Source organism: Arsenophonus symbiont of Ornithomya chloropus (genome assembly GCF_964026495.1).
Lineage (GTDB): Bacteria > Pseudomonadota > Gammaproteobacteria > Enterobacterales > Enterobacteriaceae > Arsenophonus.
On the sequence record NZ_OZ032148.1, the window covers coordinates 519042 to 576712 of the forward strand.

At 24.1% G+C, this 57671-nt stretch carries 40 protein-coding genes, 2 tRNA genes, 1 other RNA gene and 4 pseudogenes (1 of these 47 only partly in view); 21 read left to right on the top strand and 26 right to left on the bottom strand.

What is annotated here, in order from left to right:
* Positions 1-774: 774 nt before the first annotated feature.
* The 6 genes and pseudogenes from ABNS14_RS01935 to cls form a co-directional block, all read left to right on the top strand.
* Positions 775-1200, top strand: a pseudogene (locus tag ABNS14_RS01935) (DNA translocase FtsK 4TM domain-containing protein); the annotation flags it as partial.
* A gap of 813 nt (positions 1201-2013) precedes the next feature.
* A pseudogene (locus ABNS14_RS01940) lies at positions 2014-3237 on the top strand (DNA translocase FtsK); the annotation flags it as partial.
* 206 nt (positions 3238-3443) lie between these two features.
* Entirely contained in the window at positions 3444-4127 is a 684-nt protein-coding gene (gene lolA / locus ABNS14_RS01945) for an outer membrane lipoprotein chaperone LolA (protein WP_431603633.1), read from the top strand.
* Positions 4128-4277: 150 nt separating this feature from the next.
* Positions 4278-4865, top strand: coding sequence for an alkyl hydroperoxide reductase subunit C (ahpC, locus tag ABNS14_RS01950; RefSeq protein ID WP_348666020.1), 588 nt, complete (start codon positions 4278-4280; stop codon positions 4863-4865).
* Between the two features lie 223 nt (positions 4866-5088).
* Positions 5089-5835 (top strand): YciC family protein, encoded by a 747-nt coding sequence (locus tag ABNS14_RS01955; protein WP_348666021.1) that lies wholly within the window; start codon positions 5089-5091, stop codon positions 5833-5835.
* Between the two features lie 485 nt (positions 5836-6320).
* A pseudogene (gene cls, locus ABNS14_RS01960) lies at positions 6321-7769 on the top strand (cardiolipin synthase); the annotation flags it as partial.
* A gap of 152 nt (positions 7770-7921) precedes the next feature.
* Here cls and ABNS14_RS01965 read toward each other — a convergent pair.
* The gene (locus tag ABNS14_RS01965; protein ID WP_348666023.1) at positions 7922-8563 is read right to left on the bottom strand and encodes a YchE family NAAT transporter; all 642 of its coding nucleotides are present in this window, start codon (positions 8561-8563) and stop codon (positions 7922-7924) included.
* Positions 8564-9887: 1324 nt separating this feature from the next.
* Between ABNS14_RS01965 and ABNS14_RS01970 the strand changes: the two genes are divergently transcribed.
* Complete coding sequence (locus ABNS14_RS01970; protein WP_348666025.1) at positions 9888-10307, top strand: H-NS family nucleoid-associated regulatory protein; 420 nt, start codon at positions 9888-9890, stop codon at positions 10305-10307.
* A 302-nt stretch (positions 10308-10609) separates the two neighbouring features.
* On the opposite strand, the gene galU is transcribed toward ABNS14_RS01970, so the two are convergent.
* Entirely contained in the window at positions 10610-11521 is a 912-nt protein-coding gene (gene galU, locus ABNS14_RS01975; protein ID WP_348666027.1) for a UTP--glucose-1-phosphate uridylyltransferase GalU, read from the bottom strand.
* A gap of 1642 nt (positions 11522-13163) precedes the next feature.
* Here galU and xthA point away from each other — a divergent pair.
* A complete protein-coding gene (xthA, locus tag ABNS14_RS01980; RefSeq protein WP_348666029.1) occupies positions 13164-13970 on the top strand; it encodes an exodeoxyribonuclease III in 807 nt (268 codons plus the stop codon).
* Positions 13971-14113: 143 nt separating this feature from the next.
* On the top strand, positions 14114-15988 hold the full coding sequence (sppA, locus tag ABNS14_RS01985; protein ID WP_348666031.1) for a signal peptide peptidase SppA: 1875 nt from the start codon (positions 14114-14116) through the stop codon (positions 15986-15988).
* A 43-nt stretch (positions 15989-16031) separates the two neighbouring features.
* Here sppA and ABNS14_RS01990 read toward each other — a convergent pair whose 3' ends face one another.
* Positions 16032-17204 carry an IscS subfamily cysteine desulfurase gene (locus tag ABNS14_RS01990; RefSeq protein ID WP_348666033.1) on the bottom strand — a complete coding sequence of 391 codons (1173 nt, stop codon included), beginning with the start codon at positions 17202-17204 and terminating at the stop codon, positions 16032-16034.
* Positions 17205-17699: 495 nt separating this feature from the next.
* Between ABNS14_RS01990 and suhB the strand changes: the two genes are divergently transcribed.
* Positions 17700-18503 (top strand): inositol-1-monophosphatase, encoded by an 804-nt coding sequence (gene suhB, locus ABNS14_RS01995; RefSeq protein WP_348666035.1) that lies wholly within the window; start codon positions 17700-17702, stop codon positions 18501-18503.
* Between the two features lie 262 nt (positions 18504-18765).
* On the opposite strand, the gene glyA is transcribed toward suhB, so the two are convergent.
* The 3 genes from glyA to tadA all read right to left on the bottom strand — a co-directional run bounded on the left by glyA (position 18766) and on the right by tadA (position 23443).
* Positions 18766-20019 carry a serine hydroxymethyltransferase gene (glyA, locus tag ABNS14_RS02000; protein WP_348666038.1) on the bottom strand — a complete coding sequence of 418 codons (1254 nt, stop codon included), beginning with the start codon at positions 20017-20019 and terminating at the stop codon, positions 18766-18768.
* Positions 20020-20214: 195 nt separating this feature from the next.
* Positions 20215-21837, bottom strand: coding sequence for an NAD+ synthase (locus tag ABNS14_RS02005; RefSeq protein WP_348666040.1), 1623 nt, complete (start codon positions 21835-21837; stop codon positions 20215-20217).
* A 1096-nt stretch (positions 21838-22933) separates the two neighbouring features.
* The gene (tadA, locus tag ABNS14_RS02010) at positions 22934-23443 is read right to left on the bottom strand and encodes a tRNA adenosine(34) deaminase TadA (RefSeq protein ID WP_348666042.1); all 510 of its coding nucleotides are present in this window, start codon (positions 23441-23443) and stop codon (positions 22934-22936) included.
* A 466-nt stretch (positions 23444-23909) separates the two neighbouring features.
* Between tadA and ABNS14_RS02015 the strand changes: the two genes are divergently transcribed.
* The gene (locus tag ABNS14_RS02015; protein ID WP_348666043.1) at positions 23910-24176 is read left to right on the top strand and encodes a YfhL family 4Fe-4S dicluster ferredoxin; all 267 of its coding nucleotides are present in this window, start codon (positions 23910-23912) and stop codon (positions 24174-24176) included.
* Here the strand turns inward: ABNS14_RS02015 and acpS are convergent.
* The 7 genes from acpS to lepA all read right to left on the bottom strand — a co-directional run bounded on the left by acpS (position 24173) and on the right by lepA (position 30181).
* A complete protein-coding gene (gene acpS, locus ABNS14_RS02020) occupies positions 24173-24553 on the bottom strand; it encodes a holo-ACP synthase (RefSeq protein WP_348666044.1) in 381 nt (126 codons plus the stop codon). The two genes, ABNS14_RS02015 and acpS, sit on opposite strands and share 4 nt — an antisense overlap.
* Positions 24554-25285, bottom strand: coding sequence for a pyridoxine 5'-phosphate synthase (gene pdxJ, locus ABNS14_RS02025; RefSeq protein ID WP_348666046.1), 732 nt, complete (start codon positions 25283-25285; stop codon positions 24554-24556).
* A 315-nt stretch (positions 25286-25600) separates the two neighbouring features.
* Positions 25601-26188 carry a GTPase Era gene (era, locus tag ABNS14_RS02030; RefSeq protein ID WP_348666047.1) on the bottom strand — a complete coding sequence of 196 codons (588 nt, stop codon included), beginning with the start codon at positions 26186-26188 and terminating at the stop codon, positions 25601-25603.
* 47 nt (positions 26189-26235) lie between these two features.
* The gene (locus tag ABNS14_RS02035; protein WP_348666049.1) at positions 26236-26448 is read right to left on the bottom strand and encodes a GTPase; all 213 of its coding nucleotides are present in this window, start codon (positions 26446-26448) and stop codon (positions 26236-26238) included.
* 10 nt (positions 26449-26458) lie between these two features.
* Positions 26459-27163, bottom strand: a complete 705-nt coding sequence (rnc, locus tag ABNS14_RS02040) for a ribonuclease III (protein WP_348666050.1) — start codon at positions 27161-27163, stop codon at positions 26459-26461.
* Between the two features lie 207 nt (positions 27164-27370).
* Positions 27371-28342 carry a signal peptidase I gene (lepB, locus tag ABNS14_RS02045; RefSeq protein WP_348666051.1) on the bottom strand — a complete coding sequence of 324 codons (972 nt, stop codon included), beginning with the start codon at positions 28340-28342 and terminating at the stop codon, positions 27371-27373.
* A gap of 36 nt (positions 28343-28378) precedes the next feature.
* Positions 28379-30181, bottom strand: a complete 1803-nt coding sequence (gene lepA, locus ABNS14_RS02050) for a translation elongation factor 4 (RefSeq protein ID WP_348666660.1) — start codon at positions 30179-30181, stop codon at positions 28379-28381.
* Positions 30182-31508: 1327 nt separating this feature from the next.
* On the opposite strand from lepA, the gene ung reads away from it, so the two are divergent.
* Positions 31509-32180 carry a uracil-DNA glycosylase gene (gene ung, locus ABNS14_RS02055; protein ID WP_348666052.1) on the top strand — a complete coding sequence of 224 codons (672 nt, stop codon included), beginning with the start codon at positions 31509-31511 and terminating at the stop codon, positions 32178-32180.
* Positions 32181-32262: 82 nt separating this feature from the next.
* On the opposite strand, the gene grpE is transcribed toward ung, so the two are convergent.
* A complete protein-coding gene (gene grpE, locus ABNS14_RS02060; protein WP_348666053.1) occupies positions 32263-32865 on the bottom strand; it encodes a nucleotide exchange factor GrpE in 603 nt (200 codons plus the stop codon).
* Between the two features lie 106 nt (positions 32866-32971).
* Between grpE and nadK the strand changes: the two genes are divergently transcribed.
* Together nadK and bamE are read left to right on the top strand one after the other, a co-directional pair.
* Complete coding sequence (nadK, locus tag ABNS14_RS02065; protein ID WP_348666054.1) at positions 32972-33883, top strand: NAD(+) kinase; 912 nt, start codon at positions 32972-32974, stop codon at positions 33881-33883.
* 555 nt (positions 33884-34438) lie between these two features.
* On the top strand, positions 34439-34789 hold the full coding sequence (gene bamE / locus ABNS14_RS02070) for an outer membrane protein assembly factor BamE (RefSeq protein WP_348666055.1): 351 nt from the start codon (positions 34439-34441) through the stop codon (positions 34787-34789).
* Positions 34790-35124: 335 nt separating this feature from the next.
* Here the strand turns inward: bamE and ABNS14_RS02075 are convergent, their stop codons facing one another.
* Positions 35125-35562: an SRPBCC family protein gene (locus ABNS14_RS02075; RefSeq protein WP_348666056.1), complete on the bottom strand. Its 438-nt coding sequence runs from the start codon at positions 35560-35562 to the stop codon at positions 35125-35127.
* A 117-nt stretch (positions 35563-35679) separates the two neighbouring features.
* Here ABNS14_RS02075 and smpB point away from each other — a divergent pair, with 117 nt between their 5' ends.
* Complete coding sequence (gene smpB, locus ABNS14_RS02080) at positions 35680-36159, top strand: SsrA-binding protein SmpB (RefSeq protein WP_348666058.1); 480 nt, start codon at positions 35680-35682, stop codon at positions 36157-36159.
* Between the two features lie 52 nt (positions 36160-36211).
* Positions 36212-36578, top strand: a transfer-messenger RNA (tmRNA) gene (gene ssrA / locus ABNS14_RS02085).
* A 424-nt stretch (positions 36579-37002) separates the two neighbouring features.
* Here ssrA and cspE read toward each other — a convergent pair.
* Positions 37003-37215, bottom strand: a complete 213-nt coding sequence (gene cspE, locus ABNS14_RS02090; RefSeq protein ID WP_026823671.1) for a transcription antiterminator/RNA stability regulator CspE — start codon at positions 37213-37215, stop codon at positions 37003-37005.
* A 771-nt stretch (positions 37216-37986) separates the two neighbouring features.
* On the opposite strand from cspE, the gene ABNS14_RS02095 reads away from it, so the two are divergent.
* Positions 37987-38062: transfer RNA gene (locus ABNS14_RS02095), tRNA-Asn, on the top strand.
* A gap of 263 nt (positions 38063-38325) precedes the next feature.
* On the opposite strand, the gene ABNS14_RS02100 is transcribed toward ABNS14_RS02095, so the two are convergent.
* Positions 38326-38412 (bottom strand) — tRNA-Ser (locus ABNS14_RS02100).
* Positions 38413-38559: 147 nt separating this feature from the next.
* Here ABNS14_RS02100 and ABNS14_RS02105 point away from each other — a divergent pair.
* Together ABNS14_RS02105 and hspQ are read left to right on the top strand one after the other, a co-directional pair.
* Entirely contained in the window at positions 38560-38889 is a 330-nt protein-coding gene (locus tag ABNS14_RS02105) for a TusE/DsrC/DsvC family sulfur relay protein (protein ID WP_348666060.1), read from the top strand.
* A gap of 157 nt (positions 38890-39046) precedes the next feature.
* Positions 39047-39367, top strand: a complete 321-nt coding sequence (hspQ, locus tag ABNS14_RS02110) for a heat shock protein HspQ (protein WP_348666061.1) — start codon at positions 39047-39049, stop codon at positions 39365-39367.
* Between the two features lie 568 nt (positions 39368-39935).
* Here the strand turns inward: hspQ and ABNS14_RS02115 are convergent.
* Both ABNS14_RS02115 and ABNS14_RS02120 read right to left on the bottom strand, forming a co-directional pair.
* Positions 39936-42791 carry a valine--tRNA ligase gene (locus ABNS14_RS02115; RefSeq protein WP_348666661.1) on the bottom strand — a complete coding sequence of 952 codons (2856 nt, stop codon included), beginning with the start codon at positions 42789-42791 and terminating at the stop codon, positions 39936-39938.
* A 480-nt stretch (positions 42792-43271) separates the two neighbouring features.
* Positions 43272-44768 carry a leucyl aminopeptidase gene (locus ABNS14_RS02120; protein WP_431603652.1) on the bottom strand — a complete coding sequence of 499 codons (1497 nt, stop codon included), beginning with the start codon at positions 44766-44768 and terminating at the stop codon, positions 43272-43274.
* 293 nt (positions 44769-45061) lie between these two features.
* On the opposite strand from ABNS14_RS02120, the gene lptF reads away from it, so the two are divergent.
* On the top strand, positions 45062-46159 hold the full coding sequence (gene lptF, locus ABNS14_RS02125; protein ID WP_348666662.1) for an LPS export ABC transporter permease LptF: 1098 nt from the start codon (positions 45062-45064) through the stop codon (positions 46157-46159).
* Between the two features lie 15 nt (positions 46160-46174).
* Entirely contained in the window at positions 46175-47251 is a 1077-nt protein-coding gene (gene lptG / locus ABNS14_RS02130; RefSeq protein WP_348666063.1) for an LPS export ABC transporter permease LptG, read from the top strand.
* Between the two features lie 498 nt (positions 47252-47749).
* Here the strand turns inward: lptG and ABNS14_RS02135 are convergent.
* From ABNS14_RS02135 to nusA, 7 genes and pseudogenes are all read right to left on the bottom strand, one after another.
* Positions 47750-49420, bottom strand: a pseudogene (locus ABNS14_RS02135) (DEAD/DEAH family ATP-dependent RNA helicase); the annotation flags it as partial.
* A gap of 501 nt (positions 49421-49921) precedes the next feature.
* Positions 49922-52027, bottom strand: a complete 2106-nt coding sequence (pnp, locus tag ABNS14_RS02140) for a polyribonucleotide nucleotidyltransferase (protein ID WP_348666065.1) — start codon at positions 52025-52027, stop codon at positions 49922-49924.
* Between the two features lie 276 nt (positions 52028-52303).
* Positions 52304-52573, bottom strand: coding sequence for a 30S ribosomal protein S15 (gene rpsO / locus ABNS14_RS02145; RefSeq protein WP_348666067.1), 270 nt, complete (start codon positions 52571-52573; stop codon positions 52304-52306).
* Between the two features lie 127 nt (positions 52574-52700).
* Positions 52701-53642 carry a tRNA pseudouridine(55) synthase TruB gene (truB, locus tag ABNS14_RS02150; protein ID WP_348666068.1) on the bottom strand — a complete coding sequence of 314 codons (942 nt, stop codon included), beginning with the start codon at positions 53640-53642 and terminating at the stop codon, positions 52701-52703.
* Complete coding sequence (gene rbfA / locus ABNS14_RS02155; RefSeq protein ID WP_348666069.1) at positions 53639-54055, bottom strand: 30S ribosome-binding factor RbfA; 417 nt, start codon at positions 54053-54055, stop codon at positions 53639-53641. The genes truB and rbfA overlap by 4 nt, the downstream gene beginning before the upstream one ends.
* Before the next feature lie 219 nt (positions 54056-54274).
* Positions 54275-56893, bottom strand: coding sequence for a translation initiation factor IF-2 (gene infB, locus ABNS14_RS02160; protein WP_348666070.1), 2619 nt, complete (start codon positions 56891-56893; stop codon positions 54275-54277).
* Between the two features lie 21 nt (positions 56894-56914).
* On the bottom strand, positions 56915-57671 hold the 3' end of the coding sequence (gene nusA / locus ABNS14_RS02165; RefSeq protein WP_348666071.1) for a transcription termination factor NusA. It continues 764 nt past the right edge of the window; only the last 757 of its 1521 coding nucleotides appear in the window; its start codon lies off the right edge, out of view; it ends in the stop codon at positions 56915-56917.

Below are 57671 nucleotides of genomic sequence, written 5' to 3' on the forward strand. Positions count from 1 at the left end.
TTATAAAAATAACAAAAAATGCAAATTAATAAGAATGAAACATCATAGTAATTTTTTATCGATTATATTTTTTATCATTACATAAAAAAAAATTAAACAAAAGAAATAAAAAATATTGAATTACATTTAAAATATCATCAATATATATTTTATAAATAAAAATTAATAGATTGGTTAATTATTAATAATAATCATTTTATAAAATTAAAAATTAAAAATTAGTTTTTTTACAAAACTTTATTTTTTTTATTTATAATAATTATCTCATGTATTTTAAATATTTTATAAAAAAAATAACTTTATATTTATTTTAAGCTATAATTTAATAAAAAACACTTTTAAATAATTTTTAAAATAAAATTTATAACAAAATATTTATCTCTATAAAAAGCAGATTTTTTAAAATATCTATTATAAATACTCATTTATAGATACTCATTAAAATACATGAAAAAAATAGAATAGATTAAAAAATTAATTTTTAACTAAAAATCATTTAAATATTTAAATATTAATCATAATTGTTGTTAATTTTAATACATATATCTAAAATACAACAAAAATAAATTAAAATCGGATTTATATTATTAATGTCAATTATTGAGATATAATTAAAAATTCAATTTATTAATAGTTAATAAAAATAAATTTTTTCAGTTATTTCTTGATAAGAATGGAGTTATCAACTTTGTGCCAGAATATAAAGAAAGAAAAATAATAAAATCAAAAAAAAACAATTACAAAAGAATAACAAAAGAAATTATTTTGCTCATAATGGGTATATTAATATTTTTTTTTATAATAGCACTAATAAGTTTTAATCCTTCTGATTCTAGTTGGTCACAAAAAACTTCTAATACGGCAATAAAAAATTTAGCTGGAAGTGTTGGAGCATACATAGTTGATATTCTTCTCATAAGTACTGGAATGTTAGGATATTCAATACCATTATTAATGATAATAGTATTTTTCAAAATACTAAAACATATAGATAAAAATGATCATATAGATTTTTTTATTTTATCTTTACGTTTAATCGGCATGATCACATTGCTGATTTCTTCTTGTGCAATCTTTACTCTTCATGCAGATGATTTAGCTTATTTTTCTTCTGGAGGAATTATTGGAAGTATTATTAGCAATACTATTCTTCCTTGGTTTAATATTTTAGGAACAACATTAGTTTTATTCTGTATTTGGATTATTAGTTTAACATTATTTCTTGGTTGTTCATGGATAAAGATAATAGAAAAAATTGGGGAAGTTATTTTAAAAATAATATCAATACTGCAAAAACATATTATTGCTTCTTGTAATCAATACAAAACAAAAAATTCTTATATTTCAAATTATTCTAATAAATTCAGTAATAACAATAATCAGAACAAAAAAAATAATTCAAATAATGATCACAAAAATATATTTTTTTCAAATTTAGCAATTCATAAACCTCTAAAAATATCAAAAAATATATCAAATAATATTAATGAAAAACAAAAATTAGATAAAAAAATAAATCAATTAATGATACCAAAAAGAAACAACAAATTTTCTGTTATCGAATCAACAATAAATGATCATCATGTAAATAAAAAAAAAATATCAAATACAAAAAAAATATATAAAAACAAAGAAAAAAAAATTATAAATGCAGATAAATCATTTTTTTTATCACAAAAAAAAATCAAAAAAAACAAAACTAATAATAAAATTACTGTTAAGTCTATAGCACTAAAAATTAAAAATAAAATCAATTCAATCTTTTTTTCTAATCTTCTTCAATCATTAAAATATAGAAAAATTAATAAAAAAATATTCAGCAAACAAAAAAAATATTTTTTTAGCAATATATTAAAAAAACAATATCACAAAATATTTTTTGCAAACTTTGATATAAATAAAAAAAAATTACAAAAAAAATTGTTAAAAAATAATTTTTCTGAAAAAGAAAAAAAACTCCATTATTTTTCAAATTTAAATAATGAGGTTTTATCACAATCAATCAATAAGAATATGCCATCATTAAAATTACTAATAAATCACTTAACAGAAAATAAATCTGTTAATTTTCTTGTTCTGAAAAAGATATCTCGTATTATTGAAGAAAAATTAATGGATTATCGCATAAAAGCTAAAGTTGTAAGCTTTTCTGCAGGACCTGTCATTACTAGATTTGAATTAAATTTAGCACCTGGAATTAAAGCGATACGTATTTCTAATTTATCTAGAGATTTAGCACGTTCTTTATCAGTAACAACAGTACGTATTGTTGATATAATCCCTGGAAAACCTTATATAGGATTAGAATTGCCCAATAAAAAACGTAATACAGTTTTTTTAAGAGAAGTAATTGATTGTGATATGTTTCGCTATCATCCATCACCATTAACTATTGCTTTAGGAAAAGATATCGAGGGTAATCCAGTTATTGCAGATCTAAAAAAAATGCCACATTTATTAGTTGCAGGCACAACAGGTTCAGGGAAATCAGTTTGGTTAAATGCTATGATAATAAGTATTTTATACAAAGCAAAACCTAAAGATGTACGTTTTATTATGATTGATCCTAAAATGTTAGAACTTTCTAATTATGAAGGAATCCCTCATTTATTAACTGAAGTTATTACAAATATGAAAAGTGCTTCTGATGTACTACGTTGGTGTATAAATGAAATGGAACGTCGATACAAAATTATGTCAGCTTTTGGAGTAAAAAATTTATCAAGCTATAATAAAAAAATTCAAAAAAATAATAAAATTTCACCTCCAATTATATCTATATCAGAAAATAATACAATCAGTGATGATAATAGTACCAATATAATACTCAAAAAAGAACCTTATATTGTCATAATAATAGATGAATTTGCGGATTTAATCATGACTTCTGGAAAACAAGTAGAAGAGTTAATTGTTCGTCTAACACAAAAAGCTAGAGCAGCAGGTATTCATTTAATATTAGCAACACAAAGACCATCTGTTGATGTTATTACAGGTTTAATTAAAGCTAACATACCTGCTAGAATTGCTTTTTCGGTATCAAGTAAAATAGATTCTCGTACTATTTTAGATCAAAATGGTGCTGAATCCTTATTGGGAATGGGAGATATGCTTTATCTACCCTCTAATTCATCTATTCCAATTCGTGTACATGGTGCTTTTGTACAAGATCAAGAAGTAGAAAATGTAGTTAAAGATTGGAAAAAAAAAGGAAAACCTAGTTATATTGATCATATAATTGCAAATAATCACAGTCATTAAAAATATAGTAATGAAGATATATATCCAGTATTTGATCACTTTTTACAATTTATAATTACAATAAAAAGAGTACTTTATATTAAAAATTTAAGTTTAATTTTGTATTAATTTTACATAAAAATTAATACAAAAATAAAAATTAAAGATATAAATTAGTACATTAATTCATAATGGTAATTATCGTGAAATCTTATTCAAAACAATTCAAGAACAATCAGTATAATAAACGTAAAAAAGTTAAAATTTTAATAAAAAATATCATAATATTAACAATATTAATAACCAATTTTTATGTTATCCCAGTACATGCAAATGCTACTAGAGAATTACAAATTCGTCTAAAAAAAATCAATAGTTTTTATGCTAATTTTATACAAAATGTTATTAATCTTGATGGAAATGTAATTCAAGAAGGTAAAGGAGAATTATGGATACAACGTCCAAATTTATTTAATTGGCATCTCATATCACCAGATGAACATTTTTTGATTTCTGATGGTCATAATCTCTGGTTTTATAATCCATTAATTAAACAAGTAAGCATTACTTTATTAAAAGAAACTATGATTGATACTCCATTTATATTCATAACTCGTAATAATTCTATAGATTGGAAATCTTATAATATTATTCAAAACGGTAATAAATTTATATTAAAAGAAAAAAAAAGTGAAAAAAATTTTTTCTCTATTACTATTAAATATAATGGTACTATTCAGGAATTTAGTACAATAGAAGAAAATGGACAAAAAATATCTTATAATTTTAAATCGCAAACAACAAATAATATTGATAAAAATAAATTTCAATTTATACTACCAAAAAATGTAACTATTGATGATCAAAGATCAAATAAAAATTTGTGAATCTTTTTTATCTTAAATATCAAAAAACTCTTTTAATTAAATGTATTTTAATAATATTTAAAGCATATTTTAAGTAAAAATTTACTTTTTTCGTTAATTATTATATTTTATATTTAATATTTTATAATAATAAATTATAGGAGCAATAAAATGTCGTTAGTTAATACACCAATTAAACCATTTTTAAATACTGCATTTCAAAATGGAAAATTTATTCATATATCTGAAAAAGATATTAAAGGCAAATGGAGTGTTTTTTTCTTTTATCCTGCTAATTTTACTTTTGTTTGTCCAACAGAACTAGGTGATTTAGCTGATTATTATGAAGAATTTCAAAAAATAGGTGTAGAAATTTATGCTATTTCAACAGATACTCATTTCAGTCATAAAGAATGGCACAATAATTCAAAAACAATCAAAAAAATCAAATATGCAATGATTGGTGATTCTAATTGGCAATTAACTCGTAATTTTGATGTTATGCGGAAATACCAAGAAAATGGTGAAGAAAAAGAACTTGGATTAGCTGAAAGGGGTACATTTATTATTGATCCAAAAGGTATTATTCAAGCAATGGAAATTACGTCTGAAGTTATTGGACGCAATGCATCAGAATTATTACGAAAAATTCAAGCTATACAATATGTAGCACAACATCCAGGAGAAGTTTGTCCTGCAAAATGGAAAATAGGTGCTCCAACATTATCTCCATCATTAGATTTAGTCGGGAAAATATGATTTTTAATAATGCATATTTTACATGGGTACATTTTATGAACCCATGTAAAAAAATTTAAACTGTTTTTATAAAAATTATCATTACATAAAAATATATAATATATATCATCACTTATAATAATTTGCATTAAAAAACTATACGCTTACTTTCCTATTAGATTAGAATGTAAAATATAAAAATTTTATTATAAAATTCATTAATAATTAATAGGAAGCAATTTTTATGTACAAAATAACTAACACACTCATTAGTGATAGCTGTAATTTTTTTAAAAATCAATTTAATGGTATTTTTTTACTATCATTTATTTCAGCAACTGTTAGTTTAATACTGTATTATTTTTTTGTTCCTTTGCAAGAAGTGGAAACAATTATAAAAAATTTAATGAGCAAAAATAATTCCATTTCACTTTCAAATTGGACAAATCAATTATCCGATGAAGAAATAAAAATTATCATGCGAGTTTCACTACTTTCATTTATATCAATTTTTATCGGATTAATATTATTAGTTTCTTCAGTTCTTAGTTACTTATTAGAAATCACTAAAGGTAATCATATTCATGCGCTTCAAGCTTTTATACTTTCATTAGATGTATTACCAAGAATGATCATACTTTTAGTAATTTGTAGTATTATAATTTATTTTGGTTTTATGTTTTTTATTTTACCAGGCATTATTTTTAGCATAGGATTTTCTTTGTCTCCAATAATTTTAATTACTGTCAAAAATATCATGCCACTTTTAGCAATTACAAAAAGCTTCAAAATAGCATTTCGCCATTGGTGGTTAGTTTTATCGATCTTATTATTTTGGGTGGTATTACAAATATTTATTACTGTTTTAATTGGAAAATTACATCTTTTTCCAAATATAATAAACAACTTAATATCTTTTACATCAAATAACTTATTAACTTCTTTTACATTAATTTATTTTTTTCGCCTTTATATGTTAGCTAAAAAATAAACAAATAACAATAAAGTTTTGTTTAAGAAAATTCATTTGTTCATATTTACTTATAAATATAACTAGACTATTTATTATTATTTATGCTAAAATTTATAATTATTTAGTAATGTTTTTTCTATTTTTTACAAAAAAATATTAACTGCAGTAATAGTTATTAATATCAATAATTTTTAAATTATTTATATAAATCATATCTTCTATAAAAAAGAAAAATCATAATTTTTATAAAAACTAAATCATGTTATGCTATTTTTTTATAGAAAAACTTATATTTTTTATATTAAAAATATGCTTTATTATAAATACAAATCACCATGTCTAATATTAAATATCTTTCTAATATAAGCTATTGGCATTATAAAATAATTAATATATTTGAAACATTAAGAATACTACCTTCAATTTTTGTATTTTTTTTACTATATACAGAATCATGTGATTCATAGTAATTCTATAAATATTAAATAGGAATTTATTTATTTATGATAACTTTTTATATATTACTACATTGGATTTTTATTTTTTTATACTGGCTCATTATTGCTGGAATTACCATTCGTATTTTATTAAAAAGTCGTCCGGTAACTTCTTCATTAACCTGGATATTAATCATCTACATAATTCCATTAATAGGTGTAATGTTTTATTTAATCTTTGGAGAATTACGTCTTGGAAAAAGACGAATAACAAAAACAAAAAGCATGTGGGCTTCATTTGAAAGTTTAATATCAAAAATTAATAAATCAAAAAATATTTTTTGTGAACATAAGAGCCAAATAGCTTTACCTTTATTTTCATTATGTAAAAAAAGACAGGGATTTTCAGGAGTTCAAGGAAATAATCTACAACTTTTAACAAGTTATAAAGATTCTATAAATGCAATTATAAAAGATATTAATCTAGCATCTTCTAATATAGAAATGGTATTTTATATTTGGCAATCAGGTGGGTTAGTTGATAAAGTTACAGAAGCATTAATTAATGCAGTAAAACGTGGTGTACATTGTAGAATTATGATCGATTCCGCTGGTAGTTGGTCATTTTTTCATAGTAAAGAACCAAAAAAAATGAGAGCAGCAGGAATAGAATTAATAGAATCACTAAAAGTAAATTTATTTCGATTTTTTTTTCGTCGTATGGATCTTCGTCAACATAGAAAAATAATTATTATTGATAATAATATTTCTTATGTTGGTAGCATGAATATGGTTGATCCACGCTATTTTAAGCAAAATTTAGATTTAGGACAATGGATAGATGTTATTGTTCGTATGGAAGGACCAATTTCAAAAATATTAGGTATTATATATGCATTTGATTGGGAAATGGAAACAGGTCAACATCTTCCACCGATTTTTTCTAATGAAAACATAACAGAATTCAAAAAAACAAAAATTCATACAACTCAAGTTATTGCTTCAGGTCCTGGTTTTCCAAAAGAATTAATACAGCAATCATTAATACTTACTATTTTTTCTGCCCGTAAGCAATTAATTCTTACAACTCCTTATTTCGTTCCTACTGATAATTTAATACATGCTATTTGTAGTACAGCTATGAGAGGTGTTGAAGTATTAATAATTATTCCTAATCGAAACAATTCTTTTCTAGTAGGTTGGGCCAGTCGAGTATTTTACTCTGAATTATTAGAAGCAGGAGTAAAAATTTATCAATTCAATGATGGGCTTTTGCACACTAAAAGCATATCTGTAGATGGTCAATTAAGTTTAATTGGTTCGGTCAATTTAGATATGAGAAGTCTTTGGCTAAATTTTGAAATTACTATTGTGATTGATGATAAAAACTTCACCAATCATTTAACTTTAATTCAGTATGATTATATAGCTCGTTCCATAGCTTTAATTCATAAAAATTGGGAAAAACGTCCCCTATGGAACCGTCTTATAGAGCGTATTTGTTATTTTTTAGCCCATTGTTATAATTATATTAATATAAAAGACTTAAAAGTATTTATATTTAATTATTTAAGTCATTTTTTCTTTTTCCAACAAAAATATAATGTATTTTAAAAAAATAATTATTATTTATCTAATATATGCATTTATACAATATTATTATAAGATCATAATAATACAGAAAATACAGATATTAACCCTGTAATAATAAACTCAACACCTAATGATATTAATAATAATCCAATAATGCGAGTAACAACATTAATTGTTGTTTGATTTAAATATTTAATTAATATACTTCCAGATCGAAACAAAAGCCAACAAAAAAAAGCAAAAAAAATACTGGTTAAAATTAACCCTAATAAATTTCCCCATCCTTCTAAACGAGAAGACCAAACAATACATGAACTTATTGCTCCTGGGCCTGCCATTAATGGCAGCGCTAAAGGAACAATACCAATATTATTTTGAACAGTAGTTTCTAATTTTTCTTTTTTATTATTTTCTTTATCTTTTATATTACTTATCATAGATATAGCAATACTAACAATTACTATCCCACCAGCAATTCGAAAAGAATCAATTGAAATACCAAGTAATTGCAAAAAAGTTTTACCAATTAATAAAGAAATACATAAAATAACAGCTACTGAAAAATTTGCTACAAAATTAGTACGATTTCTTTCAGCAAGAGAATGATTATTAGTCATAGTAATAAATATAGGCAAAATTCCTATTGGGTTGACTATCACAAAAAGAGCTAAAAAAAAATTTATATAATTATTAAAATCAAAGATAGTACTCAGCACAATTAACTTCCTTAATTTACTGATTAATATTTTACTAAAAATTAATTATATAATAATATTTAGTAAACAAAGAGAAAAATATTATATATAAAAACATTTTTTTATATATTGAAAAATCATTTTAATAAATTTAAAATAAAATTTATTTAATGATATTTATTATATTATTTTAAATCATAAATTTTATTTATAGATATTTTTAACGAAGAAAACACGTATATAAATTAAATTAAATTTAAAAATACAAAAAATATTAAATAACAGTGATCGATTATTTTTTACATACTAATAATTTTTAAATACAATATATCAAAAATCATCTATTTATGCATAATTATAAAAAAATATTTTTAATAAATCCTTTAAAAAATTTTAACATAAATTTAAATTACTTTATTAAAATAAATATAATCTATTTACTATATTATATTTATTTTTAAATTTAAAATAAAATTTATGTAATTTGTTTTTATAAAATATCTTGAAAAAAGATAAATTAGAAACAAAAATTATGCTGAATAATCAAAATTTATTTTTTATATTTTTTCAAAAATTTTATCAAAAATTACAATATATTATTATTACAATATATCATTAAATATTTGTATTTAGAAAAATAATAAATTATATTACTTTAATATATAAATCCTTTTATTACATTAAATTTTATAAAAAAATATTTTCAAATTAAGTATTTTTAGTATAACATTTTAACAATAAATACTAATTAATATTTATTATAGAATTAAAAAATAAGATTTTTTATTATTAATTATAATAATAAAAATATCAAAAATTAAGAAAATTAATACTTTTTAAAAAAACATATTAATCTCAAAAATAATATGATTAGTTTTATTCTAGAATTTAAGTGTCAAAATTAAAATTGCATTTTTCTATAAAAATTCTACAAATTAAAAATTGAAATAATTTTTTATAAAAATATTAGTTATTTAATATTTTAATATTTACAAATTTATGTATGAATATATTATTATTTATTTGTTGATAATTTTAACATATGCTATATATTTAAATAATAATTTTATTAAATACACAATTAGTAGGTAGATATTTAATATTAAAAGTATTGCTTTACATATAAAATTTTTATAAATAAAAAATAACATATATATTATATTAAAAATCTTTGATACATAAAAATCTTTTAAAGATAACTTTTATATTGCTTTATATAAAAATAAATTTCAATTCATTTTGTAATTTCACTATTGCGGAAAATAGCATAGCACTCTATCATTATAAAGCATTATAAAAATAAAGCATTATAAAAAAACATTCCTTTCAATTTGAGATTAAGAAAATGAGCGATTCATTTAAATATTTTAAATCATTAAACAATATTCGTACTTTGCGTGCAATAGCAAGAGAAATTCCTTTAGAATCATTACAAGAAATACAAGACAAATTTAATACAGTTGTAGAAGAACGTCGTGAAGATGAAAATCAAGCAAAAGCACAGTTAGAAGCCCATAGCCAAAAGATTGCAAAATATATCAAATTACTTGAAGGAGAGGGACTCAGCTTAGATGATTTGGTAACCGCAAAAAACCCCTCTTCTAAAACAACTGATCGCACTAAACGTGCTTTACGACCAGCTAAATATCAATATAAAAATAAAAACGGAGAAATAAAAACATGGACAGGTCAAGGTCGGACTCCAGCTGTTATTAAACAAGCAATGGAGAAAAAAGGAAAAAAATTAGATGATTTTTTAATCTAAACATTTTTTAATTAAAAATACTCTTTACATAAAGGGTATTTTTAATCAAAAATATCAATATATATTATATTAGCAAAAAAAAATAGCAAAAAAAATAAATATATTAAAGATATAAATAAAAATTTATTTATACATTACAATTAAATTACATTAAGATTTTTAAAATAACTTCTAAAATTTAAAAACGATTTAAAAAAAGCATTATTAATAATTACAATTATCTTGAACAAATATTTATTTGTAAAATAAAATATTTATTTTATCATAAAATTTATTCTTACTGATCATTAATAATACATTGATCAAAAAATATTTTTTATCCATGCAGAAAATTCATTACCTAATGATTCATGTTGCATGCCATATTCGACAAATGCTTTCATATAACCTAATTTATTACCACAATCATAACTTTTACCCTGTAAATGATAAGCCTCAACTGGTGCATGTTCTATTAACATATCAATTGCATCTGTTAATTGAATTTCGTCTCCACGACCAGTTTTAGTTTTTTCTAATAAATTCCAAATTTTTTCTGAAAAAACATAACGACCAACTATAGATAAATTTGAAGGTGCTTCATTGACTAAAGGTTTTTCAATAACACCTTTAATAATTCTACTTTCACCTGGTTTTAATTCATAATTATTACAATCAACAATACCATAATTGGATATAGATTCTTTTAATGCAACAGATTCGACAAGAATTTGACTAACTGACGTTTCATAATAACGCATTAACATCGTACTTAAATTACACTTTGTAAACTTAGCTGAATATTCATTAATAATAACATCAGGTAAAACTACAGCAAAAGGTTCTTCTCCTACTAATGGTTTTGCACATAAGATTGCATGTCCTAACCCTTTTGCAATACCCTGTCTCGTTTGTATAATTGTTACATGATTAGGACATATAGACTGCACATCATTTAATAATTGTCGTTTAACTCGTTTTTCTAAAATAGCTTCTAATTCAAAACTTGTATCAAAATGATTTTCTATAGAATTTTTTGAAGAATGAGTAACTAATATAATCTCGTTTATACCTGCAGATATACATTCATTAACTACATACTGAATCATGGGTTTGTCAGCTAAGGGCAACATCTCTTTAGGAATAGCTTTAGTTGCTGGCAACATACGAGTGCCTAAACCAGCAACAGGGATAACTACTTTATGCACTCTTTTTTTTTGTTTTTTAAATTCCATTTTTTATTCCAAATTTTGGATATTAAACATACTCAAAACGATTAAAAAATTTGAAAATCTTTTTATAAAATATCAGTAAATATAAAAAAATAAACAATTAACAAAATATAAAAACATTCTTAAGATAAAAAATATAAATATTTATATAAAAAATTGATTATTTGCATTTATTTGATTTTTCTTTAAAAATAAAGATTTTTCTAAAAAAATATTTTAAATAGATAATAATTGTATTATTAAATTTATATTATCAATATCAATTATATTGATATTGATAAATCAGATGTTATAGTTATAATAATATAGATCTATAATATAGATAAAGAATATACTTTTAATAAAAAGTAAAATATTATATAAAATATTAAATGTGATTTGAAAAAGTTTTTAAAAATAGTCAATTTTATTTTAAAAGTTAAATTATTAAATTATTTATAATAAAATTTTAAACTATATAAAAATAATAATATCAAATATAAAAAAAATTATGGTATCTTAACATATTTTTTATAAAAAATATGTTAAAAATAGCAGGTTTCATATCATTTTTATAGAAATGAGATTTTTAAAAAATAATTAAATTTCTAATTTTAAAACAAAAAATACTTTTTATTTAAAATGAATCAGATACTATCTGGTATGAATAAGGTTTTTATAAGAAATATTAAATAATTTTTATATTATTCTATAATTTAAATATATATTTTGTTTTTTATATCTTACAAACCAAAGATTTTGATAATTATATTATAAATCTAATCTAGTAATAGATTAGTGCTAAAATAAAAAATTTGCAAATACTTTTTTTTATGTAAAGTATCGTATCCCTAAAATAAAATAAAGTTTAATTTATAAAAAATATTATAATGATATTATTTTATATCAAAAATATCTATATATAGTGATAGAAAATAAAAAATATTTTTTAATATTTATACAAAAAATTTTTATAAACCTGGTACCATGTTTATAACATATATGATATGATTGAATATCATTCAACAAAAAAAATATTTCATGATCAGTATAAAAAATAATATTTTATATATTATAATACAAAAATAATATAAAAAAGCGATTTTAAAAATCGCATTGATAAAATATTTTTTGTTAAAAAATATAGTATCTTTGCTCTTATAAAAATAAGCAACAGAATATAACTATCATATTAATTTAAATTCTGAATTTTAAGTTCTTATTAAGAATAATAACAAATTATTTTGCAAAAAAAATATTTTTTCTTTTAAAATTTAAATAAAATATTTAGCACGTATCTTTTAAAAAAGAATTTTTTGATAAAAAAATCCTTGAAATAAAATTCATTTAATAATATGTAATCCTTAAATGAACTTACTACAAATTTTTTGAAATATTTTCTAAAAGTTATAGTTTTTAATAAAAAATCTGAACTGATTTTTATAAAATGGCATATAAATATTTTAAATATAACTTAAAATTAAAAATTCTTTGTAAATAAAAATAATATTTATTATGTAAAATATGATGCACACTGTTCTGTTAATGATCATCAAAAAATATTTATTTTATTAACGATTCTATAAATCTAATGAATTACATTGATAAAATCAATCTGATACAATATCTTACATAAATTTTTGATTTTTATCAATATAGGAGCCTAATGAAATTTGTTTCATTTAATATTAATAGCCTAAGAGCACATGTCCATCAACTTGAAGCTATTGTGAAAAAACATCAACCAGATGTGATTGGTTTACAAGAAACAAAAGTAGAAGATAATGCGTTTCCTTTAAAACAAGTACATCAGTTAGGTTATTATGTTTTCTATTATGGACAAAAAGCACATTATGGTGTGGCATTATTTTTTAAAAAAAAACCCATAACCATTCGAAAAGGTTTTCCAAACGAAGACAATAATGCTCAACGTCGTATTATTATGGCAGATATAAAAACAGAAAAAGGAGTAATTACTGTCATAAATGGTTATTTTCCCCAAGGTGAATGTCGTAATCATCCAATAAAATTTCTTGCAAAAAAAAAATTTTATCAAGATTTATATATTTACTTAAAGAATTATATTATATCCAAATCTCACATCATTCTTATGGGAGATATGAATATTAGTCCAACAGATAACGATATTGGTATTGGCGAAATAAACAAAAAACGTTGGTTAAATAGAGGAAAATGTTCTTTCTTACCAGAAGAACGTCTTTGGATAGAAAAATTAAAATCTTTAGGTTTAATAGATACTTATCGTAAAAAAAACCCAGATGCTATAAATCAATTTTCTTGGTTTGATTATCGTTCAAAAGGTTTTGAAAAAAATCGGGGTTTACGAGTTGACTTAATCCTAGCATCAAAATTATTATTTAATTATTGTATTGATACAGGTATTGACTATGAAATTAAAAGTATGAAAAAACCTTCGGATCATGCTCCTATTTGGGCAAAATTTCAATTTTAATAAACATAAAGCTTTCAATATTATTTTCTGATATCATTTTTTTAAAAATGACTTATCTAGAATAGTTGCTAACTTATACATCATACAAATATCTTGATTATATAATTTTATACTAGCATTTGAAATAATGGAATTCCATAATAATGAATTTTATATGCACGTTTTTCAAACTTATTTGGCAATTGATAAATTTTATTAGAAAATTTATCAATAGTTTTATTTGTCTTGTATTCATTTTTATTGCAATAAGTACTTATTTTTCTTATAAAAAAGACAATATATATAATAATCAATATAATGGTGCTTTACTTATCAATCTAAAAGGAATTATAGTAGACCAAATTTCCATCCCTAATCCTATTGATAGAATTACTCAAAAATTATTGAGAAAATCAAATCACAAAATATATGAAAATTCATTATTTAATATTGTAAATATTATTCGTCATGCAATTTATGATAATAAGATTACTGGAATTGTTTTGCAATTGGATAACTTAATTAATGCAGACCAACCTGCTTTACAATATATAGGAAAAGCATTAACTGAATTTAAAGCATCTGGTAAACCAATTTATGCTATCGGGAATACTTATAATCAATTACAATATTATTTAGCAAGTTTTGCTAATAATATATATATGTCACAACAAGGTAACGTTGAGATTTTTGGATATTCAACAAACAAACTATATTATAAATCACTCCTTGACAAACTAAAAATTAATACACATATTTTTCGTGTGGGAAATTATAAATCAGCAGTAGAACCATTTCTTCGTAATAATATGTCTCCTGAAACACGTGAAGCTGATACAGTATGGATTAATGCAATATGGCAAAATTATTTATCAACAATTGCTCAAAATAGAAAAACAAATCCAAAAAATATTTTTTCTGATACACAAAATTTCATAAAAGAAATAAAAAGTGTTAATGGTAATGTTGCACAACATGCTATTAAAAAAAATCTAATAGACCATATTTTTACTGATGCAGTAATAGAACAAGAATTAATAAAAATATTTGGTTGGAATAACAAACAACAACATTATAATTATATTAGTATATACGACTATGCTCATATAACACCACAAATTAAAGCAAAAAATAATCTCAATAAGTCTGATAAAACAATTAGCAATATAGCAGTAATAATTGCTAATGGGACAATTATTAATGGAAAAGAAGAACCTGGTATCATTGGTAGTGAAAGCATAGTAGAAAAAATACGCAAAGCAAGACTTAATACAAACATAAAAGCAATTATTTTGCGTATTAATAGTCCCGGTGGCAGTGTTACTGCTGCAGAAACTATTCGTAATGAATTATTAGCTGCACATGATATAAATAATAAAGTAATTATTGTTTCTATGGGTGGTATGGCAGCATCAGGTGGTTATTGGATTTCTACACCAGCTAATTATATTATTGCTAGTCCAACAACTTTAACAGGATCAATTGGTATTTTTGGACTCATCCATACATTTGAAAAAACTTTAAATACCATTGGTATCTATACTGATGGAATATCTAATACATCATTAGCAGATATTTCTATTACAAAAGGTATCAATCAAGATTTTTTCGATATGATGCAATTAACAATTGAAAACAGTTATCGTACTTTCATACAATACGTTGCTAATGCACGTAACAAAAAACTGGAAGAAATAGAAAAAATTGCTCAAGGTCGAATATGGATAGGTTCAGATGCCTTTAAAAAAGGTTTAATTGATAAACTTGGTGATTTTGATGATGCGATTGAAAAAGCAGTTGAATTAGGTGCTATCAAAGTTCCTGTACTTGATTGGATGCAACCTGAATATTCTTTTATTGATGAACTACTACTAGATTTTACTTTAAGTGCTCAAATCATAACAAAAAAAATATTACAATCATTTATATCTAATAAAACTGCTAATAATCTCAACCAACAAATTCAAATGTATAAAAATATGAATGATCCAAAAAATCATTATGCATTTTGTGTAAATTGTCCTATATATATAAAATAAGATCATATAATCAATGAATCACAGTTCTTTAAAAATTGATAATTTATACAAAATTATTCGTTAAAAATTGGTCACGTAATTTATTAATTACATCATGAATTAATAAAATTGCATAATCAATTTCTTCTTCAGTAGTAAAACGTCCAAAAGAAAAACGAATTGCACTATATGCTAAATTATCATCTATTCCTAATGCTTTTAACACATATGACGGTTCAAGATTACCTGAGGTACATGCTGAACCTGATGAAACAGCTAAATCTTCCAGTTCTAATATCAAAGATTTACCATTAATATGATCAAAACTAACATTTAAAATATGAGGAGCCCCATTTTTAAAATCACCATTTAAATATATTTCGTGAATATTTTTAATACCACTCCATAAACGTTTTCTTAATTGACTTAATCTTATATTTTCTGTTACCATTTCTTCCTGAGCAATCTTATAAGCTTCCCCCATTCCCACTATTTGATGAACTGGTAATGTTCCTGAACGCATACCTTGTTCGTGACCTCCACCATGTTGTTGCGCTGAGATTTGAAAATTTGATTGACGACGCACATACAGTGCACCAATTCCCATTGGACCATATAATTTATGTGCTGAAAAGGACATCAAATCTACTTTCAATATTTTTAAATTAATTGGTAATTTACCTATAGATTGAGTTGCATCAACATGAAATATGATATCTCTATCAGTACAAAGATTACCAATAGAAGTAATATCTTGAATAATTCCGATTTCATTATTTACATGCATTACAGAAACTAAAATTGTGTGATTAGTTATAGCGCTTTCTAATTCATTTAAATCAATTAAACCATTACTTTTCGGTGCAAGGTAAGTGACTAAAACGCCTTCACGCTCAAGTTGTTTACAAGTATCTAGAATAGCTTTATGTTCTGTTTTAATTGTAATTATATGCTTATTTCTTTTATCAAAAAAAGCAGTAATACCTTTTAAAGCTAAATTATTTGATTCTGTTGCACCTGATGTAAAAATAATTTCACGGGGATCTGCATTTATTAAGTCAGCAATCTGATTACGAGCAATATCTACTGCCTCTTCAGCTCTCCATCCAAAAATATGTGAACGTGAAGATGGGTTTCCAAAATTGCCATCTATAGTGATACATTTCATCATTTTCTTGGCAACACGTAAATCAACAGGTGTTGTTGCTGCATAATCTAAATAAATTGGTAATTTCATAAATTTACTATTTTTATCTAAAAATATTTTAATATTTTTAGATTTTATTCATCTGAATTCATGTAATTTATTTTCTAAAAAATAATTTAAAATTAAGAATGATAATTTTTTTATTTCAATGCTAAATAAATGGTATATTTATTAAATACATAGTATCTTCCTAAAATTAAGTTTCAAAAAAATCGAAATATAATATATTTTAGAATATATTTTGTTATAATTTATACAAAATAAATTATCTAATTTTCAAAATTTTTAACAAAATAATTTTAAAAATTTAAAACATTTTAAAATAAATGTAAAAAAATAAAAATTATTAATATCTAAATATTCGTATTTATATAAAAAATATTTTATCATCATATCAAAATATCATAATCATTTATTTAAAAAAAAATTATGCTAATTTTAAAAATAGTAATTAATCTTATTAATTTATATTATATGAAAATTTCATATGATAATTAGTTTAAAATATTCTACTGGAAATAAGTTATGCATCCCATACTAAATATTGCTATAAAAGCTGCTCGACAAGCAGGTAATTTTATTAGCAAAAGCTATGAAAAAACTGTTCCTATGGAAATAAAACACAATAAAAAAAATGATTTTATATTCCATGTTAATAAACATGCAGAAAAAATCATTATTGAAACAATTCATAAATTTTATCCTACTCATATTATTATTACTGCAGAAAATCAACAAACAATTACCAAAAAAAAATCTATTCATTGGTTAATTAATCCATTAAATGGAATTATAAATTTTAGTAAACGTTTACCTCATTTTTCTATCTCTATTGCTGTATTTATTAAAGTTCGCACAGAAATATCTGTAATTTATAATCCTATGCTTAATGAGCTTTTTACAGCTGTACGTGGACAAGGAGCACAATTAAATGGTTATCGGCTTCGTATGAAAAATACTAATAGATTAGAAGGAGCAATTATTGCGAGTGAATTTCCATTTCAAGATAAGAAAAATTTAGAAGCTTATATTAATATTATTCATAAATTATTTAACAAGTGTGCTCATCTTCGTCATACAGGTTCAATTGCTTTAGATCTAGCTTATGTAGCTACTGATCGTATAGATATTTTTTTAAAAATTGGTTTACACAATTTGGATTTTATGGCTGGAGAATTATTAATTCATGAAGCAGGTGGGATCATAACTAATTTTGTCGGTGGATATAATTATTTAAAATCAGGTAATATTTTAGCTGGTAGTCCTCGTATCATAAAAAAGACCTTAGCAGAAATAAAAAATGAATTAACCGATACATTAAGAAATTAAAAAATAATATTATAAATAAAGAATATTAATATAGATAAAAATACTATTTTTAATTTTCATATTCATATGAAAATGTTTAAATATTAAAAATATATTATATAATATTTTTTATTTCTTGAATTGTGTTATTTTTGTATTTTTAAAGAAATATTATTTTTTCTATACTACATGATAACTAATTTTAGTATCAATCAAACAGTAATCTTTATTAAAATTAATTTTTTAATAGATGTTTTAAAAACAACATAACTTTAAAAATTAATTACATATATACAGGAAAACTTTTACAAAGTTTTAATACTTGTTTTTTTACCTTATGAATTAAAAATATATCATCAATATTATCTAATATATCACATATCCAAATTGTTAATATAGCTGATTCTTTTTCTTTAAAACCACGACGAGTAATAGCTGGTGTGCCAATTCGAATTCCTGAAGTAATAAATGAGTTATTAGGATCATTTGGTATAGAATTTTTGTTTACAATAATGTTCGCAGAAGCTAATTTAGTAGCTACTATTTCACCAGTAAGTTTTTTATTTACCAAATTTAATAAAAATAAATGATTTTCAGTGCCACCAGAGACAATAGTATAACCACGATCAATAAAAATTTTTACCATTATTTTAGAATTTTTGATAATTTGCTGTTGATAAGTCTTAAATTCAGGTTTCATTGCTTCTTTAAATGCAATAGCTTTTCCTGCTATAATATGCATTAAAGGTCCTCCTTGAGTACCAGGAAATACAGCAGAATTAATTTTTTTATAAAATTCTTCGTTATTACCTTTCGCTAAAATTAACCCGCCACGCGGTCCAGCTAATGTTTTGTGCGTAGTAGTTGTAACAACATGTGCATGTGGAACTGGATTAGGATAAAGACCTGCAGCAACCAAACCAGCAACATGCGCCATATCAACTAATAAATAAGCTCCTATAACATCTGCAATTTGACGCATTTTTTCCCAATTTACTATACCTGAATAAGCAGAAAAACCACCAATAATCATTTTAGGTTTATATTTATATCCTTTTTTCATAATATTTTCATAATCAATTGTACCACTTTCATCAAGACCATAAGAAACAATGTTATATATTTTTCCAGAAAAATTAACTGCTGAACCGTGTGTTAAATGTCCACCATGCAGTAAATTCATCCCTAATATTGTATCTCCTGGTTTTAATAAAGCCATATAAACAGCAATATTAGCTTGTGAACCTGAATGTGGTTGAACATTAGCAAAATCAGCACCAAATAATTTTTTTGCACGATTTATAGCAAGTTCCTCAATAATATCAACATATTCACAACCTGAATAATAACGCTTACCTGGATACCCTTCTGCATATTTATTGGTAAGTTGAGAACCTTGAGCTTGCATAATTATTGAACTAGTATAATTTTCTGAAGCAATTAATTCAATATGATCTTCCTGACGTTTAATTTCATTTTTCATTGCAAACCACAATTCTTTGTCATAATCTGCAATATATGTATCATACTTTAACATTAATGTTTCCTATTTTATATTTATAAAAAATATATATATTTTTTATTTTAGAAAATATGTAATTTTTTTTATATTATGCTTATATTTATAAAATAAATCATTAAAGATAATATATCGTATAATATCTTATTTTTGATAAAATATAATTTAAAGATATAAATAACAATATTATTTCTTATCTTATAATTTTTATTATTACCAATTTTTTCGACCAAAACCAGAAGTAATAGGATAACGTCTATCATTATTAAAATTTTTTATAGTAATACGTGGACCTATTGGTGCTTGACGTCTTTTAAATTCATTAGTATCTACTAATTTAATAATTTTACGCACTGTCTTTTCATCAAAACCATTCATAACTAATTCATTAATTGATTTATCTTTTTCAATATATCCCTTAAGTATTGGATCTAATATCTCATAAGGAGGTAAACTGTCTTGATCACACTGATTTATCGTTAATTCAGCAGAAGGATTTCGTTTTATAACGCCTTCCGGGATAGCTAATGAAATAGTGTTACGATATTTTGCTAATTTAAATACTAATGTTTTTGATACATCATTAAGAACAGAAAACCCCCCAGACATATCACCATACATTGTAGTATAACCTACAGCAAATTCACTTTTATTTGTTGTATTTAATACTAAATATCCATTTTTATTTGATATAGCCATCAATATAATAGCACGACAACGTGCCTGTAAATTTTCTTCTGTTTTATCTAAACAAATATTTTTAAATAATGGTAATAAAGCACATATAAAAGCATTATACATAGGTTCAATAGAAACAATAGAAAATTTAACATTTAATAAATCTACCTGTTCTTTAGCATAAAACATACTTAATTGACTGGTATACTTAAAAGGCATCATGATAGTTTGAATTTTATCTTTTCCTAAAGCGTCTACTGCAATAGTTAAAGTTAAAGCAGAATCAATTCCACCAGACAAACCTAAAATAACACCAGGAAATCTATTTTTTTTGATATAATCACGAGTTGACATTACTAAAGCTTCATAAACTTGTGCAATAGAAGACAAATTTTTCTTGAAATTGCTTATCGGTAAAGGTTCAGTATTATTAAATGTACACTGTATTATTTCTTCGGAAAACAATTTTAAATAATGAGTTATTTTACCTTTATTATTAAATATTTTAGATCCACCATCAAATATAAGTTCGTCTTGACCTCCAACTTGATTTAAATAAATAATAGGTAAATGAATTCTTTTAGAGTGATACTTTAATAATTTTAAACGAATATGAGATTTTTTACGATGATAAGGAGAAGCATTGATAATAATCAGTATATCAGCATTGCTTTCTTTAATAGCATTAACAGGTTCATTAAACCAAACATCCTCACAAATTAAAAAACCCAAATTATAATTTCTAAAAGATAATACACATGTTTTATTACCTGCATGAAAATAACGTTTTTCATCAAAAACACCATAATTAGGCAATTTCTGCTTAAAATAATGTGCTACTTTTTTCCCTTTCCACAAAAAGGACAGTGCGTTATAACATTTTTTATTTTTTTTAAATGGGTGACCAACAACAATTGCGATATCTTGACTAGCCTTTTTAAGTCGATAAAGTTGTTCAACACAACGTCGATGAAAATCTTGACGAAACAATAAATCTTTTGGGGGATATCCAGTTAAAGCTAATTCAGAAAACAAAATAAGATGAGCACCATTTTTATGTTGAATTCTAGTTTCGTTTAACATACGTTCACAATTACCTTCAATATCACCTACTACCCAATTTAGTTGAGCTAATGCAATATTTAGAATTCTATTCATAAAATTCATTCTCCACAAACAAATGTAATCATTTTTAAAAAATTGTAATAATATTATTAATATTATAAATATTATTAATTTTATAAAAAAAATTATGATATTTTTTATGATGATTCAGTAATATTAGATAAATACTATTTTTAAGATTTTTATGATAATTTCTATTTAACATTAAAAATAGATTTATATAATAGAAAAAACAATTTAATACATTATTTATGTATAAGAAAAATAACTTTTTTTAAAAAAAAGTCATATAAAAATCATTTTAATAATTAACTAATACCTTTCTTTTTAATATAGGTTTAAATTTAATCATGCTTAAAAAATATTTTTATAAATTATCAATAAATAACCTTATATAAAAAACCTAGTAAGGTTATTATTTATTAATAATTATATAGAATATTTTATTGATTAATTGATGAAAATATTCTAATTTTTAACAATCAAAAATACTTGTTATCATTTATATCTTAATTAAATATATTTATTTGCATTTAATGTTTAAAAATTATATATTTATTTGTATAAAAAAAATATTTTTTTTGAAATCTATGATTAATAACATCATAAAATATAAAAAATATTTTTTTAGTTTATAAACTAAACTGCATTGAGTAAAATTACTGTAGTTTTTATAAAAACACTCATTTAAAAAATATGATTTATAAAAAATTTAAAAAATTCTTATCTTGAAAATCTTTTTAATTCCATAAAAAATTAAAAAATAATATATTTAATTATTTATAAATTACATACTATGCATAATAGTAAAAAAATATTATAGTAAAAAAATATTAAAAATAAAAATTATATGTTTTTAAAAAACAATATTAGTGCTATTTTTAAAATAAATGCATATTTATTAAATACTTTTATTTTAAAAAATGATATTTCTAATATATAAAACATATTACTGGCAGATTATTAATACCTAGTATTATTTTCAATCAAAATTTATTATATAAAAAATTAAAAAAATAATAAAATATCATAGTACATAAAAATACTTTTATACTTTTTTATATTTTAAAAATTTTTATATACTTTTATTATATTTTTTCTAATAAAAATTTTAATAAACATTAACAAATTAATTAAGATCAATTTGTGAATAAAAACAACTTTTGGATATTTTGTTTATTCGACTCTTTTTGAAAAAACAACGCAATATACTTGAACATTCATCAGCTAAAATTCCTCCAGATACTAAAATACGATGTTGTTTTATATCAGGAGAATCAAAAATATTTATAACTGATCCTGCAGCTCCTGTTTTTGGATTATATGCACCATAGACCAAACGACTAATACGTGCATGAATCATGGCTCCTGCACACATAATACAAGGTTCTAATGTCACATAAAGTGTTGTATGAAGTAATCGATAATTTTTAAAATATTTACCTCCTGCCCGTAAAACTAAAATTTCAGCATGTGCGCTAGGATCATGGTTTAATATAGGTTGATTCCAATCTTTTGCAATCAATTTATTATTATATATCAATAATGCACTTACAGGAATCTCACCTTTTGTTTGAGCATATTTTGCAAGTAAAATATTTTTCTGCATCCAATAAAGATCTTTTTTAGCATAGTTCACACATAAAACTCTTTGAAATGATTAAAGTGATTAACGTGATTATTTGTAATATTTATATAACTTAATAAAATCTAATTTTTTGCTTACTATCATTATTCTTCGATAATAAAAAAAACAAAAATTATAATAATTTATAATATATACTGTAAAAAACTTTTTTTTAAAAAAAACAACTTGATTTAATTTATAAAAAAAATAAGAGTATAAATTAACATAATATTTATAACTACAAAAATAATTAAATTGACCATTATAATAAAAACATATTATAATCTATAATATATTAATATATTCATGTATATGAATATATTAATATAAAAAAAATACATATTTAAACATAAAACAAAAAATTTTAAAACATTAAATTTAATTATTAATTAAATTTAATGTTTTAATAAAAAAGTTTTTAAAATTAACTAAAGTTTTTAAAATTAACTACTGAGTCATTTTCAACAAAAGATCAAAAATGTCATTATTAATTAAAAATAGTTGTATAAATTGTGATATGTGCGAACCAGAATGCCCGAACAAAGCAATTTCGATAGGAAAAGAATTTTACAAAATTAATCCTAAACTTTGTACTGAGTGTATCGGGCATTATGACCAACCAACTTGCCAATCTGTTTGCCCAATCAAGAACACTATTATAAAAGATCCAAATAACATTGAAAATAAAAAAGAACTATGGGATAAATTTATTTTTTTAAAATTAAAAAATATTGATAATCCTTAATTTTCTATAATGACAATAGCATAAGCATATTTTTTTTCATCAGATAAAGATACATGAATCTTACGCACACCAATTTTTTTAGCAACTACTTTTGCCTGTTTTAATAAATTTATATTGGGTTTACCTAATTGATCATTAATAATTTCAAAATTATTAAACATTAAACCATTTCTAATCCCTGTTCCAAAAGCTTTCAATGCAGCTTCTTTAGCAGCAAAACGTTTTGCTAAAAAATAGATGGGATTAGAATGATATTTATATTCTTCTTTTTCTTGATACGAAAGTATACGTTTTGCTAAACGGTCTTTTGAACGTTTTATAATATTTTCAATACGTACAATTTCAACAAGATCAGCACCTAACCCAATAATAGCCATTTAATAACAAGACTCATGAAAAATTTTTTTCATATCAGCAATAGCGATTTCTATACCGCTAAAAATTGCTTTTGAAATAATTGCATGACCAATATTTAATTCATATATTCCTTTCAATTTTGCAATACGCTTAACATTTTCATAAGTTAATCCATGACCTGCATTTACTTTAAGTTTTTTATCATTAGCATAATTTATTGCAAATTTAATACGTTCAAGTTCTTTTACTATTTTTAACTCTGTTTTAGCTTCAGCATATACACCGGTATTTATTTCTATAAAAGGTGCACCGATTTCTGCTACAGCATCAATTTGCGTTATTTCTGGTTCAATAAAGACAGAAACAATAATCCCTGCTTTAGTTAATTTTTCTACACTTTTTGTAACTTGTGTTTTTTCTTTTATAACATCTAGACCACCTTCTGTGGTCATCTCTTCGATTTTTTCTGGTACTAAACAACAAAATTCAGGTTGTATTTCACAAATAAAATCAATAATTTTATCATTAGTTGCTATTTCTATATTCATTTTTGTTTGCAATGTTTGAGCAAGCAATTTAATATCACGCTCAGTAATATGGCGACGATCTTGACGCAAATGTACAGTAATTCCATTTGCACCAGCTTGTTCAGCAAGAAATGCAGCATAAACTGGATCAGGATATTTTGTTTTTCTTGCATTCCGTATTGTTGCAACATGATCAATATTAACACCTAATAATAAATCTGACATATAATTCCTATTATCTTTAAGATTTCCAATTCAAAAAGTTATAAAATTATAATCTTTTTTTTAAAAAGATTCAATGAAAATACATTAGTTCATTTTTTAACAATTATCAAAAATATAATTCAAAAATTTATGAAATAATTTAGCAAAAAAGGATTTTTGATAAAAAATCTTAATAAATGAGAAGTACAAAAAATATTTTTATGCTTAAAATACACATATAAAATAAAAAAATAACTGTTTATAATGTAAACGATAATTAAAATAAAGATAATTTTTATACTTTAAATTTTATAAAAAACATCAAAATCGATCTATCTACTTACTAACTTTAACAAAAAGTACAAGATTAATTTTAGTCGAAAAGTAATGCTCCATACTGATTCTGGCTGCAATTCCAATTTTTTTTATTTTATTACCTTTGTAACCAATCACTATTTTTTTTTGACCAGTTTTTTTAACAAAAATCACTCCATTAATATTATAACCGAAACGTTTATTGATAAGAAATTCATCAATTTTAATTTCAACAGAATAAGGTAGTTCATCACCTAAAAAACGCATAACTTTTTCACGAATAATTTCAGAAGCCATAAAACGTTTTGAACAGTTAGTAATATAATTTCTAGGAAAATAATATGATGCTACTGGGATATGTCGAGAAATAATATCACTTATAATATTTACACCTACACCATTTTTTGCACTAATTGGTACAATATCTAAAAAATTCATTTGCTTACTTAAGAATTTAATATGAGGTAATAATTTTTTTTTGTTTATTAAATTATCAATTTTATTAATTACTAATACTACAGTAGAATTAAAATTAATTAAATTATTAATTATAGCTATTTCATTTTTTGTCCAAAATATGCCTTCAACCACAAAAATAATTAATTTCATCTCCGATATCAAATTAATGGATATTTTATTCATTTTTTGATTAAAATTTATTTTTTTTTTATATCTACTCCTGGAGTATCAATATAAACAGATTGATAATTATCTTCTGTTTTAATTCCCATAATACAATCACGAGTTGTTTGGGGTTTATTGGAAGTAATAGAAATTTTTTTTCCTAATAATTGATTTAATAATGTTGATTTACCGACATTTGTACGCCCTATAATTCCTACAAATCCACAATGAGTTTTTTTTTGCATATTCATCTTTTTATCCAAATTCTAATATTTTTAAAGCCTGCTCTGCTGCTGCTTGTTCTGCTTTTCTACGACTAGACCCCGTTCCTGCTACAGGTCTATTTATTTTACAAACTTGACAATGAATTGTGAATTCTTGTTCGTGTGCTTCACCACAAATTTTAACAACAAAATAATTTGGTAAAGGTAAATGCCTTCCCTGCAAATATTCTTGTAACCTTGTTTTGTAATCTTTTTGCTTATCACCAGGATTAATCGTTAGTAATCTACTATTATACCATTCTAAAATAATTTTTTCAGTTTCTTGAATGTTGCTATCTAAAAAAATACTACCAATCAAAGCTTCAATAGTATCTGCTAAAATTGATTCTCTACGAAAACCACCACTTTTAAATTCACCGGGACCTAAACATAAATATTTTCCTAAATGGAATTCTCGTGCGAGCTCAGTTAATGTATTACCTCTAACTAATGTTGCTCTCATACGACTCATATCACCTTCATCTACTTTAGGAAAACGATGATAAAGATTATTAGCAATAACAAGACTTAAGATTGAATCACCTAAAAATTCTAATCTTTCGTTATGATTACTGCTTGCACTACGATGAGTTAACGCTTGTTTTAACAATTTTATTTCTTTAAAAAAATATCCAAGTTTATATTGTAACTCTTTAATTTCTTGTTTATTCGACCATTCAATTAAAAAAGAATTCATGTACTACCAATTTTTTTTATTATCATAAATTATATAAAATACAGATTAAAAATTAACAAATTTAAGTTTTATAAAAAATCATGTTTTATAAATTTTTATTTATAAAAATTTTGAAATCATAATTTTTAATTATAGTAATATATTTTACATTTATTCTTACATTAATCAATTTAGCATTAATCATTACTTTTATTCTTTTTATTTTTATTATTTAATTATACCAATACGATTTAAACGTAATCCAGTAGGCCATTTATTTTCATGTTTATCAAAACTCAACCAAATAAAAAAAGCACGTCCAATAAAATTCTCCTCTGGTACAAATCCCCACATACGACTATCTGCACTATTATCACGATTATCTCCCATCATGAAATAATGGTATGGGGGTACAATCCATTGATTATCTGGTAATCCAAATTGTTTATAATTTGAATTAACATATATTTGTGGAATAAAAAGTAAATCATAATTAATGCCATCTAATATCTCTTTTCTTTTAAATTGACGTAATGCATTATACGGAACTGATTCAATTATTGGAATCTGATAACTTCCAACCTGAGTTGATACCATGGAAGAATGAATATCAAAAAATAAAACCCATTCACTTTTTTCAAATGAAGAATAAATAATGGGTATTTTTTTTCTACAAATTACACTTAAACAATTAGGATATATAGTTAATTCTTTCGTTACAGGGTCATAAATAATTTTATCACCAGGCAAACCAATAACACGTTTAATGAAATTTATACTAGAATCTTTAGGGTATTTAAAAACAGCAATATCACCACGTTTAGGTTTCCCGACTTTTAAAAAAGTGGTTTGTGTAATAGGATCTTTTAATCCATATGCAAATTTTTCTGTTAAAATAAAATCACCAACTAATAAAGTAGGCATCATTGATCCTGATGGAATTTGAAATGGCTCATAAATCAATGTTCGAATGATTAATACGATTGCTAATATTGGAAAAAGAGATGAAAAACTATTAATCCATAATATTTGATTACTATTTTTTATTAAACAATTTTGTTCTAATGCTTTTTCAAACGTATTTATTTTCTTAATATTTTTTTTTTGAAAAAAAATTACTAATTTAAAACGATTAATAATCCAAATAATACCTGTAATTAAAGTTGCAAATGTCAATATTAAAGAAAAAGTATTGGCCATTAAAACTCTCCTCTTCTATACTTTTACTTGATTAAATCAGCGGGTATTTTTTTTACCTACATTTAAAATAGCTAGAAAAACTTCTTTGGGTAATTCAATATTACCTATTTTTTTCATCCTTTTTTTTCCTATTTTTTGTTTTTCTAATAATTTTTTTTTGCGACTAACATCACCACCATAACATCTAGATAATACATTTTTACGTAATGGTTTTACTGTTGAACGTGTAATAATATGTTTACCAACTGCAGCCTGAATAACAACATCAAATTGTTGACGTGGAATTAAATCTTTTATTTTTTTTATTAATTGACGAGCACAATAATCGGCATTTATACGGTGAACAATCAATGTTAAATCATCAATTTTTTCATTATTAATTAATATGTCTAAACTTATCATGTTAGCTACTTGAAAACGTCTAAAATTATAATCTAATGAAGCATATCCACGTGAAATAGACTTTAATCGATCAAAAAAATCCAAAATAACTTCACTCATAGGAATTTCATAAATTAATTTCACTTGATTACCATAATAAAACATATTAATTTGAATACCGCGTTTTTCTATGCATAACTTAATAACATTACCAAGATATTCTTTAGGAATTAATATATTACATAAAGCAATTGGTTCACGTAATTCATGTATATGACTTAATAATGGTAATTTAGCAGGATTATCAATATAAATAATTTTTTTATTTTTTAATTCAACTTCATAAAGTACTGTAGGAACAGTTGTAATAAGATTTAAATTATATTCTCGTTCTAAACGTTCTTGAATAATTTCCATATGTAATAAACCTAAAAACCCACATCGAAATCCATACCCTAATCTTGCTGAAGTTTCTGGTTCATAAAATAAAGAAGAATCATTCAAACTTAATTTAGCTAATGCATCACGAAACGATTCATAAGAATCAGAATTTATTGTAAATAATCCTGCATAAACTTGTGGTTTTACTCTTGTAAATCCAGGTAAAGCTTTTTCTGCTAAATCATAAGCACCTGTTAAAGTATCTCCAACAGCTGGGCCATGAATATCTTTAACAGAATAACTTAACCAACCTACTTCGCCACAATATAATTTTTGACAATCTATTCGTTTTGGTGTAAACACACCTAATCGATTAATATAATGAACTTTATTTGAACTCATGATTTTAATTTTATCACCTTTAGTAATCATTCCATTTTTTATACGTACTAAAGAAACAACCCCTAAATAATTATCAAACCATGAATCAATAATTAATGCTTGTAAGGGTTTTTTAAAATCACCATCAGGTGCTGGTATTTGCTTTATAAGACATTGAATAACATCTTCTATCCCTATGCCTGTTTTTGCTGAACAACGAACTACTTTTTTAGCATTAATGCCAATAATATTTTCAATTTCTTTAGCTACACGATCTGGTTCTGCAACAGGTAAATCTATCTTATTAAGAACAGGGATAACTGCTAAATTCATATCAATCGCAGTATAACAATTAGCCAAAGTTTGTGCTTCTACTCCTTGACTAGCATCAACAACAAGTAGTGCTCCTTCACAAGCAGCTAATGAACGAGATACTTCATAAGAAAAGTCTACATGACCAGGTGTATCAATAAAATTTAATTTATAAATTTCACCATCAGTATTTTTATAATTTAGAGTAACACTTTGAGCTTTTATAGTTATACCTCTTTCACGTTCTAAATCCATAGAATCTAGTACTTGTGTTTCCATTTCACGTTCAGACAAACCACCGCAAATTTGAATAATACGATCTGATAAAGTTGATTTACCATGATCAATATGAGCTATTATAGAAAAATTTCTTATACGTTTAATGTTCAATGTTATTTTTTCGTCTTAAATTCTTGATAAGATTATCTTTGGTATTATATTTTTAAATCTGTATTTATTAAATCTGTATTTACGAAAAATCATTTTATTTATATTATCTTTGCATATACAAAACTTATTTATCTTTTTTGACTTATTTTTTTATTTTTTATTTTTAGAAACACATTTTTTATTTTTCTAAAAATTAAGTTTTCATTTAATAAAAAAAACATATTAACTATCATATTAATAAAAAAATAAAACAACTATATATTGATAACAATTCTTTATTAATATAATATACGACATATTCATCTAAAATAGATATTTGATTAATTATTGTATTATTAATATTTATGAACCTTATTAAATTATATTAATAAAAAAAATATAAGATTAATTTTTTATTAAAAAAATATTAACAAAAAAAATATCAAAATAGCAAATTTATTATATAATTCATATTTTTCTAAAAAATATTATTAATTTTAAAAGATATATTGTTTCAATAATTATAAAAAATATAAAAAAAATTACTTCACTTCAAAAGTGTTATTTTTTTATAAAAAATCTTAAAAACAACTATCGTAAATTATATATCAATATTTTCCTGTAAATTTAATAATACAAAAAATTCTTAATACTAAAAATTTTTAATTTAACAGAAATCAAATATTTTTTATAAAATTTTAATAAAAAATAAATATACTTTTATTGACAAAATTCATTAATTATAATGTAAATATTTCTATAAAACATTTTATAAATGCATTTTTTAGCTTATATTATAATAATCAAAAAATTAAGATATTGATATTTGAAGATATTTTTAAAATATAAAAATTTATAGAATATTTTTTAAAATACTTTTTGATAAAAATCAATAGATATTTTTGTAAAAATACCACAAATAAAAAATTATTTTTTCTAATTTCTTTACTTTGCATAAGATTACTGAATAAAAAAATTGTCTGCTATTTATGATAGCAATAAATAAATTAATCATTTAACGATTTTTCATCGTATGATTTTATTTTAATAACATTAAAATTTTTGATTATTAAATTTTTATATATTCATTAAAAGTAAATATACATTTCTTGAAAATATAAAAAATATTACATAATATAGATATGTTATATATATTACTTTAATTTTAATAAAATATTAAAACTATCTTTTGATATACTTGTTATCAAAAATATTTTTTATCTTAATGTATATTATTTACAACTTTATGGACACAATAATCAATATTATTGAATAATAATCTTATTTTATGTAATTAAAAGAAAAAACAAAAATGATATTAAAAAAAATAATAGGAGTTATTATGTGCTATATACCAACATGGGTTGATATTATTAATAAAGAAAAACAAGAAGATTATTTTTGTAAAATTTTCAAATATCTCACCATAGCAAGAAAAATAGGAAAAATAATTTACCCTCCAAACAAAGATATTTTTAATGCTTTTTATTATACTAAACTCAGCAAAATAAAAGTTGTTATTTTAGGACAAGATCCTTACCATGGACCTAATCAAGCTCATGGATTTGCTTTTTCTGTTCCTAAAAATATTAAAATACCACCTTCTTTATTTAATATATATAAAGAATTAAAAACAGATATTCCTAATTTTAAATATCCAAATCATGGTTGCCTAATTAATTGGGCACAACAAGGGGTATTATTATTAAATACAGTTTTAACTGTTGAATCGGGCAAAGCACATTCACATTTTCATCTTGGTTGGGAGAAATTTACCAATAAAATAATTATGGCAATCAATCAATACTGTATTGGTGTAATTTTTCTATTATGGGGGTCCCATGCACAAAAAAAAAGTCAGTTCATTAATACTAAAAAACACTTTTTACTGCAAGCACCTCATCCTTCACCACTATCTGCTTATAAAGGTTTTTTTGGTTGTAAACATTTTTCTAAAACTAATGAAATTTTAATAAAAAAAGGATTGACAGTTATTAATTGGACATCATTATAATTTATAATTTTATAAGCTTTAATGCCACACACCCATAAAAACTGGGGTGAGGCATATTTTATCTAATACGTTTTTATTTTATTTATTTTGAAACAATAACCATAGCTGGACGTAATAAACGTCCATTTAATGTATATCCTTTTTGCATAACATCAATTACTTGATTGGGTTCATGCTTTTCAGAATGAACAACAGTCATTGCTTGATGCACTTCTGGATTAAAAGGAACATTATTTTCTACTACTACTGTAACACCATACTTATTAATAGTGTTTAAAAAAGATTTTAATGTTAATTCAAGACCTTCAAGCATTTTCATAGATGCAGAATTTTCTCTATCAACAACTTCAATTGCCCTTTCTAAATTATCAATAACAGGTAATAATTCATGAGCGAAACTTTCTAAAGCAAACTTATGTGCTTTTTCAATATCTTGTTCGGTACGTCGACGAATATTTTCAACTTCTGCTTTAGCTCTTAATAAAACTTCACGTTCACGTTTTTGTAATTCAGATAATTGTTGTTCTAATTCATTAATACGAGAATCAATCAAAACTTCTTCCATAGATTTTATTTCTTCTTCTGTATCAATAATATTTTTTTCCTTCTCATTTTTTTCTATTTTTTTAAATTCTGTTTCTTGAGAAGTTTCTTCATTATGTATTTTTTGATCTTCACTACTCATGAGCATCTCCATATTTATTTAGCAATAATCTAGATTATTAGACTATTATGGGGATAAAACTTGTGTATTCAAGAGAAAAGAACATCAACTTATAAGAAGAAAAAATATGCTGACTAAAATAGAACAAAAAAACAGATTATTTAAATATATTGGTATTATAGGATATCCTCGTTATTCTGAAGCATTAATAACACATAAACAATTATATCATTGGTTGAAAGAAAAAAAATATACAGTTTTACTTGAAAATAAAATTGCACAAAAACTTAACTTTAAAAAAGTTATTACAGGCACTTTAGAAGAAATAGGAAAAAAAGCAGATTTAATCATTGTTGTTGGTGGTGACGGTAATATGTTAGGTGCTGCACGTATTTTATCATATTATGAAAATAAAGTTATTGGTATTAATAGAGGTAATCTTGGTTTTTTAGCTGATTTAGGACCTGAAAATGCTAAAGAACAACTCACAGAAGTATTGGCAGGTAATTTTTATGAAGAAAAACGTTTTTTATTAGAAACACATGTTATTAAGAAAAAAAATGATAAATCTATAATGAGCAATGCAATTAACGAAGTAATTTTACATCCTGGTAAAGTTGCTCATATGATTGATTTTGATGTTTATATTGATGATCACTTTGCTTTCTCTCAACGTTCAGATGGACTGATTATTACTACCCCTACAGGATCTACTGCTTATTCTCTTTCAGCTGGTGGACCTATATTAACTCCTAACCTTGATGCAATTGCTTTAGTACCTATGTTTCCTCATACACTTTCATCACGCCCACTAGTTATTAGCAGCGATAGTATTATTAAATTAAAATTTAGAAAAAAGAACATTAACTACAAAATGAGTTGTGATAGCCAAATTATTTTACCTATAGAAAATGATAATGATGAAGTTTTAATCAAAAAAAGCAAAAAAAAGCTTCATCTAATTCATCCTAAAAATTATAATTATTTTAATGTATTAAGTTCTAAACTTGGTTGGTCAAAAAAATATTTTTATTTTTAATACATAAAAAAATTAAAAAAATGTAATTTAAATATAATTTAATATATATAAAATTATATTTTATAAAATTATTAGAAATATATTCATATAATATTGAAATATTATAATTTGTTATATTGCTATTTAAACATAATTGACAATATTAATATTAATAAAAAATATTAGTTTATTGATCATCATGTAACATTGACGATTTTAATACAAATATTTTTTATAAAAATAAGAAATATTGTAAGTATATAAATAAAATTTTAAAAATTACTTAATTCCAAAATACCAACAAGTTACAATAAGAAACTTACAATAAGAAAGTTACAATAAGAAATGAAGAATATTTACATAAATATTACTCTTAACAATTAAATTCTTATATTTTTAATACAAAAAAAATACGCATTTTGTTATATAAAATTATTTCAAAAAAATGCTACGACTTTTATTTATTTCTGCAAAATATAAATAAACATATAGTTCATAATATAAATATAAAATATTTTATTTCTATTATTTAAGTTATGATATAATATGTTTTTTATCAAAACAATATATTTTTTTATGTATAAAATATTAATTCAGATCTTAACAATTTGTACTATTTTTTTAATAACAGGCTGTTCTATTATCGAAAATTTTATTTATCATCCTGATATTAATCAAGGTAATTATTTTACTATAAAAGATCTTTCAAAAATAAAATTAGGAATGACTAAAGAACAAATAATATACATATTAGGAACACCAATGCTCAAAGAGCCATTTGGAGCACAAATATGGTATTACATTTTATATCAAAAAAATAGTCATCAAAAAGCACAACAAAAAACATTAATACTTACTTTTAATGAAAAATCTGTTTTAATTAAAATGTATCAGAAAAATAACAAAAGAAAAAAAATTGTAACATAAATCTAAAAATTTATAGAAAAAATAAATATTTTGATTTATAATATTTGTAATAATAACATCTGCTTAATATTTATTTTTAATTCTTAATTTATTAAAAATTTTTATTTCTTTAACACTTTATCACTTAATAATCATTAAATAAAAAACACTATATTAATAATCATTAAATAAAAAACACTATATAATTCAATACATAATATTTCTTTTTTAAATTACTGATTTTATTAATACAAAAATGAATATTTTTCAATAAAAAATATTTTTATCATATTAAAATTATTAATTAAACAAATATGGTTAATGATTTATAAATTACAAAAATTTTAATATTTATTTCATAAATTACAATAGATCTCATCAGCACGTCTAGAAAAAGCTATAAGAATTTTTTCTGCAACTTCATGTAAAACTTTTGCAAAAAATATTTCTAAAAATTGATTGATAAATTCAACTTCTAGATAAAATTCAATCTTACAAGAATTTTTATTTAAAGATCTAAAAAACCAATGACCTATTAATTGATGCAATGGACCTTTTATCAATTTCATGTGAATACTTTGATACTCTTCAAATGTATTATGAGTAACAAAAGTTTTAGAAAAATTATATTGAGAAATATCAATAGCTGCTATCATTTCATTTTTCTTATAATTCAATATTTGACTATTTGTACAATAAGGTAAAAACAATGAATATGAATTCACATCATTTACCAAATGAAAAATTTTTTTTGCACTATGAGACATGAAAAAAGAACGAGTAATCTTTGACATTAAGATTATTACCTAATCAAAAAAAGTTTATCAAAAAAAATTTATTTAAAAAAATCAATGAAAATTTTATTTTTACCGTGTTATTTATTAATACATAGATTATAATTATTAATTACAATGAATAAAAAAACAAAAAAAAGCAACTACAAAATCATAATTATAAACAAAAAAGCCAAATATGAATATTTTATTCATGAAGTATTTGAAGCTGGTTTAAACCTATTAGGTTGGGAAGTTAAAGCATTACGTTCTGGAAATGTCAATATTAACAATACTTATGTATCAGTAAAAAACAAAGAAGCTTATCTTTTAGGTTTAATGATTACCCCATTACGTATGGCTTCTTCTAATATAATTTATGATTCTACAAGAACACGTAAATTATTATTAAATCAAAATGAAATCAATTTATTATTAGGAAAAATTCATAAAACAGGTCATACTATAATAGTATTATCTCTTTATTGGAAAAATGCTTGGTGCAAAACAAAAATTGCTTTAGCTACAGGTAAAAATAAACATGACAAACGTTCTGATATCAAAAAACAAGAATGGATTATACAAAAAAATAAAATTATGAAAAATAAAAACAAATAAACAAATAAACAAAAAAATAAAAATACTATATAATAATCTTTTAATAAATCATGGGGCTGATTTAGGATTCGACGAAATTTATGAAACCCAAAAGTGCATGTCGAGGTGCGGTTGGCCTCGTAAAAAGCCGCAAAAAAATAGTCGCAAACGACAATCAATATACACTGGCAGCTTAATAACCTGCTTCAGCGTCTTCTCTTTCCCTAGCCTCCTCTCTTAGGACGGGGATAAAAGAAGTTAAATTTTAAAAAAGAGATCATGGGTTATCTAAAGTCTGAGATACCCCGTTGAAAATAAGAAGACTGAACTAATTAGTAGATGTGTCTGTTCATCATTAATTAGTAAAAAAACAGAACAAGCATGTAGTACTTAGGATGTAAAAATTTCGGACGCGGGTTCAACTCCCGCCAGCTCCACCAAAATTTTTTTTATAAAATTTTTATTAATCACTTATTAATTTATTTATAAATATTTATAAATAAATTAATAATTTAAAATTATGGTAATTTTTTTAAAAATCACTAATAGATAAAAATAAGATATTGATCCATATCATTTGCATTAATAAAGTATTGTCATATTTATTTTAATAAAAAATATAGATCATAATAAATAACTAATATTTTTACTTACTGCTATTTTTAAAATAAAAAAATAAATTATTAATTTTATTTAAAAATAAAAACATACAAAAAATCATAGATATTGATTATAAAAAAAGAAAATTTATAAAAAATAAAAAAATCTTATTAATTAATTACCTACAAAAAAGAAGCCTGTCACTATAAGGTGACAGGCTTCAAAAAATCCATTTTTTTATTTAATTTTACAAATATCATCATCTTAAAGAGCAGTTACATTCGCTGCAGCTGGACCTTTAGAGCCATCTTCAATGGTAAATTCTACATTTTGTCCCTCAGCAAGGGTTTTGAATCCATTTCCTTGAATGGCAGAAAAGTGAACGAATACATCTTTGCTACCATCAGAAGGAGTGATGAAACCAAAGCCTTTAGATTCATTAAACCACTTTACTTGACCTTTCATTTTGTCAGACATGTGCCTTTTCCTATTATAACAAATAAACATTTTCCGCTTTTAGCTGGTTATAAATAAGCCTAAATTAATACTATTTAATTTGAAAGTACTTCAATTAAAATTACAATAATAACATCAAATATATAATATATTGTAATATACAAATTAAAATATTTATAATTAAATATATTGTTTATTAGACTTCTTTTTATTAACGCACGAATAGTATATAATATCAATAGTTTTATACTCTTGTTTTAGATTTTTTCTAAAAAAATCGTAATAATTTTAAAAATACTTAAAATAAGAACCATTTAAATATTAAAAATAATTATTTAATTTCAGAAAATCATTTAACAAAAAATAAATCTATTAAAATTTTACTAAAACTAAAATATTAAATTATATAATTTACTACTTTAATTCCTAATTTTAGAAAAAATTAAAATATACGATATATTTATAAATATATTACTATAACTAAATATAGATTTAAATAATTTTTTTAATAAAGAAATTCATTAAATAAACATCTATGTATAAAAATTTTTGTTATATAAATAACTTTAGTATTATATAAAAATATGAAATATGATTTTATGATATTATAGCAAATATAAAAAAATAATAAATCTAATCAAATTATTACAATCACATTTAAGATTTATTTTTATAAAGATATTACTAGATATATCATGATTGATAAACAACAAAAAACATACTTTTTTTTGTTGACAAAAGATCATAAAATATTTACAATTTTTTTAATTTCACAAAATTTTTTAATTAAATTCCTCCATAGTTCAGTCGGTAGAACAGCGGACTGTTAATCCGCGTGTCACTGGTTCGAATCCAGTTGGAGGAGCCAAAAAATATTTTTTTGTTCTTATATCTAATATTACATAAATATCTAATATTCCATAAAAACAAAGCAAATTATTATAATCAAAAAATATAATATATATAAAAAAATAATTCATAAATAATTTATTTAACTGATAATTATAATATTTATTATATTATAAAATAATATTTATAAGATTTTATCTTTTAAAATCATCTTTTGAAATCTATCAAATTTTTTAATATAAAAAATCTTTAAATTAACAATATATTTTACTATTAAAATTACGGAGGGAGAGAGATTCGAACTCTCGGATAGATTTACCCATCGGTGGTTTTCAAGACCACTGCCTTCAACCACTCGGCCATCCCTCCATAACAGATATATTGTAAAACTTTAAATCATTATAATATTCTACAAAAAATTACATAATTTAGATAGTATATATTATTAATATAATATACTTGAATAAAAAAATAAATTTTATAAAATATTAATTTATTTTATAGAGAAAATATTTTATGTTTATATTTGAAAATCGTAAAATTGAAACTGATAATCATGGTTATCTAAAAAATAGTCAAGAATGGAAAAAATCCATGGTATATCTATTAGCTAAGCATGAAAATATCATATTAACAAAACAACATTGGAAAATTATTCTATTTATCCGTGAATTTTATTTAAAATTCAATACATCACCAAGTATGCGAATGTTAACAAAAGCAATTAGTCAACAATACGGTGAAACTATTGGTAATAGTTGTTATCTTTACAATCTTTTTCCAAACGGACCAGCTAAACAAGCAACAAAACTGGCAGGTTTGCCTAAACCGATAAAATGTATATGAAATACAAAAAATTTACATTATCTTAATTTTAACTAATTAACACGTTAATTTGATGAACTTATATTATATCTAAAAATAAAATTCTTGAAATTTATATTTTAATCCATATATTAAAAATAGTTAAAAGAAATGATAATTTTTAAAAATACTATCTACTATGATAACTAACAGTAAATTTAATATTGGACAAAAAATTAGACATCAACTTTTAGGTTATCTGGGTGTTATAGTAGATGTTGATGCAAAATATTGTTTAGATATATTTAAAAACAAAGATATTAAATACCATACAACTTTATTGGAAGCTCCATGGTATCATGTAATCATGGAAGATAGTAATGGTGAACATATTCATACTTATTTAGCTGAAGCTCAAATTACATATGAGATTTTTGATGAAAACCTAGATGACTCATCTTTAGATGAGTTATCAAAATCTATTAAAATTCAATTAGAAAATCCACAGTTACGTAATTAAATTTTTATAATAACGTTAAATAGTATTATTTTAATAATACGAAATAATATTTTAGACTAATATATATTTCTTTAAATTATGTAAGAAAAATAAAATTTTTTTAAAAAAATAAGTTACATATTTTTTATTTTTCAAAATAAGAATAGATTATTAAAATCATATTATTAATTACAAAAAATAAAAACATAAAAATCTAAAAATAATTGTATAATCTTTATATAATATTAACAGAAATTACCAGGTTTTCTAAAAACTATTTATTCAAATTTTGAAATAAATTATTATATATTAAGATATAATATAATTTCAAAATATATGTTTATGAACATACAGATGTTTTATACTTTTTTTAATAAAAAACATATCAAAAATTTTTAAATTTTTTACAAAAAACAAAAAAAAATACTTATTACTTTTTTACTTTTATATATTTTTTATAAGTTTTATTTTTAATATTTTTTATTATTTGTAATAAATTTTATTTTAATATCACTTTAAAATACATATCATTTTAAAACTATAAAAAATATAAAAAGCACACAAAAGAACATATAAAAAAATTTTTATTTCAATTATTAAACTTTGATTTTTGAATTATTAATTCTTTTTCTATTGCTAAATTTATCTCCAATCGTTCACGCTCTTTTAAAATAATAGCAGAAGGTGCCCGCTTGAGAAAAATTTCGTTAGCTAATCTAGCTTTAATAATTGATATTTCTTGTTTTAATTTTTTAATTTTTTTATCTAAACGAAATAATTCTTTATTTTTATCAACTGAATTATCTATTGAAATTAATATTTCAATACCACTTACTACTTGAGTTACAAAAAATGATTTTTCTTTTACTTGGTCAACAAGATGTATTGAAGTATACTTCAACATTCCTTGAACAACATTTAAATGCTCTTTAAGTATTTTTTTAATGACATTATTCATACAACGTAAAAATACGTTCAATTGCTGACCAGAAGAAATATTCATTTCTTTTCGAATGTTACGTACAGATACAATTATTTTTTTTATATATTCAATATTATAAAATGCTTCTTCATCAATCTTTGATGATTCAAAAACAGGAAAAGATTCCAACATAATAGTATTTGCATTAAAATTTTTTAGCAATTTAATTTTTTGCCAAATACTTTCTGTAATAAATGGAATAATAGGATGAGCTAAACGTAATAAGCTTTCCAATATTTCAAGTAATGTATAACGCGTAGAACAAATCATTTTATGGTTACTCTGATTAATAATAATTTTTGAAAATTCTACATACCAATCACAAAATTGATGCCATATGAATTCATAAATAATATTAGCAGCAATATCAAAACGATAAGTATCTAAAGCTTCACGATATGATTTAATTGTTTTATTAAATACTGTTCTGATCCATCGATCAGGAAGAGAAAAAATCATTTCTTCAGTATTATATTTATTATAATAATCTTTTTTTTCAGTATTAATTAATACATAACGACTTACATTCCAAAGTTTATTACAAAAGTTACGATATCCAATAAGTCGTTTTATATTCCAATTAATATCTCTTCCAGTTGAAGCTAATGAAGCTAATGTAAAACGTAAAGCATCTGTACCATGCGCATCAATTCCTTGAGGATATTCTCTTCTAGTACGATCAGCAATTTTTTTTGCCAATTTTGGTTGTAACATATTTGCAGTACGTTTTAAAAGTAATTTATCTAAAGAAATTCCATCAATTAAATCTAAAGGATCAATAACATTTCCTTGAGATTTTGACATTTTTTTTCCTTCTTCATCACGTATTAAACCTGTTATATAAACTGTTTTAAAAGGAATTTGTCCTTGACCATCTTCATCCTTAATAAAATACATAGTTAACATAATCATACGAGCTATCCAAAAAAAAATAATATCAAAACCAGTGACTAATACATCAGTTGGATGAAATATTTTTAACATATCACTTTTTTCTGGCCACCCTAATGTTGAAAAACTCCAAAGAGCAGATGAAAACCAAGTATCTAATACATCTTCATCCTGATATAAACTAACATCATCAGGAAGATTATTTTCTAAACGAACCGTTTTTTCATTATTACCAACATATACTTTATTATTATTATCATACCAAGCTGGTATCCTATGTCCCCACCATAATTGCCGTGAAATACACCAATCTTTAACATTTTTCATCCAAGAAAAATACATATTTTCATATTGTTGAGGTATAAATTTAATACGTCCATCTTTCACAGCGATAATAGCTTTTTCTGCTAATGAAGCAGTGCGAACATACCATTGATTAGTTAACATGGGCTCAATAACTACATTACTACGTTCACTATAAGGAATATTTACTTTTTGAGATTTTGTTAAAATTAATAACCCTAACTTTTCTAATTCATTAATAATTGCTTTCCTAGCAACAAAACGTTCCATTCCACGATAAGGAAGAGGGATAAAAGATGTATAAATATTACTATGATTACCCATACTATCAAAGATTTCTGCTTTTTCGCGAATATGTGCATTAATATCAAAAATATTAATCATTGGTAATTTATGACGTTGTCCAACTTCATATTGATAAAAATCATGTGCTGGTGATATTTTTATACATTCACCTTTTTTTATATCAATGCATTTATCACCAATAATAGGAATACGACGATTAACTAAAGGCAGTAAAACTTGTTTTCCAATTAAATTATGATAAAATGGATGAGATGGGTTAACAATAACCCCAGTATCACTCAATATTGTTTCTGGTCGCTCAGTAGCAATAACAATATATCTTTTACCTTCTAAAGTTTTTGTTCCATCAGCAAGTGGATAACGTAAATACCATACAAAACTATTTACTTCTCTATTTTCAACTTCTAAATCTGAAATTGCTGTATGTAATTTAGGATCCCAGTTGACTAATCTTTTACCACGATATATAAGATTATTTTTATAAAGACGAATAAATGTTTCTTGCACAGCTTTTGATAAACCTGAATCCATAGTAAAACGTTCACGTTCCCAATCTACAGAATTTCCAAGACGTCGCATTTGTTGAGAAATATTATTTCCATATTCTGATTTCCATTTCCAAATTTTTTCAATAAATTTTTCTCTTCCATAATCATACTTCGTTTTATTTTCTTCGATAAAAATTTTACGCTCAACAACCATTTGAGTAGCAATACCAGCATGATCCGTACCACTTTGCCATAATGTATTTTTTCCTTGCATTCTATGATAACGGACTAATATGTCCATAATGGTTTGTTGAAAAGCATGACCCATATGTAAATCACCTGTAATATTAGGTGGAGGGATAACAATACAAAAATTATTTTTTTTATTATTAATATTAGGTTTAAAATAACCATTTTTTTCCCAAAATGCATATAAAGATTGTTCAATTACTGATGGATTATAAATTTTGTCTATCAATGATTCAGATGAAATTATATTTTCTTGTTTTTTTTTCATTTTTTTTCTATTTAATTTTTCGTAGTATTGCTATAATCGTAAATTACAATTCATATAAAAAATTATGTCTACATCGGTTTTTAAATAATTATTGAAAATTTGATTTATAAAATAAAAATATTTTATTCTCATGAAATATTAAAAATAAATGACAAAAATTAATCAAAAATGAATATATCTTAACTTTACTTTAAACTAAAAAAGTTTTTTATCCAAAACAATTTATAAAAATACTATATGATCAAAAAATACTTATTAAGTAATTTTTTTGTTGTTACAATAAAAAAATAGTCCATAATTTTAAAGCACTAATTGTTATAATATTACTTTAAAATAAAAAATTATTTATTTTGTGTTATTAATATTTATCAATATCAAAAATTTTATATCACAATATAATTTATTTCTTTTATTATAAAGAAAAATATATTATTTAACTTAATTATAAATACGATTTAATAAAAATTGAGCAAGTAATGCCACAGGACGACCAGTAGCTCCTTTCCTTTTACCAGATTTCCAAGCTGTACCTGCTATATCTAAATGTGCCCAACGATATTTAGTCGCAAAACATTCTAAAAAACAACCTGCAGTAATTGCACCACCAGCACGATTTCCAGCATTAGCTAAATCAGCAAAATTTGACTCTAACTGTTTAAAAAATTCTGAAGATAAAGGTAACCGCCAAGTTTTATCACCTGATTTTTTAGCTGCATTCAGTAATTCATCTGCTAAAAGATCATCATTTGACATCAAACCATTATAATAATGACCCAATGCAATCACACAAGCTCCAGTTAAAGTTGCAACATCAATAACAACATCAGGATCAAAACGTTCCACATATGTTAATGTATCACATAACACTAATCTTCCTTCCGCATCAGTATTAATTACTTCTATTGTTTTACCTGACATACTAGTTAATATATCTCCAGGACGATACGCTTCACCACTCAACATATTTTCAGAACAAGCTAATACTCCTATTACATTAATAGGTAATCTCAATAAACTCACAAAACGCATGATACCATAAACAGTAGCTGCTCCAGCCATATCATATTTCATTTCATCCATGCGATCAGAAGATTTAATTGAAATACCACCAGAATCAAACGTTAATCCTTTACCAATTAATACTATATATTTTTTGTTTATATCTTCACTGCCATTATATTTTATAATTGACATAAAAGATTTATTTTTTGCACCCTTTCCAACAGCTAAATAAGCATTCATTGATAAATTTTGCATTTCTTTTTCATCAATTATTTGAATACTAAGATTTTTGCAAGTATTAGATAGTTTATAAGCCTGATCCGTTAAATAAGAAGGATTACAAATATTTGGTGGCATATTAGCTAAATTTTTTGCTGATTCTATTCCCATTGCTAAAGCAAGTCCATGTTTAAGAGCAAGTTCTCCATCAGTTAAATCATGATTTTTTGAAATATAAAAAACGATTTCACTTAATACATGTTCTAGTGGAGTTTTATTTTTTTTAAATTGATCAAATTTATATATTGTGTCTTTTATTATTTCTACTGCTTTTCGAATTTTCCAATAGGTATTTTTATTTCTGATATGTAAATCAACTAAAAATAAAATAGCTTTTTTTGTTCCAGTTTTATTTAAAGCAGAAATAGTTTTTTCAATAATTTTTTTATATTCAAGTTCATTTATGTCATTTATTTTACCACATCCAACCAATAAAACACGTTCATATGATATATGAGGTACATGATGTAGTAATAATATTTGGCCAATTTTTCCTTCTAATTTTTCACGTTCGATTAGAGTACTAATATACTTATCACTAATATTATTAAATTTATGTGCTATATTAGATAATTGATAAGATTCAAATACACCTAAAACAATACAATCAATATTATTTTTTACTGTATTATGACTTGTTATACTAAAATTTATTACACTAAAATCCATATATGCTCCAATATAAAAAATAAATATTAATTTTATCACTAAAATTAACAAAAAATATAAATTTGCTAACAAAAAATGTTCTTTATGTTAAAATAATAAAAGTATTATACATATAAAAAAAAAATATCTTCAAGAATATTGTTGATATGTAATATTTCTTAAATTAATATCATTATTATATTTAAATATTTTAAAATTAATTATAAAAATACTCTGACTTGATTTATCAACAAGAAATAATGCTTTTTCATAAAGTAGTTTTCACAGGTTTAATTAATTTGATTATCATCCAATACTTAGTAAAAGAAACATTAAAAAGACAGCTTGCAATAATTTTTATTTTGATTTTTATTTTTTTTAGTCAAAAAACAATTAGTATATTAAGTTCAGCAGTTCAAGGAAATATTTCTTTAAATTTAATATTTCCTCTTCTGGGATTAGGCATTCCAGAAATGGCTCAATTAATTTTACCATTAAGTTTATTTTTAGGATTACTCATAACATATAGTAAATTATATTTTGATAATGAAATTATTGTTATGCATGCTTGTGGTTTAGGTAAAAAAGTATTAATAATTGCTGCTGTAATTTTAGCATTATTTACTACTTTCATTGCAATAATAAATGTAAATTGGATGCTACCATGGTCAGCACGATATCAAGAAAAAGCAATATCTAATGCTAAATTAAATCCTAATTTTACAACTATGGCAGAAGGACAATTCAAAACCACAAAAGATCAAAATCTTGTTATTTACATTAATGATATAAAAGGAAAAAATTTTAATCATATTTTCATGGCACAACTACGACCAATCAATAAAAAACGCCCTTCTGTAGTAATTGCAAAAAGTGGGCGTATCAATGAAGATGAAAAAGGAAATAAAATTGTTTTACTAGATAAAGGAACACGTTATGAAGGTACAGCTATACTACGTGATTTTAAAATAACTGATTTTGAAGATTATAAAGCAATCATTGATCGCAGAGAAACAAGAACTACAAACAAAAACATTGAACAAAAAAATATGTTACAATTATGGAATACCAAAGATATTCAATCACAAGCAGAATTTCATTGGCGTTTAACTTTAGTATTTTCTGTACTTATTATGGATTTAATGGTTATTCCATTAAGTGAAGTTAATCCTAGACAAGGTAGACTTTTAAGTATCTTACCAGCAATGTTACTTTATCTATTATTTTTTCTATTACAAAGTACATTACATGCTAGTGCAAAAAAAGGAGAAATAGATCCAAAAATAACCTTATGGTTAGTAAATTTTTCTTTTTTAACATTAGCAATTATATTAAATATTTGGGATATATCTGCCATACGTCGCATACGATCTAAATTTTCTAGAGGCAATACATAGAGGCAATACATAATAATGTTACGTATTTTAGAAAAATATATCGGGCGTACTATTATTTCATCAATTTTAATTACAGTTTTTATATTAATTTCATTATCAGGAATTATTAAATTTGTTGAACAACTTAGAAAAGTAGGCAATGGATCTTATACAATTTGGAATGCAGGAATTTTTACTTTGTTGACTATTCCGAAAGATATAGAAATTTTTTTTCCTATGGCAGCACTTTTAGGTACATTAATTAAATTAGGCACACTAGCTTCACGTAATGAACTAATAGTTATGCAAACTGCAGGATTTTCTCGATTACAAATTGGGATATCAGTAATGAAGATTGCTATACCTTTAATGATCCTAACAATGATTATTGGTGAATGGATTGCACCTTCTGCAGAACAATGGGCTCGTAATTATCGCACTGAAAAAATTATTGGTAAATCTCTCATGATGACAGACCGTGGATTATGGGCGAAAGATGGTAATAATTTCATTCATATTCAATATATTATTGATAAAAACAAAATAAAAGACATTTCTATCTACCAACTAGACAAAGAAAAAAAATTAAAAGCAGTAATTTTTGCTAATTCAGGTTATTATAATCACGATACTAATCAATGGCAATTAATAGAAGTTAACAAAGCATTGATAAAAAACAAAAAAGAAATTACTGGTTTTTACTATTCATTAATGAATTGGCAAACAACTTTAAATCCAGAAAAATTAGGAATTGTTTCTCTTAATCCTGATTCATTAACTATAAGTAATTTATACAAATATATTAATTATTTGCAAGAAACTCAACAAGAAGCTTCAGCATATCAATTAAGTATGTGGAAAAAAATAATATCACCACTTTCTGTAGCTTGTATGATTTTTTTAGCATTATCATTTATTTTTGGTCCACTTCGTGATGTAACAATGGGGGTAAGAGTATTAATTGGCATTTCAGGAGGATTTATTTTTTATCTTTTAAACGATGGTTTTGGTAATTTAAGTTTAGTATATGGTTTATCTCCATTAATAGCTGCAACATTACCTAGTATAATGTTGCTTGGATTTAGTATTTTACTATTAATATATCGTCGATAAAATTTTAATTTTTATAATTCATTATGAAACCTGAGTAATATTTTTATATTACTTTTTTATTTATAACATTTTAATAAAATATTTATTTTCTAAAATAATAATTACTACTATACGCTACAAATTAAATCAAAAATTTTTAAAAATATACATAATTTTATAATAAAAAACATTTTTAAATTTTATAAAATATTGCTCATAAAAATAATAATTATCGTCTTTCTTAATAACATTGATTATAAAAAAATTACTTTTAATACATGTATAAAAACATTAATTGCAATAATCATCAGAAAATAAAAAATAATAAATAAAAATATATCAAAATTAACAATTAACAGCTTTTTGTAAAAATAATTAAATAAAAAATCTAAATTTTATAGATTTTTTATTACAATAAAATATTTACATTAATTTACTAATATATAAAAAATATTTAATATTACCTATTGAAATATTTTTTAAATTTTATTATTGTTAACCATCAACAGTTTTAACTTTACCTAATAATTGCATTTGTATTGGTTTATTTAAAATACGAGTACGTGTTAAATGGTGCAGTAATGCATTTGGGATACCTTTTGGTAATTCTATTGTTGAATGTGAAGCGAATAACTTAATATTACCGATATATCGACTACTAATATCAGCTTCATTAGCAATTGCACCCACAATATGACGTACTTCAACACCATCATCACGTCCAACTTCAATACGATACAATTCCATATTATTACCAATCCTTCTTCGTTCACGACGTTTATTGCGATCAACAACAGTACTATTATTCATACAACGACGTGATTCACGAGTAGTCAATTCATTACTTCTTGAACGACGAATTACAGGATCTGGAGGTAATATTAAAGGTCTATTGCCTTGCGCTATTTTTAGTAAAATAGAAGCTAAAGTTTCAAGATCTATCTCTTTATTAGCAATTAATTTAGTAAGTAATGCCCGATATTTTTCTAAATCAGAACTGTTTAATTGTTTTTTAATATTTTCTAAAAATTTGTTTTGTCTGCGTTCACTTAAAAATATTGAACTTGGTAACTTAACTTCTACAATTGACTGTTGAATACTACGTTCAATATTTCGCAATAATCGACGTTCTCGATAATCAACAAACAAAAGAGCTCGACCAGCTCTACCGGCTCTACCAGTACGACCAATCCTATGAACATAAGATTCTACATCCATAGGTATATCATAATTTATAACCAAACTAATTCGTTCTACATCTAAACCACGAGCTGCAACATCAGTAGCGATTAATATATCAAGACGACCATTTTTAAATTTTTCTAATGTTTTTTCACGTAAAGCTTGATTCATATCACCATTTAAAGCTGAACTATTATAACCATTCTTCTCAAGAATTTCAGCAACTTCTATTGTAGTACTTTTTGTACGAACAAAAATAATTGCTGCATCGAAATCTTCTGCCTCCAAAAAACGAATCAAAGCTTCATTTTTGCGTATTCCATATACAAACCAATAACTTTGGTTAATATCAGGACGTGTTTTTACATTAGATTGAATATTAATTTCTTTAGGTGATTTCATAAATCGACGAGTAATACGACGAATGGCTTCTGGCATTGTAGCAGAAAATAATATAGTTTGATGTACAGTAGGAATTTGACTCATTATATTTTCAACATCTTCTATAAAACCCATTCTTAACATCTCATCCGCTTCATCAATAACCAAACCGCGTAAATGAGATAATTTTAAAGTTCCACGTCTTAAATGATCCAACAAACGACCAGGGGTACCAACTACAATATGAGATCCACGTTTTAATGCACGTAATTGAGTGTCATAACGCTGACCACCATATAGTGCTACAATATTGACAGTGTAAATATGTTTAGAAAAATCACCCATCGCTCCTGCTACTTGTATAGCTAATTCGCGTGTTGGTGCTAATACTAAAACCTGAGGAGATTTTAATGTGAGATCTATATTATGAAGCAATGGTAAACTAAAAGCTGCTGTTTTACCACTACCAGTTTGTGCCATACCTAACACATCACATCCATTTAATAAATACGGGATACATTTTTTTTGAATTGGAGATGGTTTCTGATAACCCAAGTCGTGCAATGCAGAAAGAATTGATGCTGATAAACCTAATTCAGCAAAAGATATTTCAGTCTGATTAGTCATGTAAATTGCCTCATGTATTATGTGACCAGTTTACATAACTCCTTGAAAAATTTATTATTTTTATTAAAGTGTGAACTGGTTCAAAATTATATACTAAACGAAAAATAAACCTTCATCAAACTATAATGAAGAATGAAAAAATAGTAATAATATCTTTAATTTTTTAATTAAACTATATTATAAAATATATCTTACTGACTTAACATCATAAAATGATTTGCATGAGTAAAAAAATCTTTTTTATAATTTAATCAATAAAAATTTAGTAAATTAATAATACTGTAAGATAAATAAAACTGACATCAAAGATGATGTTTATTTTACTAAGACATATCAAAGTATCGATGCAAAAAAAATATATTTATAAAATATGATTAATTAAAATAAAAAATTCAAATAATAACTTTTAAACATAAAAAATATACTATAGGTTACTTTAAGATTACTCTAATACTTAAAATATTACATCAAATTTTTATCAACGTTTTAAAACAATCATGTCTATTTTTTAATGTTTTTTTTAATACCAATTGCTTCTTTCATACTTAAACGAATTCGACCTTGTCGATCAATCTCTAATACTTTTACTGAAACTTCTTGCCCTAATTTTAAATAATCTATAACTTTTTCAATACGTTTTTCTGATATTTGAGAAATATGGACCAACCCTTCTTTACTACTACTAATAGCTACAAAAGCACCAAAATCAACAATACGTGTTACTTTTCCATGATAAATACGATCAACTTCAATTTCTGCTGTAATCTCTTCAATACGACAAATCGCATCTTTTGCTTTATGACTGTCTGTCGCAGCAATTTTTATTATACCATCATCATTAATTTCAATAATAGTACCTGTTTTTTCAGCCAATGATCGAATAACAGAACCACCTTTACCAATGACATCCCTAATTTTATCAGGATGAATTTGAATAATATGAATACGCGGTGCAAATTTAGAAATTTCCTGACGAGGTCGATTAATAGCCTCTTCCATAACATTTAAAATATGCAAACGCGCATTTTTTGCTTGATTCAAAGCGATTTTCATAATTTTTCGAGTAATGCCTTCAATCTTAATATCCATTTGTAATGCACTTATACCTTCACGACTACCTGCAACTTTAAAATCCATATCACCTAAATAATCTTCATCACCTAAAATATCTGAAAGTACAACAAATTTATCATCTTCTTTTACTAATCCCATGGCAATACCAGCCACTGCACTTTTAATTGGAACACCTGCATCCATTAATGCAAGTGATGCACCACATACAAAAGCCATAGAAGAAGATCCATTAGATTCAGTAATTTCTGACACTACACGTATAGTATATGGAAATTCAAATTGATTAGGCATAACTGCTAATATAGCACGTTTAGCTAAACGTCCATGCCCAATTTCACGACGTTTTGGCGATCCAACCATTCCCGTTTCACCTACTGCATAAGGTGGAAAATTATAATGAAATAAAACATGATCACTATATTCACCAATTAATTCATCCATGCTCTGAGCATCACGTTCTGTACCTAAAGTTGTTGTAACTAACGCCTGGGTTTCTCCTCGCGTAAATAATGCCGATCCATGCGTTCTAGGTAATACCCCAATACGTACATCCAGTGAACGTATCATATCTTTTTCTCTTCCATCAATACGTGTTTCACCTTTTAACACACGAATACGCACAACTTTTTTCTCTATTTCTAAAAGAATTTCATTTATTTCATCAAAACTTAAAGAATCATCTTTTTCTAAAATAGCATTAGTAACTTCTTCCTTTATGGAGAGAATATTAATATGACGTTCTTGTTTTGTAACAATACGATATGCATCATCTAATCTTTTTTCAGCTAATTTCGCAATACGATTATATAATTCTTCATTAGTAACTTTTGGTTTCCACTCCCATTTTTCTTTCCCAGCTTCCATTACCAATTGATTGATATTATCAATGACAATTTGTTGTTGTTCATGACCAAAAAAAATCGCACCCAAAATTTGTTCTTCCAATAATAAATCAGCTGCAGATTCTACCATTAAGACTGCATTAGTTGTACCCGCTACAATTAAATCTAAACGACTTTTTTTTAATTCATCAACAGTAGGATTTAAAACATATTCATTATTAATATAACCGACTCTTGCAGCACCAATAGGACCATTAAATGGAATACCAGATAATGATAATGCAGCAGAAGCACCAATAAGTGAAACTACATCTGGATTTACTTGAGGATTAATTGAAATAACTGTAGCAATAATTTGAATTTCATTTAAAAAACCTTTTGGAAACAATGGGCGAAGCGGACGATCAATTAAACGAGCAATAAGCGTCTCCCCCTCACTAGGACGACCTTCACGACGAAAAAAACTACCTGGGATACGACCAGCAGCGTAAGATCTTTCTTGATAATTAACAGTTAATGGAAAAAAACTCTGCCCTTCTTTTACTTTTTTTTGTCCAACAACAGTGACAAATACAACTGTATCATCTATATTGATCATAACCGAACCACTTGCTTGACGAGCCATTAAGCCAGTTTGCATTATAACGGTATGTTGACCATATTGAAATTTACGAACAATAGGATTCAGCAAAATAACACCCTTTTAATAAATAATCATTAATATAATAACACCAATACTAACATTTTTCTACATTCCTCATAATTCACAAAAAATTAAATTATTAAGTCTTAATTAGTATTAAGACTATTATAAATTATAAAAAAAGTAATTTTAAAAAACATCATTAAAAAACAATTTTTTATAATTTATTTTATAAAAATTTTATGTGATTTTAATTTAATTTTAAAAAAATTGTTGTTCTATAAAAAAGGGGCACACGCCCCCATAATTTTTTTTGATCACTCATCAACGACGCAATCCTAAACGTTCAATAATTTTATTATAAGAAATAAGATTTCTGTACTTTAAATAATTTAATTGTTTACGACGCTGAGCGACCATTCTCAATAATCCTCGACGACTATGATGATCTTTTTTATGTTTCAAAAAATGCTGTTGCAAATGATTTATTTTTTCTGTCAATAAAGCAATTTGAACCTCACTAGAACCAGTATCCTTTTCATTGCGACTATATTTATTAATAATTTGAGATTTTACTACAATATTTAGAGACATAGAATAACTCCAAAATTTTCTTTTTAAAATAATAAAAAACCAATCTCTAATTCAGCTTTCCATGAAACGCAATAAAATCTATTTTACGCTGCAATTAATTATAAAACAAGATAACATATAAGTCTTATTAAACATTTTCTAAAATTACACAAAAAGGAACAATTCTATTTTTTTCAACAATTTTTGCAACACCAATAAATTTATGCATATTACCTTCCGTAACCCTTACTATATTATTGTTTATAAATGAATTTTTATCAATAAAAATTGATTGTCCCTGTTTAAAATAAGTTGCAATATTTTCAGAAATATTAATTTCTGGAAAATGATTAACAGCTGTATCTATAGGCAATAAAAATAAATCTATTTTTTTTTCTAAACTATTTCTTTCTAATTTATATCGTTCTTTAAAATAATTTAATTGTTCTAACGTTACCATAGATTTACTAAGATAATTACCTATTTTTATACGTCTTAAATAAATTACATGAGCACCACAACCTAATAATTCACCTAAATCATCAATTATAGTTCGTATATAAGTCCCCTTAGAACAAAAAATATCTAATTCAACTTCATTTTTTTCCCATCGTGTAAGTTTTAAATCATAAATTGTAATTGCTCTAAATGTACGTTTAATAGTAATACCTTGACGAGCATATTTATAAAGAGGTATACCACGATATTTGAGTGCAGAATACATAGAAGGCAACTGCATTAGGTGTCCACGAAATTTATCTAGCGCTTGATCAAGCTGTTGCTTTGTTATATTAATTTTACGTTCAGAAATAATTTCACCATATGCGTCAGCAGTATTAGTTCTTTGGCCCAAACGCCCAATAACACGATAATATTTATCTGCATTAAGCAAAAATTGTGAAAATTTAGTTGCTTTTCCTAAACAAATTGGCAACATTCCTGTTGCTAACGGATCAAGTGATCCCGTATGCCCAGCTTTTTTAGCATTAAATAAACGCCGTACTGTTTGCAAAGCTATATTAGATGAAAGTTTTTTTGGTTTATCTAATAATAATATACCATCAACTGCACGACTAAAATTACACCTCATTGATTTTGCTCTTTAATAATATGCTCATAACGACGTTTTTCGTCATCAAGCATAATTTTTTTTAACAAATTATCCATTCTTCTTCCTTCAACCAAAGAATTATCATAAAAAAAAATTAATTTAGGAACAATACGTAAAGACATTGATTTACTTAATAAAGTACGAATTCGTTTTGACATATCACCATTTAATATATGAATACCATTTTTTATATCATCAATTTTATCTTCTGGATTTAAGATATTTAAAAAAGTTACGAATACTTTTGCATATGTTAAATCACGTGAAACCTTAATACCGGAAATTGTAACCATTTTAATACGTGGATCTTTAATTTTTCTATACAGAATAATTGAAATTTTCTTTTGTATTTCCTGAGCAACACGTTGAACACGATCAAATTCTCTTCCCATGATAATATTTTCCTCACTCAGGCATTAAATAAAATAAATCAATAGTAAATTGAATTATTAAAAATAATAATATTATTATTTAATTTTTGAAATTTTGATAATAAAAAACATATAATTCATTTCAATCAAAAAAACATATTTTTTAAATCTCTATAATGTTCGTTCTAGAAATTACTAATATTATATAAATATTTAATCAATAATATCATTATAAAAATATTAATCTTTAATAAAACTTTTTACAGGAATAACTTCAAATGATTCTATTATATCACCAAGACGTACATCATTATAATTTTTTATAACAATCCCACATTCCATACCATTTCTGACTTCATGAACATCATCTTTAAATCTACGTAATGATTCTAATTCACCTTCATAAATAACAATATTATTTCGTAATACACGAATAAGATTATTACGTTTAATTATACCTTCAAGCACCATACAGCCAGCAATTGAAAGACATGTTGGTGATTTAAAAACATTCCGTATTTCTGCTAATCCAATTATTTTTTGTTGATATTTAGGTGTTAACATTCCGAACATAGCTTCTTTGATTTCATCAATAAGATTATAAATTATGGAATAATACCGTAACTCTAAATTTTCAATTTCAATAATTTTTTTTGCACTTGCATCAGCTCGAACATTAAAACCAATAATCATAGCATTAGAAGCAGAAGCTAATGTAGCATCAGTTTCTGTAATACCCCCAACACCAGAACCAATAATTTTTACTTTTACTTCATCATTTGATAACTTTTCTAAAGTATTACTAATTGCTTCACAACTACCTTGTACATCAGTTTTTAATACAATATTTAACTCAGAAATTTTAGAATCTTCTATATTATCAAACATTTTTTCTAATTTTGATTTTTGTTGATTTGCTAATTTAACTTCCCTAATTTTACTTTGACGATAAAGTGCAACTTCACGTGCTTTTTTTTCATTAGTTACTACTGTTATTTTATCACCTGCTGAGGGTATATTTGATAAACCTAAAATTTCGACTGGCATAGATGGTCCAGCAGTATTAACATCTATTCCTAATTCATTACGCATTCCACGAATGCGTCCATATTCAAAACCACATAATACAATATCACCTTTATTTAATTTGCCTTCTTGTACTAAAATAGTAGCAACTGGACCTCGACCTTTATCTAAATAAGCTTCAATAACAACCCCACTTGCCATACCAGTATGAACTGCTGTTAACTCTAATAATTCAGCTTGTAATAAAATAGCTTCTAATAACTCATTAATACCTATACCTTTTTTAACTGAAACATTAACAAATTGATTTTCACCACCCCATTCTTCAGTTAAAATACCATACTTTGAAAGTTCATGTTTTATATTTTCTATATCACCTTCATTTTTATCTATTTTATTTAATACTACAACAACTGGAACATTTGCCGCTTTAGCATGTTGAATGGCTTCTATCGTTTGAGGCATTACGCCATCATCCACAGCAACCACCAAAACAATAATATCTGTTATTTTTGCACCTCGCGCACGCATTGCAGTAAATGCAGCATGTCCTGGCGTATCCAAAAAAGTAATTATACCTTTATCTGTTTTAACATGATAAGCCCCTATATGTTGTGTAATACCACCTATTTCTTCAGAAGTAACTTGAGTAGACCGAATACAATCAAGTAATGACGTTTTACCATGATCAACATGACCCATAATAGTTACAATTGGAGCACGTGATTCTTTAATGGTGACACCAAAATTATTACGATTTTGCAAAATTGATTCTTCTAATTCATTTTCACGACGTAAAATAACTTTGTGTCCCATTTCTTCTGCTACAAGCTGTGCTATTTCTTGCTCAAGAACTTGATTAATAGTTACCATTAATCCCATTTTCATCATTTTTTTAACAACTTCTGAACCTTTAATAGCCATTTTATTAGCCAATTCAAAAACAGAAATAGTTTCACCAATAACAACATCACGGTTAATAACCGTAATAGGTTTAGTAAAACTTTGTTGTAAAATACTACTTTTTTTCTGTTTAACTTTATTTTTACTAGTACGCACTACCACTCGTTCTTCTTCACGAGCAGCTTTTTCTGAATGTTTATAATTTTTTTTCTGTCGCGCAACTTTATTACCTCGATGACGAGTTCGACGACCTTCTTCTGGAATATCATTTTCATCTTCAACTACATGAGCATGTCGATAACTTATAAAATGACAGTTTTCATGATAATGAACATCATTACTGTTCCGATAAGTAGGATTTTCTTCTGCTATATGACATACTTCTTCAGTAACAAGTTGGGAATCAGCTTCAACCTTATTTTTTATTTCTTGTTCATTTTTACGTTTTGGCGTTACTGTCTGAATTTCAAATTTCTTTTTTTTAGAAATAACAAACATAGAATCTTGATGAAATTTAGATATTTTTTTATTATTTTTATTTTCTTTTATTTTTTCTTTTTTAGTTGTTTCAAATTTTATTTTTTTTTCTGTCTCATCATTTACTTTTTCTTCTATATGATTTATTACTAATAGATCACGATCAAGATATGTACGCTTTTTACGCACTTCAATATTTACTGATTTACTTTTCCCACCAATACCAGTAATGCTCAATGTACTACGAGTTTTTCGTTGTAGTATTAATTTACCAGTTTGGTTATTTATAGTGCCATCTTCATGATTTAAATATGCAAGCAAATGCTCTTTTTCTTTTTGTGTTACAACATCATTTTCAGTTTTTTTTATTCCTGCAACCGCAAACTTTTGTATTAACCATTCTACTGAAGTTTGAATTTCTGCTGCTAATGATTTTACAGTTTTATCTGTCATTCTATTCCTTCCTACTACAAATTATTTTGAATCATTTCCAAACCAACAAATATTACGTGCTGCCATAATAATTTCACCAGCTTGTGCATCATCCATACCTTTTTCAATATCTCTTAAATCACCAATACCTTGTTCAGCAAGATCTTCTAAAGTATAAATACCATGATTAGCAAGCTTTTTTGCTAATGATTCATTTACACACCATAATTTTGATAAATGATCCGTTGGTTGATTATTACCTCCTCTCATACTCTTTTTTTTAGCTAATTTCAATGTAGTTAACGCAGCTTTTGCTTGTTCACGTAACACATGAATTTTTTTTTCATGAAGACCCTTAATTTCTAATAATTCATCGATTGGTACATAAGCTAATTCTTCTAGTGTAGAAAAACCCTCTTCAACAAGAAGAGCAGCAAATTTCTGATCAATATCAAGATATTTCATAAAAGTATCAATAGATATATTTGCTTCTGCTTGATGTTTAGCTTGAAGTTCTTCTGTAGTCATGATATTTAATTCCCATCTATTATCCCTGCGATGATGTTTTAATAACTGAGAAGCTAAACGAACATTTTGACCATTACGACCAATTGCTTGGGGTAAATTATTACTTTCAACAGCAACATCCATCGTATACTTATCTTCATCGACTACAATAGAAATTACATCAGCAGGTGCCATAGCATTAATAACAAATTGTGCAGGATTTTCATCCCAGAGCACAATATCAATACGCTCACCATCAAGTTCACTTGATACTGCTTGCACTCTTGCACCA

Coding starts and splice junctions, on each gene's coding strand:
- ahpC (WP_348666020.1), top strand. CDS start 4,278: ATGTCGTTAGTTAATACACCAATTAAACCATTTTTAAATACTGCATTT.
- ABNS14_RS01955 (WP_348666021.1), top strand. CDS start 5,089: ATGTACAAAATAACTAACACACTCATTAGTGATAGCTGTAATTTTTTT.
- ABNS14_RS01970 (WP_348666025.1), top strand. CDS start 9,888: ATGAGCGATTCATTTAAATATTTTAAATCATTAAACAATATTCGTACT.
- galU (WP_348666027.1), bottom strand. CDS start 11,521: ATGGAATTTAAAAAACAAAAAAAAAGAGTGCATAAAGTAGTTATCCCT.
- xthA (WP_348666029.1), top strand. CDS start 13,164: ATGAAATTTGTTTCATTTAATATTAATAGCCTAAGAGCACATGTCCAT.
- sppA (WP_348666031.1), top strand. CDS start 14,114: ATGAATTTTATATGCACGTTTTTCAAACTTATTTGGCAATTGATAAAT.
- ABNS14_RS01990 (WP_348666033.1), bottom strand. CDS start 17,204: ATGAAATTACCAATTTATTTAGATTATGCAGCAACAACACCTGTTGAT.
- suhB (WP_348666035.1), top strand. CDS start 17,700: ATGCATCCCATACTAAATATTGCTATAAAAGCTGCTCGACAAGCAGGT.
- glyA (WP_348666038.1), bottom strand. CDS start 20,019: ATGTTAAAGTATGATACATATATTGCAGATTATGACAAAGAATTGTGG.
- ABNS14_RS02005 (WP_348666040.1), bottom strand. CDS start 21,837: ATGAATAGAATTCTAAATATTGCATTAGCTCAACTAAATTGGGTAGTA.
- ABNS14_RS02015 (WP_348666043.1), top strand. CDS start 23,910: ATGTCATTATTAATTAAAAATAGTTGTATAAATTGTGATATGTGCGAA.
- acpS (WP_348666044.1), bottom strand. CDS start 24,553: ATGGCTATTATTGGGTTAGGTGCTGATCTTGTTGAAATTGTACGTATT.
- pdxJ (WP_348666046.1), bottom strand. CDS start 25,285: ATGTCAGATTTATTATTAGGTGTTAATATTGATCATGTTGCAACAATA.
- era (WP_348666047.1), bottom strand. CDS start 26,188: ATGAAATTAATTATTTTTGTGGTTGAAGGCATATTTTGGACAAAAAAT.
- ABNS14_RS02035 (WP_348666049.1), bottom strand. CDS start 26,448: ATGCAAAAAAAAACTCATTGTGGATTTGTAGGAATTATAGGGCGTACA.
- rnc (WP_348666050.1), bottom strand. CDS start 27,163: ATGAATTCTTTTTTAATTGAATGGTCGAATAAACAAGAAATTAAAGAG.
- lepB (WP_348666051.1), bottom strand. CDS start 28,342: ATGGCCAATACTTTTTCTTTAATATTGACATTTGCAACTTTAATTACA.
- ung (WP_348666052.1), top strand. CDS start 31,509: ATGTGCTATATACCAACATGGGTTGATATTATTAATAAAGAAAAACAA.
- grpE (WP_348666053.1), bottom strand. CDS start 32,865: ATGAGTAGTGAAGATCAAAAAATACATAATGAAGAAACTTCTCAAGAA.
- nadK (WP_348666054.1), top strand. CDS start 32,972: ATGCTGACTAAAATAGAACAAAAAAACAGATTATTTAAATATATTGGT.
- bamE (WP_348666055.1), top strand. CDS start 34,439: ATGTATAAAATATTAATTCAGATCTTAACAATTTGTACTATTTTTTTA.
- ABNS14_RS02075 (WP_348666056.1), bottom strand. CDS start 35,562: ATGTCAAAGATTACTCGTTCTTTTTTCATGTCTCATAGTGCAAAAAAA.
- smpB (WP_348666058.1), top strand. CDS start 35,680: ATGAATAAAAAAACAAAAAAAAGCAACTACAAAATCATAATTATAAAC.
- cspE (WP_026823671.1), bottom strand. CDS start 37,215: ATGTCTGACAAAATGAAAGGTCAAGTAAAGTGGTTTAATGAATCTAAA.
- ABNS14_RS02105 (WP_348666060.1), top strand. CDS start 38,560: ATGTTTATATTTGAAAATCGTAAAATTGAAACTGATAATCATGGTTAT.
- hspQ (WP_348666061.1), top strand. CDS start 39,047: ATGATAACTAACAGTAAATTTAATATTGGACAAAAAATTAGACATCAA.
- lptG (WP_348666063.1), top strand. CDS start 46,175: ATGTTACGTATTTTAGAAAAATATATCGGGCGTACTATTATTTCATCA.
- rpsO (WP_348666067.1), bottom strand. CDS start 52,573: ATGTCTCTAAATATTGTAGTAAAATCTCAAATTATTAATAAATATAGT.
- truB (WP_348666068.1), bottom strand. CDS start 53,642: ATGAGGTGTAATTTTAGTCGTGCAGTTGATGGTATATTATTATTAGAT.
- rbfA (WP_348666069.1), bottom strand. CDS start 54,055: ATGGGAAGAGAATTTGATCGTGTTCAACGTGTTGCTCAGGAAATACAA.
- infB (WP_348666070.1), bottom strand. CDS start 56,893: ATGACAGATAAAACTGTAAAATCATTAGCAGCAGAAATTCAAACTTCA.